The organism is Stackebrandtia soli, assembly GCF_965137155.1.
Taxonomy (GTDB): domain Bacteria; phylum Actinomycetota; class Actinomycetes; order Mycobacteriales; family Micromonosporaceae; genus Stackebrandtia; species Stackebrandtia soli.
Window position 1 is genome coordinate 12,033 of sequence record NZ_CBCRZX010000002.1, and the last position, 57,671, is coordinate 69,703.

Here is a 57,671-nt window from a genome sequence, read left to right on the forward strand (position 1 = left end):
CTCCGCGACGCTATTCGGCTTCGATCTCCCCCGGCCGCCATGCACCGTCGAACCACGACGCCAGTGGCCCGTACAGTCGCAGGACCACGAACCAGCCCTTTCCCGGCACCGTCTGGATCCAGTTCGTCGTCGGCGCATTCGGCGCGGTCGGACTGAAGTGGACGTCGATCGAACCGTCCTCATTGGCCTGGACATCGCCGCTGAGACTCGACACACTCGGATACGGATCGTCGGTGCGCAGAAACGACCGGGTCTGGCAGTCATAGACGGTCACCGACCAGAAGTCCGTGGCGGGTACGCCCGCGGGCAACCGCAGGCGATACGACCGTCCGCCGTCGAGCCACGCGCCGGCGCCGTCCTCCGCGGTGTACGCGTACTGGGATCCGACTCCCGGTGTGGCGCTGGTCATCGCCGGTGTCACGACGGTCGCGAGGAAATGGAACAGGGTGCGGGCTTCGAGCAGCCGGGCACCGTCCCGAAGGAACTCGTGGCTGCCGCCGACGAAGATCCGCTTCCACGAACTGCCCGGGTAGTAGTAGGCCTCGGGATCGCGTGGCCGGAACGCGATGGCGCGGGCGATCCCCGCCGCCAGCGGCGCGGCGTTCGCGAGAATGCGGCGCATGCGTTCATCGGGTTCGAAGGGGTGCCCCTTGACGATCCCGATCGCGGCGAGCAGACCGCGCCGCTCGGGGTCGAGCGAGTCGATGGGCTCCTCCTGCACGATCGCGTCGATCTCGTCATAGAAGCTCGCGTCGTTGGGATGGACCGTGGAGTGCGGGCTGTCCGCGATATCGATGAACACCGTCTCGGGCGGATCCTCGGCTGCCAGCGGGTAGACGGCGACCCGTTTGATGCCCTCCACCCCGTCGAGCGCCCGGAAGACCGCCCAGATCGTATAGGTGGGACTGCGGAAGACGTGGTAGCCCGGCGGATCGGCACCCTCGAAGTCCGGTGGGAGAAACAGATATTTGCCACCGGCGCCGCCGTCCGGCCCGGTCACGCCCATGTCGGTGATGTAGCGGAACCAGAAGTCGTCGACGACGCACAGCGAGTTGGGCGGTGCCTCGATCACCGTCGGCCCGTTGGAGGCGAGATCGAGGAACGTGTGCGCGTAGGTGGTGTCGGTGTTGGCCGTGAGGTACAGGCTGGCCGAGTTCGCGCGAGGGACGGTGATGCCGACGTGCTGCGCGTCGGTGACGCCGACGCTTCGCACGCCCTCGCGCATCGCCGCGAGGGACACGCCCGGCATGGTGGCGAGGTAGACCTGAACGGCGGTGATGAGATCGGCCGCGTCGTACAGCCGATCGAGGCTGTCGGCGGTCGGGACGCCGTCGACGAAGTCGAAGGTTCCGACGGGCGTGGTGAGTGACTCTGGTGCGGCGATCGCGGCGTACGCGTCGTCCGGGACTGGCATGGTTCCCCCTCCGTCACGACGTCCGGTCGGACGCCGAGGGGTTCACGCTAACGGCGGAACGGGCTCAATCGCCCCCGATGTCCACCATGGCGTGTCACGAAGGTCAGGATTCGGACCGGCGGCGGGCGATGCGCTGGCGGGCGTTGTAATCGCGCATCCGTTGTGGATAGCCGACTTTGGCGACCTCGTAGACGGGGATTCGGAGGCGCGCGCCGAGCCGGAACGCCGCCTCGACGCCGTCGACGCGGCGGCGGGTCCACTCGCCGTCGTGGGCGATGAACATGACGGTAGTCTCCGTCACGTTCGTACGGGGCTCCACATAGGCTTCGACGCCGTGTCGAGTGGCGTGGAACTCTTCCAGGTGCGACGTGTCCATCGCGTGCGCGGCTCGGTCGAAGGTCTTGTCGCGCTTCTTGCGCCGGAACCAGGACACCTCGTCACTCCTTGCCATGAGCCAAAGCTGAAGTACCAGTCTACGACGACAGACACGGTCATCGATGTGTCGACAGGCACAGGACCTGGGCTGCACAGCCGTAGCGGTCACGGGGTTCAATGGTGGGGCGCACCCAAGCCAGGGTCTGGCCACGAACCAGGCGCGGCTAGTGCGAGGATGACCCTTAATGCGTCGACAACGACATGGGAGTGTTTCGTGAGCGACCCGAACGCGGGCTACGACGTCGTAATCCTTGGTGGCGGCAGCGGCGGTTACGCCTGCGCCCTGCGAGCCGCGCAACTCGATTTGAACGTCGCGATCATCGAGAAGGACAAGGTCGGCGGCACCTGCCTGCACCGCGGCTGTATCCCCACCAAGGCTTTGCTGCACGCCGCCGAGGTCGCCGACTCCGCGCGCGAGGCCGAGCAGTTCGGGATCAAGACCGAAGTCGTGTCGGTGGACATGGCCGGAGTCAACTCGTACAAGGACGGCATCGTCGCCAAGATGTACAAGGGCCTGCAGGGTCTGATCAAGGCCGCGAAGGTCACCTACATCGAGGGCACCGGAAAGCTCGTCGGCCCCAACACGATCGAGGTCGACGGGAAGCCGATCACGGGCCGCCACATCGTGTTGGCGACCGGCTCGTACTCGAAGTCGCTGCCGGGCATCGAGGTCGACGGCGAGCGCGTCATCACCTCGGAGCACGCGCTGAACCTGGACCGGGTGCCCGCGTCGGCGATCGTGCTGGGCGGCGGCGTCATCGGCGCCGAATTCGCCAGCGCGTGGAAGTCGCTCGGCGTCGATGTCACCATTGTGGAGGCACTGCCGCGGTTGATCGCGGCGGAGGACCCGGACTCGTCGAAGATGCTGGAGCGCGCGTTTCGCAAGCGCGGCATCGCGTTCAAGACGGGCAAGCCCTTCGAATCGGTCAAGACCACCGACGACGGCGTCTCGGTGACGATCGCGGGCGGCGAGACGATCGAGGCCGAGCTGCTGCTCGTCGCCGTCGGCCGTGGCCCGGTGACACAGGGCCTCGGCTATGACGAGCAGGGCATCACGATGGAGCGCGGCTTCGTCATGACCGACGAGTACTGCCGGACGAACCTGCCGAACGTGTACGCCGTCGGCGACATCCGCCCCGCCATCCAGTTGGCGCACCGCGGTTTCGGCGAGGGAATCCTTGTCGCAGAGCACATCGCCGGTCTGGACCCGAAGCCGATCGACGAGGACGGCATCCCCCGCGTGACGTACACCGAGCCGCAGGTCGCCTCCGTCGGCCTGACCCAGGAAAAGGCCGTCGAGAAGTACGGCAAGGACGTCGTCGTGTCGTACAACTACAACTTGGGCGGCAACGGCAAGAGCAACATCATCAAGACACAGGGCTTCGTGAAACTCGTCGCGGTGAAGGACGGCCCCGTCGTCGGTATCCACATGGTCGGCGCCAACATGGGCGAGCAGATCGGTGAGGCGCAGCTGATCTACAACTGGGAGGCGTTCCCCGCCGACGTCGCGCAGCTGATCCACATGCACCCGACTCAGAACGAGGCTCTCGGAGAGGCGCACCTGGCTCTCGCGGGCAAGCCGCTGCACGCACACGCCTAAAGCGTGTTTCATTACCCAGCATGAAGCACGCTTAACTCATCAACAGGAGCAGTCAGACAATGCCGGTATCGGTAACCATGCCAGCCCTCGGCGAAAGCGTCACAGAGGGCACCATCACCCGCTGGTTGAAGCAGGAGGGCGAGCGGGTCGAGGTCGACGAGCCGCTCCTCGAGGTGTCCACCGACAAGGTCGACACCGAGATTCCGTCGCCCGCGGCCGGTGTGTTGACGCGCATCGTCGCCGGGGAGGACGAGACCGTCGAGGTCGGCAGCGAACTCGCCGTCATCGGTGATGATGGTGACGGCGGCGACACGACGCCTCAGGCCGATACCGCGCCCGCCCAGGAGGAGGCCCCGGCCGCCGAGCCGGAGCCGCAGCGCGACGAACCGTCCGCCTCCTCCGCGTCGACGTCCGCGTCCAGCGGTTCGGGCACCGACGTGCCGATGCCGGCGCTCGGAGAGTCCGTCACCGAGGGAACCGTGACGCGGTGGCTGAAGGCCGTCGGCGACACGATCGAGGTGGACGAGCCGCTCGTCGAGGTGTCGACGGACAAGGTGGACACCGAGATTCCGTCGCCGGTGGCGGGCACCCTGTTGGAGATTAAGGTCGGCGAGGACGAGACTGCCGAGGTCGGCCAGGCGCTTGCCGTCGTCGGTGAAGCCGGCTCCGCTCCGGCCGCGGCCCCCGCGCCGGAGCCGAAGGCCGAGCCCGCCAAGACGGCGCCAAAGCCCGAGGCGAAGCCGGAGCCCAAACCCGAGGCGAAGCCCGAACCGAAGTCCGAACCCGCTGCGGCACAGCCGAAGCCCGCCGCGCCGGCCGCGAAGGCGGACGCTCCGAGCGCCTCCGGCATCTACGTGACGCCGCTGGTGCGCAAGCTCGCCGCCGAGAAGGGCGTCGACCTGTCCGTCGTCAACGGCACCGGTGTCGGTGGGCGGATTCGCAAGCAGGACGTCGAGGCTGCGGCCGAGAAGGCCAAGGCCCCGGCCCCGGCGGCTCCCGCCGCGAAGGCCGCTCCGGCCGAGGCGCCGAAGCCCGCCGGCCCGAGCCCGCTGCGTGGCAGCACCGAGAAGATGACGCGCCTGCGCAAGACGATCGCCAAGAACACGTTCAACGCGCTGCACAGCCAGGCGCAGTTGACGACCGTCATCGAGGTCGACGTCACGAAGATCGCGCAGCTCCGTACCGCCAACAAGGACGCGTTCCTGGCGCGGCACGGTGTCAAGCTGTCGTTCCTGCCGTTCTTCGCGATGGCGGCGGTCGAGGCGCTCCAGCAGTTCCCGCAGATCAACGCCAGCATCGACATGGACGCGGGCACGATCACCTACCCGGCTTCGGAGAACCTCGGTCTCGCCGTCGACACGGAGAAGGGCCTGATCGCGCCGGTCATCCACAACGCGGGCGACCTGAACCTGGGCGGTCTCGCGAAGCGCATCTCGGACCTGGCGGAGCGCACCCGCACCAACAAGCTGACGCCGGACGACATCGCGGGCGGCACGTTCACGCTGACGAACACCGGTTCGCGCGGCGCGCTGTTCGACACGCCGATCGTGAACGCGCCCCAGTCGGCGATGCTCGGCACGGGCGCGGTCGTCAAGCGTCCCGTCGTGGTCAACGACCCGGACCTGGGCGAGGTCATCGCGCCGCGCTCGATGATCTACCTGGCCCTGTCGTACGACCACCGCATCATCGACGGCGCCGACGCCGCCCGTTACCTGACGGCGGTCAAGCAGCGCCTCGAGGCCGGCCGCTTCGAGGGCCAGCTGGGCCTGTAACACGCCACAACGGACGGTGGCCGGTCTCTCGCGTTGAGAGCCCGGCCACCGTCCTTTTGCCGTTCCGCCCCTCTCCCGCTTGGTTGGGCAAACGGCTGGCTTGGTTGGGCAAATGTCGGAAACAGGCGTGTTTTCGCAATTTGACCAACCAAGCGGAACTTTTGGCCAACCAAGCGGAGCTTGGGACGAGCGGGGCGAGCGTCAGTCCTTGTAGCCGATGAGCGTCATCATTCCGGACTCGGAGTGGTAGACGTTGTGGCAGTGGACCATCCAGCGGCCCGGGTTGTCGGCGTCGAAGTCCGCCTCCACCGTCTTCCCCGGCAGCACGATCGCGGTGTCCTTCCGCAGACCGGAACCGACGAGCGCGAAGGTGTGTCCGTGCAGGTGCATCGGATGCCACATGTCCGTGGAGTTCTTGAACCGCAGGCGAACCCGCTCGCCTTCGTCGATCGCGGACAGGACGTTCGGGTCGTACGGCTTCCCGTTGATGGCCCAGTCGTACTTCGCCATGCCACCGGTCAGTTCGAAGTCGATCGTCCGGTCCGGCTCGCGAGCGGCGAGCGCGACGTCCTCGGCGGGTTTGAGATCGCCGTACCCCAAGACCTTCCCGGTGAGTTCCTTCGGCCGATCGTCGGCCTTGGCGGGTTCACCGGAGGCGGTGCGGACGAGCGCGCGAGCGACCTCGTTCTTGCCTTCGGCGAGCGCGACGAGGCTGAACACGCCGTCACCGAGTTCGACGATGACGTCGTATCGCTCGCCCATGCCGAGTAGTAGGGCGTCCGTCTCGGTCGGTTCGGTCGGGAATCCATCACTGTGGACGACGGTGAGGCGGTGTCCGGCGAGGGCGACGCGGAAGGCGGTGTCGCCGCCGGCGTTGATGATGCGGATTCGCACGCGGGTACCGGGCTTGGCCTCGAAGACGTCGGGGTCGTCCGCGACGCGGCCGTTGATGATGAAGTGCGGGTACGCCACGTCACCGGCGTCGCCGCCGAGGAGGTCGCTCTTGGCGCCCATGAGCATGTGGCCCATCGCCATCGGCTCGTCCATGTCACCGTGATCGCCGTGGTCCATGCCGCCGCCGAGCTCCGCGAGGACGTCGTCGGGGGTGCCGGTGACGCCGTCCATCCAGTCGTCGAGGACGACGATCCACTCCTCGTCGTACGACAGCGTCTCGTCGGGGTCGTCGACGATCAGCGGCGCGTACAGGCCGCGGTCCTGTTGGGTTCCGACGTGCGGATGGAACCAGTAGGTGCCGACGTGCGGGGCGGTGAACTGGTAGGTGTACGACTCTCCGGGCTCGACCGCGGCCTGTGAGACGCCGGGCGTGCCGTCGGCGTCGCACCGCAGCGCGAGTCCGTGCCAGTGCGCCGTGGTGGGTTCGGGCAGGTCGTTGGTGAGGACGGCCTTGATCTGCTCGCCTCGGTTGACGCGGATGACCTTGCCGGGAACCCGCCCGCCGTAGGTCCAGGTGGCGGCGGTGATGCCCGCGCCGAGGTCGACGTCGGTGGGGGTCGGCTTCAGTGCGAACTCGCGGACCTTGCCGGGTTTGCGGGCGGCCTCGGCGTCGGCGACGCGTTGGCCGTTGGGGTCGACAAAACCTTCCACGGTGGATTCCCCCATGTTGTGGTCGCCGTGGTCGCCGTCGCCGGTGCAGGAGGCCACGACCAAACCGCCGGAGACGGCGAGGCCGGAGCGTATCAGGGCACGGCGTGAGATGGAGCGCATTGCGTTGTCCTTCGTGTGTCGCGGATGGAGCGGGATGCCTGGCGCGATCGCTTGCGCCGCATGACGACGGCCGGTGCCGAAACGCTGGCCGGATCGGCGGGGACGTCGTCGCGACGAGGTAGCCGAGGCATGGGTCCACACCGTCGGGGTGTGTCCCTGGAAACGTGGGCGAGCGGGTCGTCGGACCTGCGCTCGGCGTTCCTCCTATATGCGCAACACGACGGCGCGCCGAGCCGCCGACGCGGGGCGCGCTCGGCGGTAGGCCGGGGGTGGCCTCCACGCCGGACTGTCGGGGTCCGCGCCGGTGGTGACGGATCGAAGCCACCGGGCGCCGATGACGGCTCCGGCAAGGAGCACCGCGAAGCACATGAACAGCGCCGTCACGGCGTGTCCGTCGTGCTCTGGAGCCTCCCGGGCGGTCAGGTCGAGCGGGATCGGGTCCGGTCCCGCTCGTTCCACCGGGAACGACGGGTGATGCGCGCGCCCGGTCGGAGCGGATGGTGTCACGGCGTCGGCGGTCGCCGCCCGATGAACACCATCCATGATGGACGAGTGCGAGGGCGTGGAATCGTGGTCGACCCCGTCGACGATCTTCACGGAGGCCGTCGGCGGAACGCTCCACTGAGGCGGGGCGACCGCGCTGGAATGGCCGGCGCCGAGCGTCGTCGAGTGCTGCTGCGCGGGGAGGGCGATCGCCTGGTGGTTCGCGTGCCCGATGGTGTGCATCGCGGCGAGACCGGCCGCGACGGCGATGAGGAGCAGCACGCGCGCGATCGCGCGGGGAAGGCGCGTCGGCATCGTGGCTCCTTCCGTCACGTTGGCGCGGGCATCCGGAGCCTACATTACCCCACAGGGGTATATCGACATGCGGTCGGGCCATCGTCACCCGCGGTTCGCGTCCACGGCTATCCGGCCGAACGAGCGGAGCGCATGGCACGATGGCCGCATGCGTATCGTGGCGGCCGGCGTGTCCGGCTTCATCGGCTCCCACCTCACGGCCCGACTGCTGAGTGAGGGACATCAGGTGACGCGGCTGGTCCGGCGCGCGCCGGCCGGGCCCGACGAGGTCCGTTGGGATCCGTACGACGGCCCACTCGACCCACGTGTCCTTGATGGAGCCGACGCCGCGATCAACCTGTGTGGAGCCGGGATAGCCGACAAACGGTGGACCGAGTCGTACAAGAAGTTGCTCCAGGACAGTCGCGTCATTCCCACGCGGGTGCTGGCCGAGGCCGTCGCCAAGGCGGGGACTCCCGTACTGCTGAACGGTTCCGCCGTCGGCGTCTACGGGGACACCGGTGGCGAGCCCGTCGACGAGACCGCTCCCCGCGCGACCGACTTCCTCGGCCAACTCGCTCGACAGTGGGAGGACGCGACCGAGGCCGCGAGCGCGGCGCGGGTCGTCATCCTGCGAACGGCTCACGTGCTGTCGTCCGACGCGGTGATGGTCAAACGCCTGTTGCCGGTGTTCCAGTTCGGCCTCGGCGGCCGTTTCGGGGACGGGCGCCAGTACTTCCCGTGGATATCCCTGTTGGACTGGATCGGCGCGGCTCGATTCCTGCTGGACGCCCCGATCTCGGGGCCCGTGAACCTCGCCGGGCCGACACCCGTCACCAACGCCGAGTTCACTCGGTTGCTCGGGAACCTGCTCAAGCGGCCGACGCCGTGGGTGATCCCGGGCTTCGCGCTGAAGATCGTGGCCGGAGAGGCCGCGGTGGAGCTGTTGCGGGGCGCGCCCGTGACGCCGAAGGTGTTGCTGGAGAACGATTTCACGTTCGAGCATCAATCGGTCGGCGACGCCTTGCGCTGGTCGCTCGGGTCTCGGTAAAGCCGGCGCCGTGTTGAGCGGCGCCAGACGGTCGATGTTGGCGGCGACGGCGGCGCTGTCGCCCGCGCACTCGACGAGGAGAAGCCGACGGCCAAGCCGCGCCGGTGACGTGGCGATCCTTTCCGCGAGCGCTTCGAACGGCCCGACGAGCCCACGCGCCAGCAGACCATCCACATAGGCTGATTGATCGCGTTTCGGACTGGTTCCGTCGAGGCGGACGTAGTCGCCGACTCCCGTCGCCAGCCACCTGTTGAGCCACGGGCGAATCCGCTCGCGGCCCGCCTCGGTGTCATCGCAGGCGTAGGCGAGTGAGACGGCGGCGTGCTCCGCGAGGCGTGGATCGCGCCCGTACACGGCCGCCCGTTCGTCGTAGTAGGCGATGAGGTCGACCCACTCATCTTCACTACAGTGGACACCGAGGAGCAGCGACGCGCCGCGCGCCGCCGCGTGTTCGACAGTCGGCTTCGAGACGGCGGCGACCCAGATCGGCAGGTGTGGAGCGGTGGCGAGCACCGGAACCGGCCGGAACGCGAAGAAGTCGCCGTGGGCCGCGACCGTTGGAACGCCGTGGGCGGCCCCGTCGACGAAGATCGACGAATCCGCGCTCGGCTCCCCGGCGCGACCGGCGGAACGAGGTTCCTCCGACAGGGGTGTCGTTTCGGCGCCGTTCCCCGACAGCCACGCGCCCAACAGGTCCAGGCACTCCGCGAAACCGTGCTCATGACGGGCCGCGCTGGAGCCGAAGACCTCCAGATCCACCCAGGGCCCACCGCGAGCGACGCCGAGCCGGAATCGCCCGCCCGATACGGCGTCGAGCATGACGGCCTCCTCCGCGAGAGCGATCGGATGCCTCGTCGACAGGATCGAGGCCGCAGTCCCGACCTCCAGTGTGGTCGTTCTGCCGAGGAGATGCGCGGCGAGGACGACCGGCGACGGGCAGGCGCCGTAGCGAATGAAGTGGTGCTCCGCGAGCCACACGCCCGCGAACCCGGCGCGCTCGGCCAGCTCGGCGTATCGCGTGAGGTTCGACGGAACCTCGCGCGGTGCGGACGCGACGGCCTCACCGAGGAGGAAGAGGTCCAGCTTCACGGTGCGTCCCTTCGAGACGGCGGACGTCGATCGCCCCCGGTCGAGGGCGCGTTCCCGCACACGGTGGTCGCGGCTTCAGGGATCGCGACCCCGCGAATGACGTGGTGGGGGGCGTGCACGACTCGTTCGACCGAGGAGAACCCGGGCCCGCCTCGATCTGGTCGAACAACCCGCCCAAGGCCGAAACGACGTCGGACGGGTATCGGCTGGGGCCGTGCCCGCCAGGCGNGCACGGCCCCGGCCCGCGCGAGTAACTCCCGGAGGCCGGAACGGCCCCGGCCTCCGGGAGCGGCCACAAAGGCGTGATGAGTGGGAACCTCCTTCGTTGCGAGCGGGGCCCGCGTTCACAAGGCGAAAGCGCGCGGCGCATATGGGCGTTCGCCGCGATCGACCTGCCGGAGTGACGTGGGAACACCGGCGGCGCCGCGCGCAGGGAAGGCGCGGCTGCATGCGGAGTTCCCACCCAGGCCCTAACAGTCGCGCAGCTCCGGCGACTGGTTGCGAAGCTGGCCGACCGGCGAGATGAACGCGCGGTATCGGTCGCTGTCGACGGCCGCGGGCCGGAACGCCGCGACCCGGTGACAGTTCTGGAACGCGAGCTTGACGCCGAAGTGCCGTTCCAGTCCGCCTCGGATCGCGTCGGAGGCCAGTGCGCGCAGCAGCTGTCCCCGGGCCTGCTCGTCCGGCGGCGGGATCACGTTGTCGGCGAACACGGCGTCGCCGGTGTTGAGATCGGTGACGACGCCGGAGATCATCTCCCACGCGTAAGGCAGGGAGGTGCGCACGCACTCGACGAACTCGGCGTCGGTGACGTCACCGGTCTCGGCTTTGGCCAACAGGTCGGCGGAAACGTCCAGGGACATGGTTTTCTCCTTTGGATGGTGTGCTGTGTACGGCCGATTCGTAAGCGTCTACCGCACCGCGAACAGGCGGTGAAGTTCATGTCACTGACCCTTACGCATCGAACGCCTTGAAACTGTCGCGTATCAGACTCTGAACGTGTTTTCTTATGCCGCAACGACACTGGAGCCCATGATGAAATCGGGGTCGATCTGATCGCGCAGATCGACACCGCTTCGCCCGTTGCCCCACGCGAGCGCGTTGCGCGTGTGGAACTCGTGGGCCTGGCGGGTGAACCGGCCCCAGTCCTTCCCTCCGATGTCGACGAGATCCCGGGCGCGATCCAACAGGGCCAGGCCGTCGGCCTCCAGTTCGCCGATCGGCCCGGGCTCGCCCCGCTCGGCGCGTTTGACGTAGCCGGAACGGCCGAACCAGCCGAGCAGCGCCTCACCGACATGGGATTGCAGGAAGCGGACGTCCTCGGCGTCGTCGATCTTGTTGCCCAGCACCGAGATCGCGACGTCGTACTCGGCGGCGTATTCGGCGTACTGGTGATAGACGCCGACGCTGCGCCGTGTCGGTTCACAGACGAGGAAGGTCCGGTCGAAGCGCGTGAACATGCCGGACGCGAACGCCTCCGCCCCCGCCACCATGTCCACCACGACGTACTCGCCGTCACCGTCGACCAGGTGATTGAGGATCAACTCGACGGCACCCACTTTGGAGTGATAGCAGGCCACGCCGAGGTCGTCCTCGGTGAAGCCGCCGGTGACGGCCAATCGCAGGCCCGCCACGGGCGTCGTCAAGTCCCGCATCACCGTCGCGGAGCAGGCGACGTCCACCAGGCGCGAGCCGTGCCCGGGCGGCGTCGTCTTCAGCATCGCCTCGGCCGACGCGATACGGGGATTGTCGCCGCGCAGATAGTCCTTGATGGATGCCAGGTGCTCACCGAGCTTCGGCAGCCTCGCGGCCTCCCCTTCCGACAGACCGAACGCCCCCGCGAGGTGCTGGTTGATGTCGGCGTCAATGGCGAGAACGCGGCGCCCCGCGTCGACTGCGCGGCGCGCGAACAACGACGCCATCGTGGTCTTCCCGCTGCCGCCCTTGCCGACGAATGCGACCTTCATGTCATACCCCTCCGGTTAATGAAAGTGGAAACCAATTCCATTATGCCGAGGAGTGAAAGTCAAGTGACGCGCCGGTCCACGACAACGGCCGGGGCCGCCGCCTCGTGTTGAGACGACGGCCCCGGCCGTTCGGTTCTATCGATCAGTAGCGATCCAGGATCGGCTGATGCGCCGGGCGCGGGACGCCGGCGGCGCCCATCGTCCGTTCGAAGGCCTTGTCCCAGTCGCCGTTGAGGAAGGCCTCCTCCAGCGTGTCGTTGATGAACTCACGCAGCTTCGGGGAGCCGTGCTTCATACCGACGCCGTACTGCTCCTCGGTGAAGGTGTTCTTGTCGACCCGGAAGTCGTGAACGGCGGAATCCTGGAAGCCGTACAGGATGATGTCGTCCGTGCTGACCGCCTCGTACTGCCCGGCGGCGAGGGCCGCGGCGCAACTCGAGTAGTCCCGCAGCGGCTCCGACTCCTTGGTCTTGATGCCCTCCTCCTCCAGGTTGTCGAGGGAGTTGGCGCCCTTCACGACGCACACCTTCTCACCGGCGAGGTCCTTCAGTGTCTTGATGTCGCTGTCGCCGCGGGTCATGTACGTCTGACCGGCCACAAAGTATGGACCGGCGAAGTCGACTTCCTTCTTTCGCTCCTCGCTCATCGAGAACGTGGAGATCACCAGGTCGGCGGTGTCGTTGTTGATGTAGTCGACGCGTCGGCTCGACGTGGTCTCGACGAACTCGATGTTCGAGCCCTCCGCGACCTTCCCGAAGATGCGTTGGGCGATGATCCGCCCGATCTCGGCGTCGAAGCCTTCGATCCGCCCGGTCGCGACGTTGCGCTTACCGAGCAGAGGCTGGTCGAACTTCGTACCGATGACGATCTTTCCCCGCGCCAGGATCTCCTTGATCTCCTCCGGCAGGTTCGCCCGATCCGCCTGTTCCATCGCATACGGGCTCAAGATCTCGTCGCTGTCATCAGCACCGGAAACACCGCATCCCGACACGACCAGCAGTCCGCATACAAGGAAGGCAAGGGGGGCCAATATTCGCCTCAATCGCACGGGCCGCGATTCCTTTCAGTGACAACAGATACGTCGTGACCGAACACACCACGACTCGGAGGAGACTCTACGCTCATGAACGCGACGCATGGCCATGCCTCTATGCCCATTTGGCCGATGGGGGTCCGCCATACCGGTTATCCTCGGCGATCAACCGACTGACCTGTGGCAATAATCGCTCGGAGTGGGACGGATCGCAGCCGAATCCATGGCATTCCCCACCCGAGGGGCCGCTGTGAACGTCCCGAGAGCGACGGCGACCGCGCTGTGTACGCGCCATTCGACGTCGTGTCGCGGCGCCTTTGACGGGCGGCGTTCGACCGAGATCGCCGAGTTGCCGGGTACCGGGACAGCCTCTAATCTGAGAAGCGTGACTGCCGCAGAACGGACCAGTTCGCTGGTCATCGACAAGCCGGGCGTCGTCGACTACTCGACGGCCTGGCGCACCCAGCAGGACCTTCAGGAACGCCGTATCAACGACGAGATCGACGACACGGTGCTGCTTCTACAGCATCCCAGCGTCTACACGGCGGGGCGGCGGACGGAGGCGTGGACGCTGCCGCAGGACGGCACCCCCGTCGTGGAGGTCGACCGGGGTGGCCAGATCACCTGGCACGGCCCGGGACAGCTCGTCGGCTACCCGATCGTCAAGCTCTCCAAGCCCATCGACGTCGTCAAATACGTTCGGCGCCTCGAATCGATGATCATGGCCGTGTGCGACGAGTTCGGCCTGTCGACCGTCCGAGTCGACGGACGCACCGGCGTCTGGCTGCCCGCCGAGGCCGGTCGCCCCGAACGCAAGATCTGCGCCATCGGCGTCCGGGTGCGTTGGGCCGTGACCCTGCACGGCTTCGCCCTCAACTGTGACTGCGACCTGTCCTATTACGACACGATCGCGCCCTGCGCCATCACCGACGCGGGCGTGACCTCGCTGTCGAAGGAACTCGGCCGCGCCGTCACCGTCGACGAGGTCATGCCCCTGGTGGAGAAGCACCTCGACCTGATCCTCGAACAACCCTGAGAACGCGAAGTGGGGCGGGCTCTCACCCGCCCCACTTCCTTGTCCTCGCAATGACTCTGGTGCGCCGGTCCGGCGAAATCCGGGCCATCGCTCACGACGGCCCGGATGCTCACGTCACGGCGTCAAGCGGTGCAGGTCGCGCGGGAACGCCGTCACCTCGCGGATGTTCGACGCGCCCGTCAGCTGCGCCACGAAGCGCTCCAGGCCGATCGCGAAACCGCCGTGCGGTGGCATGCCGTACCGGAACGCCTCCAGGTAGCCGGAGTACGCCTCGGCCGACTCGCCACGCGCCTCGATCGCCGCCACGTAGTCGCCGTACAGGTGCAGGCGGCGGCCTCCGGTGACGAGCTCGGTCCCTCGGAACAGCACGTCGAAGGAGTCGCTGTACTCCGGGCGGGCCGGGTCCGGCGCGGTGTAGAACGGGCGCTTGCTCATCGGATAGCCCGACACCACGACGAGGTCGCTGCCGTGCTCGGCGAGCGCCCAGGCTCCGATGAGACGCTCGTGCGCGGGCGACAGGTCGTTGACGCCGGTCACGTCTTCGCCGGTCGCCTCCGCCGCCATCGCCAACGCGTCGGTGAAGTGGATGTGCGGCACGCGTTCCGGTACCACCGGAAGCGTCACGTCCAATTCGGACAATTCGGCTTCGGCGCTCTCGGCGACGTTCGCGAGCATCGCGCGGATCGTGCCCACGCAGACCTCCGCGACGTCTCGATAGTCGTCGATGAAACCGAGCTCGGCGTCTAGTGACGTGTACTCCGCCAGGTGTCGCACCGTGTCGTGCGGTTCGGCGCGGAACACGGGGCCGATCTCGAAGACGCGCTCGAACACGCCGACCATCGTCTGCTTGTAGAACTGCGGGCTCTGCGCGAGGAACGCGCGTCGGCCGAAGTAGTCCACACCGAAGACGCTGGAACCGGACTCGGTCGCGGTGCCGACGAGCTTCGGCGTCTGCACGCGCGTGAAACCCTCGCCGCTCAAGGATCCGGCGAAACCGGCGATCGCGGCGGCGCCGATCCGCAGGGCCGCTTTGCGGCGCGGGTGGCGCAGGGACACGGGCGCGTGGTCGAGCATCGTCGCCAGCCCGGCGCGCAGCGCGGGCCGGTACAGGTCGAACGGCGGCCGCTCGGCTTGCGAGAGGACCCGCACGGTCGGCGCGGTCAGCTCGACGCCGCCGGGAGCGGCGGTGTTGGCCGTCGCGGTGCCGATCACCTCGACGATCGACTCTTCGGGAAGCTCGGCGACGATCTCGCGGACCGCCGACTCGGCGATGACGGCTTGCGCCTGACCGGTGCGGTCGCGAACGACGAGGAACGCGACGGACTTGAGCTCTCGCAAACGATGCAGCCACCCGGCGACGCGAACGGTCTGTCCGATGTGTTCTGGCAACTGCGCGGCGAGGACGCGTGGGGGCGCCTCGGCTACCGCGGGGCTCGGTTGTTCCATAGTGAACATCTGGTACACCTCCTAGGTTGTCTAAAACCCCGGAGGTGTGGGCGACGCGATGGCGCCTCATCGGCCATCGATTCCGGTGTACGTCGCGGTACCACCACACCTTCGCCGGTCGCTGGCTTGCGGACCGACCTCTTTTGTCACCCGTGTCGTGGGTCAGTCGGCGGGTTCTACTTCGGCGCGAACGCCGTTTCCTCCCGCGGCTCTGGAGGGTCTTCGTCCACCGGGACACGGCCCGCCTTCTCAGCTACCAGCGGTTCTCTCCTGCCGTGCCGGGCGGGGACTACTCGTCTCCGTCTCAGCCGTGATGACACACTAGCTCGCCCCCGACGGTCACTGCAAGGACATATCGCCCACGCCACCCCGACACATGACGACGGGGCGCCCGGTCGTGTGACCGGGCGCCCCGTCGGTCGCCCTACCGCCCCCACATCGCCAGACGTGGTGGATCGAGTCCTTAGTTCACGAAGGGGTTCGGGACCACCGGGTTGTCGCCAACCGGGTCCTCGGCCGGCGGGGTGTCGGCCGGCTCATCCGTCGCGGCCGGGTCGTCGCCCATCGGCAGCTCGGTGCCGAGCAGGCCCGGAGCGACGGGCTCCTCGGTCGAGTCCTCGCCCGGCTCGTACCCGAGGTCCTCGAAGGAGGTTTCGGTGTCCATGAGGCCGTCGCCGTCAACGTCCTCCTGGAGCGCGTCCAGTTCGCCGTCGCCGTCGCTGTCGACCGCGAGGGCGTCGATGTAGCCGTCGCCGTCCTCGTCGAGGGCGATGGAGTCGATGTTGCCTTCGTCGTCGTAATGGGTGTAGGCGGTCGTGCCGTCTTCGAGGGTCTCGGTCTCGTAGTCGTCCCAGTCGCCATCGCCGTCGAAGTCGATGTTCACGTCGTCGCTCATGGTTTCCTCACGTCTTCATGGAATCAACGTCTGTCGATCACAAGGTTAAGGGTCGGTTCGAAACGTCGACTCCCGGATGTGTGCCACATCAGGAGCCGCGCCGATGCCCCAGGACAGGGCGTCGGCGCGGCGAGGACGTCACGCCCGCGGAGGCAGCGGCGGGGCCGTCAAACGCGGACGAGGAGCGGGCTCGGACGGTGCGGGTCGCGCCGCGACCTCGGCGAGGGCGACCTCGATCGCCTTGTCGAGTTGCGGGTCGCGTCCGGCGCGGTGCGCCTGCGGCGGGAACGGCACCTCGATGTCCGGTGCCACACCGTAGTTCTCGACGCTCCACTTCGAATCCTCGAAGTGGAAGGCGAACTCCGGTTGGGACAGGAAGGTGTTGTCGGACAGGCCGGGTCGGTCGCGATAGCCGACGACGCCGCCCCAGGTCCGCGTTCCGATGAGCGGCCCGAGCTTCAGCTGACGGAACACCTGGCTGAAGATGTCGCCGTCGGAACCCGCTAGTTCGTCGATGAGTGCGACCATCGGGCCGCGCGGCGACTCGATCGGATGCGGCACGGCGGCGTTCCACCGCGAGTAGTCGTGACCGATCCGGCGTCTGGCGAGCTTCTCGATGAGCAGGCTCGACACGTGACCGCCGCCGTTGTAGCGAACGTCGACGACGAGACCTTCACGGCCGTACTCGTTGAGGAAGCCACGATGGAACTCCGCGAAACCGTCCGGTCCCATGTCGGGGATGTGGATGTACCCGAGGACGCCGTCGCTGGCCTCGTGAACCTTGCGCCGGTTCGACTCCACCCACTCCCGGTACCGCAGTTGGCTCTCGTCGGCGAGCGCGCGGACCACGACGTCGCGCGGTTCCTCGTCGCCCCGTTTGATCGTCAGGCGGACCTCCTGATCCGCGAGGTTGACGAGCCGCTGCGCGGGCGACACCGGTGCGGCGACGGACAAGCCGTTGACGGACAGGAGAACGTCCCCGACCGCGACGTCGACGCCGGGCCGCCGCAGCGGCGACGTCGACTCCGGGTCCCAGACGTCTCCCTCACGGATGCGGTCGACGCGGTAGTGGCCGTCGTCGGTCAGGCCGAACGTCGCGCCGAGGTAGCCCTGGCCGTAGTAGGGACCGACCCGGTGGTCACCCGCGCCCTCGTACGCGTGCGAGGTGCCGAGTTCGCCGTTCATCTCCCAGAACAGGTCGGACAGCTCGGTGCGCGTCGACACCTGGTCGACGAGCGGCGCGTACCGCGTGTAGACGCCGGCCCAGTCGATGCCGACGATGTCGGTGTCCCAGAAGTGGTCACCGATGAGTCGCCAGCCCTCGCGGAACATCTGCGGCCACTCCAGTTCCGGACGGACCGAGACCTTCACTCGGGACAGGTCGATCCAGCCGGACTCACGGTCGTAGTCGGCGCCGTCGGGCGCCTTCTCGGCGGCCTTGATGACGCGAAGCCGGTCACCGGCGCGGTAGACGAGCGCCGTCGCACCCGCGGCGCGCCACACCTGGTCGACACCGTCGACGAGACGGTCGACCTTCCCGTTGGCGACGTCGACGGACTCCAACGCGCCGGATCCGTCGTCGGCGATGGGCTCCGACAGTACGAGGACTTTGCCGTAGGTGCCGAGGATCTGGGTGTAGACGCCGTCGGGCAACGGCAGCGGCACGATCCGCTGACGAATGCCTTCCAACACAATGGACGGCTTCGGCGCGTCGGCGGTGTCGGTCGTCTCCGGTTCGGTCGGCTGGTCGGCGGACTCGGACTCGGGCGCGGCGGTCTCCGCGTCCTCCGTGTTGTCGACGGGCTTGTCGGCGTCCCTCCCGGCGGGCTTCTCCCCCACCGGCGCGCCGCTCGCGACGAACGGCGCGGGCGTGTCCGGGTGCAGGGTCACCGCGTACGGCTTCGAGCCCTTCGGGAAGCCCAGATCGAAATGGAGCGAGTCGTACACGGGATTGAACTGACGGCGGCCGATGAAGTACAGGTACTTGCCGTCGGGGTCGAACGCGGGCGAGTCGTCTCTCAAGACGCGGTCGGCGACCAGCGCGGTCTCGCCCGTCGCCAGGTTCGCGACCTTGATCGCCGTCAACGCGTCCGAGTCCTCCTGCGCCACCGCGTCGGGGCAGGCGTAGGCGAGCCACTGGCCGTCGGGGGAGAACGTCACCTGTCCGATCTGGCCGTATGCGCTGCGGTCCACGACCGTCAGCGAGCGAGCGGCGAGATCGATCAACAGCAGTTCGTTGCGGTGGTTGGCGATCGCGACGCGATCCTCCGTCGGCGACGCGACCAGTTCGACGGACCGTCCGATGTCGAGGTCCGTCAGTTCGGTGGGCGTGCCGTCCACGGCGAACTCGACGAGCGCCTCGGCGGGCCGGGTGTCGCCGACGACCGCGACCATCCGCTCTCCGTCATGGAGCCAGCGCAGCAGCCGGTAGCGGACGCCGTCCGGCTCGCCGAACTGGGTGACCGCGCCCTCCCAGTTCGAGAAGGCGAAGGCCTTGCCACGAGCCGTGATCGCCAGCCGCGATCCGTCGGGGGCGATGTCCACGGAGTGCAGGTACTCCGACGCCTCGACGAAACGGCGAGCGCGCTGCGTCCTCGTCACTCCCGTGTAGACGTCCAGTTCGACGGGCTGGTCTTCGCTCGGATCGAGCAGGAACAGGCGGCCGCCACAGTGGTAGACCAGGCGATCGGCGTCGCCCGACAGGGAACGGGCGTAGAAGTCGGCGTGATCGGTGTGCCGCCGCAGGTCAGAACCGTCGAACGCGCAGGAGTAGACGTTGCCGTAGCCCTCGTGGTCCGACAGGAAGTAGACGCGCTCGCCGATGATGTGCGGGCGACTGAGGTTACCGTCCAAGTTGATCAGATTCGAGAATTCGCCGTCGCCATCGGCATCGATCCACAAGCGACCCGCGGTGCCTCCGCGATAGCGCTTCCAGTGCGCGGAGTCCTTCCAGTACTCGCGTCCCAGCACGACGGCGCCCCCAGGACCGAAGCTGATCGATCCGGCCCGTCCGTAGCCGAGTTCGGTGACGAGACCACCCGACGACGAGACCCGGTGCAGCCGCAGATCCGCCCGGTTCGGGCTCGACAGGTTCGACGCGAACAGGATGTCGTCGCCGTCCCAGCCCGCGATCTGCGACCAGATCCCGCCCTCGAAGGTCAACCGGCGGCTCTGCCCACCGGTAATGGGAACGACGTGCACCTCCCTCGGACCCTCCTCGGCGGCGCCGTACGCGACTAGCGTTCCGTCGGGCGAGATCCGGGGATTGTTCGCGGCCGACAGACCGGCCGTGATCCGCTGCGCGACACCCCCCGACGCCGATACCTTCCACAAGTCGTCCTCGGCGACGAACACGATCGTGTCGCCGTGGATCGCCGGGAAACGCGGGTAACCAGTGGTCATAGACAAAGCTCCCAAAAGACGAAGACGTGACGTCACGGTAGCACCAAATCGACTCCACGGACGGGGGCGAGGTGATGGCGCCCACGCGCGGGGTCCAGTGCACCCGAGCAAGAGTTAGGCTCGGATCGTGACAGTACAGCCCGAGGGCAGGCGGCTCCTCCGAGTTGAGGCCCGCAACGCCCAGACGCCGATCGAACGTAAGCCATCGTGGATCAAAGTCAAGGCCAAGATGGGCCCCGAATACCGCGACATGCGGGGGCTCGTCGAGCGCGAGGGCCTGCACACCGTCTGCCAGGAGGCGGGCTGTCCCAACATCTACGAGTGTTGGGAGGACCGCGAGGCGACGTTCCTCATCGGCGGCGATCAATGCACTCGGCGCTGTGACTTCTGCCAGATCGACACCGGAAAGCCGGAGGCGCTCGACCGCGACGAACCGCGACGCGTCGCCGACTCCGTCAAGACGATGGGCCTGCGGTACGCGACGATCACGGGTGTCGCCCGCGACGACCTTCCCGACGGCGGCTCATGGCTGTACGCCGAGACGGTCCGGCAGATCCACGCGGCCCTCCCCGGCTGCGGCGTCGAACTGTTGATCCCGGACTTCAACTCGGACGACGAACAGCTCGCCGAGGTGTTCGGTTCCCGCCCGGAAGTGTTGGCGCACAACGTCGAGACAGTGCCGCGCATCTTCAAGCGGATCCGTCCCGGTTTCCGGTACGAGCGCTCCCTGTCGGTCATCACGAAGGCGCGCGCGGCCGGGCTCGTCACGAAGTCGAACCTCATCCTCGGAATGGGCGAGACCCGCGAAGAGGTCTCGCAGGCGCTGCTCGACCTGCACGAGGCGGGCTGCGAGATCATCACGATCACGCAGTACCTGCGTCCGACGCCCCGGCATCACCCCGTCGACCGGTGGGTGAAACCGGAGGAGTTCATCGAACTGGGGACCGAGGCGGAGGAGATCGGCTACGCGGGTGTCATGAGCGGTCCGCTCGTCCGCTCGTCCTACCGCGCTGGCCGGCTCTACCGGCAGGCGTTGGACGCCCGAACGCTGGTGTGATCCGCCTTTCCGCTCGACGGGGTCCCGTCACGTCGACTCGTGACGGGTTTCCTCCGCGGAACGGCGAAAGGCCTGCGTACCGGCGCGTGCGCGGGCGGTTCGACGAATCCTCCGACGGTGCTGTGACGCCGCCGAGCCGAGTTGCTGGGTGTCGGGACAGCCTCTAAGCTTGGCGGTTATGGCGAAACAGCAGGATCAGTCCGGTTTCAAAGACCGGCTGAAAGCGATCGGGATGGCCTTCTCGTTCACTTTCAAACGAGACAAGGCGTTCCTTCCGCTCGCGATCGTGGCGGTCGTGGTGCCGTTCGCGGTGGTCGTGTTGATCATCGCGTTGACACAGAGCACGTGGTTCTGGCTCATCTCCGCGGTGTTCGTGTCGCTGCTGGCCCTGCTCATCGTTTTGAACGTCCGCACGACGAAAGCCGTCACGAACGAGGCGGTCGGCCGCCCCGGCGCCGCTTACGCCATCGTGGACACGATGCGCGGCTGGCATGTCACGCCGGGCGTGGCGATGTCGACGCAGCAGGACCTCGTGCACCGCGCGATCGGCAAGCCGGGCGTCGTCCTGCTCGCCGAGGGAAGCAGCGGACGGCTTCGGAACCTCGTCAACCAGGAGAAGAAGAAGCTCGCCCGCGTCGTCGGATCGACGCCGGTGTACGACTTCACCGTCGGAGAGGGCGAGAACCAGCTGTCGCTGGCCAAACTGCGCCGGACGCTGACGAAACTCCCTCGCAACATTTCGGCCGCCCAGGCCGCCGATCTGCAACGTCGGTTGAACGCGCTGCGGTCGTCGGCTCCGATCCCGAAGGGTCCGGTCCCGACCAACACGAAACTGCCCAAGGGCGCCCGCAAGGCGATGCGGGGACGCTGACGCGAACAAACGTGAGACGGCCGGTCGATGCTCATCGACCGGCCGTCGTGCTGTTCGGGGAACGAGGGCGCGTACTCCCGCCACCCCGGTGGAACGGTTCGCCGCGTGACTGCCGAGGTCGCCGGGCCGGCCGCTTCGACGGGACAGACCCAGTCCGAGGGGGGCGCGGCTCGGGACCGATCCTGCCGGTCCCGGGCGCCGCCTACGCTAGGCGCGCAGGACGATCGACTGACCGGCGACGTCGTGGAAGCCGCGCCGACGCGGGTCGTAGAACGCGGGCACGATCGGCAGGACCACCGCCAGCAGTACCGCCCGAACGAATGCGCGCGGCAGACCGAGCGGACGTCCGTTCACGATGTCGACACAGCGCACCTTGAACAACCACATGCCGGGCGTCTGCACGCTGAACCCGAGGAACAACGTGTACTCGACGATCAGCACCACCGACGGCCAGATGAACTCGTGCGGCGGGAGCAGGCCCACCCGCATCGCGCCGTTCGCGATGAACAGGCACAGCACCCAGTCGCCGAGCAGCGCCAGAAAGCGCTGACCGAATGTGGCGAGGTCGGAATCGGAACGTTCCTCGGGGGTTGCCATCATGCGCGAAGCCTAACGTCGCGCTCGCCCGCCACGGCCACGCGGGCGGTTCACCAGCGTCGAGACACACCCGAAACGCGCCTCGTGTGCGTCGCGACACGCTTCCAAGTAACACGCCCGAAACAGCGGAGACACGGTGAGGCAACCCCTCAGTCGTAATGTCTGGCAGCAAGACAACACGGATTCTGAAAAGAGGGCCTGTCCAGTGTTCACCGATCCCGATCAACTACTCACATACATCTCGGACAACGACGTCAAGTTCGTTGACATCCGTTTTTGTGACCTGCCCGGGGTAATGCAGCACTTCAACATCCCGGCCGAATCGTTCGACCTGTCGGTGTTCGAGGACGGGCTCGCGTTCGACGGCTCGTCCATTCGGGGCTTCCAGGCGATCCACGAGTCCGACATGCTGCTGCTGCCGGACGTGACTACGGCGTTCATCGACCCGTTCCGCGCCGAGAAGACGATCGCGCTGAACTTCTTCATCCACGACCCGTTCACTCGCGAGGCGTACAGTCGCGACCCGCGCAACATCGCGAAGAAGGCCGAGCAGTATCTCGCGTCGACCGGTTACGCCGATATCGCGTACTTCGGCGCGGAGGCGGAGTTCTACATCTTCGACGACATCCGGTTCGACACCCAGCCGCAGCACGGCTTCTTCCACATCGACTCCGTCGAGGGGGCGTGGAACTCGGGCCGCATGGAGGAGGGCGGCAACCGCGGTTACAAGCCGAAGCACAAGGGCGGGTACTTCCCGGTGCCGCCGGTCGACCACTTCGCGGACCTCCGTGACGGGATCGTGCGTCGCCTCGTCGACTCCGGTTTCACCGTCGAGCGGGCGCACCACGAGGTGGGTACTGCCGGTCAGACCGAGATCAACTACAGGTTCTCGACGCTCCTGCACGCGGCCGATGAGTTGCAGCTGTTCAAGTACATCGTGAAGAACGAGGTGTGGGCGGCCGGCAAGACGGCGACGTTCATGCCGAAGCCGATGTACGGCGACAACGGTTCCGGCATGCACTGCCACCAGAGCCTGTGGCTGGGCGACAACCCGCTGTTCTACGACGAGACCGGTTACGCCGGCCTGTCGGACATGGCGCGCTGGTACATCGGCGGTCTGCTGAAGCACGCGCCGTCGCTGCTGGCGTTCACGAACCCGACCGTCAACTCGTACCGCCGTCTCGTGCCGGGCTTCGAGGCTCCCGTCAACCTCGTCTACTCGCAGCGGAACCGTTCCGCGTGCACGCGCATTCCCGTCACGGGCACCAACCCGAAGGCGAAGCGCGTCGAGTTCCGCGTGCCGGACCCGTCGAGCAACCCGTACCTGGCGTTCTCGGCGATGTTGATGGCCGGACTCGACGGCATCAAGAACAAGGTCGAGCCGCCGGAGCCGATCGACAAGGACCTGTACGAGCTCGGACCGGACGAGTTCGGCGATATCTCGCAGGTCCCCGGCTCGCTCCCGGCGGTCCTCGACAACCTGGAGGCCGATCACGGCTACCTGCTCGAAGGCGACGTGTTCACGTCCGACCTGATCGAGACGTGGATCGACTACAAGCGCACCAACGAGGTCGACCCGATCCGCCTGCGTCCGACCCCGCACGAGTTCGCGTTGTACTTCGACGTGTGAGCGAAGCGAACACGTCGAAGCATGAGCACAGTGATGTTTAAGCGAAGCGCAGGAAACCACCAAAGGCGACAAACGGCGAAGCCCACTCACCCAAGACAAGTCCCAAAGTGAGGAATGCCAAGGCCCTCCCGTCTGGGAACCACCCAGGTGCAACAACGGCGAAGCCCACACGGACAAGTCCCAAAGTGAGCGATATGCGAGCAGACACCGAACCAAGGTGACGGCGAAGCCCACCGGCCACACCGCAACCGGCTGCGACACTCACGCGAACGCCCATGTCATGGCGTGAACACGTTGTCGCCCAGGCGAACGCCATTGTCTCCGGACTTCGGTGAACACGTATCACGCGATGTTCGGACATCGAGATCCTGAGGTGTGGGCGACGCTCGCATCGACGCGACGGTCCCGGGGAGAGTGCTCAGGCACTCTCCCCGGGGCCGTTCGGCGTGTCCTGGGCTTCGCGGCGATCATCCACACTGGTGGCGACCGAGAGCGGTCCCGTCAGTCCGTCGACGGATTCGACGAACGGGCTTCAACCACACGATCCCTCATGGACGATTTCGGCGCCGCGGCGTCATTCTGCGGGCGGACGCAGGATCGTCCGGTACAGGCTGGTCCAGCCACTGGCGCCGTGTCCGGCCGCGATGGCGCGGTCGTAGTGGGTCTTCACGGCCTCCGGCAGGGTCGTGTCGATGCCGAGTTCCCGACTGGCGCCGAGGATGTGATCGGCGCTGGCTCCCATCATCGCCGTGCTCGCGCCGACGTCGGCGTGGTCGTCGGCGTCGACGGCGGGGACGCTCATGTCGATGATGTCGGCGGCGAGGCGGAGGGTCTCGGTCGCGTACGGCGCGGCTTCGGCAGCGCTGACTCCGGCGGTGGCGAGCATCGCCGCCGAGTGCAGGAACGACGACAGCATCGTCAAGAAGACATCGAGTTGGGACTGGTACCAGAGTTGGGCGAGACCGGGGTCCTCACCGCGGTAGTCGACGCGTCCGATTACCGACAGGACGTCGCGGTGTTCGTCGACGGCCTCGGACGGACCACTGTAGAACACGTAGGCTTCCTCGGCGCCAATGAGCGGCGCCGGGACCATGACCCCGCCGCAGACGAAACGCGCGCCATGTCCGGCGAACCATTCGGCGGCCTCGCGGCTGCGCTGTGGCGTGTCGGAGCTGAGATTGACGACCGTGCGACCCGCGAGCGCGGCAGTGTGGTCGCCGAGGATGGCGTACATCGCGTCATAGTCGGTGAGGCTCAACACAATGAGCTTCGCGGCGGCGATCGCGTCGGTGGGGCTGGCGGCCAGCGTCGCGCCCGCCTCGACGAGTGGTTGGGCGCGGGAGGCGGTCCGGTTCCACACCGTCACCGGGTGTCCCTTGTCGAGGAACGCGGCGGCCATCGCCTGCCCCATCGGGCCGAGACCGATCATGGTGACGTGTTCGCGGATGGTGTTCATGCTGTCCTTTCACAATGTGGGTCACCACCTTGCCGGGCGGCGCTGACGTTTCGCTGACGTGTCGTCGACGGCCGTGAGGGCGCCGCCACGGCATGACCTCTGGGTAGCCTGGCTGACATGCGATTCGGGGTGCTCGGACCGTTGGTGGTGTGGACGGCGACGGGCGACCGGCTCACCGGTCCGACGGGCAAGGTCGGGGCGTTGTTGGCGACGTTGTTGACGTGTCCGGGTCGGACGGTTTCGGTCGATCGCCTCGTGAACGCGCTGTGGCCGGATCGGCTTCCGTCCGATCCGGTGAATTCCCTACAGGGCAAGGTGTCCCGGTTGCGTCGCGACGTGGGCGACGCGGCGACGGTCGAGTTCGACGGCATCGGGTACCGGCTCGTCGTCGACGAGTCCGGGGTGGACTGGTGCCTTTTCGTCACGGCCGTCGAGGAGGCACGCGAGGTCGCCGATCCGCGCGATCGCGCCGACCGGCTCGGCACAGCCGTGACGTGGTGGAGGGGCGTCGCGTTCGACGGGTACCAGGACCTTCCGGGGGTGGCTCCGATCGTGTCGCGACTGACGGAGGCCCGCCTCACCGCGATGGAGTCGCTCGTGGGGGCGCGGCTGGAGTTGGGTGAGGCGACGGCGCTCGCGCCCGAGCTGGCGGAACTCGTCGACACTTACCCGAATCGGGAACCGCTGCGCGCGTTGCGAATGCGTGCGCTGTCCGGCGCGGGCCGTCTCGGGGAGGCGGTCGACGAGTTTCATCGGTGGCGGGAACGGCTGGCCGACGAGCGTGGTCTCGATCCGAGCCCCGAGCTCGTCGAGCTGTATCGGTCGCTGCTGCGGCACGAACCGTCAACGGCGCCGGGCGTGTCCGGCAATCTCGACGCGATGACGCCGACGACCGATCTGGTCGGCAGGGTCGACGACCTTCGCGCCCTCGACGCGTTCGCGCGGCGGCACCGGCTGGTGACCTTGACGGGGCCGGGTGGTGTCGGCAAGACGCGGCTCGCGCTGCGTTTGGCGGCCGACGGTCGGGGGAACCACGCGGACGGAGTGTGGTGTGTGGACTTGGCGGCATTGCCGGCCGACGCGTCGATAGTGGAGGTCGCGGAGTCGACGTTGGCGACGCTCCAGGTCGGTGAGCACACGGCGGGACCGTTCGCGCGAGAGTCCACTTCGCCTGTCGACCGGCTGGTGGCGGCGGTGCGGTCGAGACGCTCGCTCATCGTGCTCGACAACTGCGAACACGTCATCGACGCCGCGGCGTCCGTGGCGGGGAGGATGCTTCAGGCGTCGACGACGTTGCGAGTGCTCGCGACGAGCCGCGAACCGCTCGCGATCTCCGGTGAGGGCGTGTGGCCGGTCGCGCCGTTGGGGGTGCCCCGCGACGCGACCGAGGCCGCCGGCTCGGCGGCGGTGCGACTGTTCGTGGCTCGCGTGGCGGCGGCCGTGCCCGGCTTTCGTTTGACGGAACGAAACGTGGCCGCCGTCATCGACGTCTGCCGGGGTCTCGACGGCCTGCCGTTGGCGCTGGAGCTGGCGGCCCCACGCGTGCGGACTCTCGGCGTCGAGACGCTGCGCGACCGGTTGAAGGACAGGTTCGCACTGTTGACGAACGGACACCGCGACGGCCCGCCACGGCAGCGCACATTGCGCGCGGTCATCGACTGGAGTCATTCGTTGACGACACCGATGGAACGGGTCGTTCTTCGTCGTCTCGCGGTACACGTGGACGGATGCGCGCTCGACGCCGCCGAGTCGTGCTTCATCGGCGACGGAGTCGCGCGCGAGGACGTGCTGCCGACGCTGACCCGGCTGGTCGACCGTTCACTCGCGACGGTGACGCACACGCCGGACGGTCCCCGATTTCGCCTGTTGGAGTCGATAGCGGCATACGCGGCGCAACGGCTCGACGAGGCGAACGAGACGGCGGCGACGCGGGACCGGCACGCTCGCCACTACACGTCGTGGGCGGGCGCCACGGCGACGGGGTTGCGTGGCCCGGATCAGGGGCGACGGTTGACGGCATTGGACGCCGAGGCGGCGAACGTGCGGGCGGCGCTCGATCACCGTCCCGCCGAGGCGGGGCTCGTCGTCGAGCTGACGTGGTACTGGATGCTGCGCGGGCGTTTCGCGGAGGCGGAGCGGCGACTGGGCGAGGCGGTCGACGCCGACCCGGTCGCGGCGGCGACTCTGACGGCGTGGCGCTGGGGTGTTCGGCGACTACGGCAGGGAACATCCACAGAGGTCTCCGCGGAGGACGACATGACTCCGTGGACCGCGCCCGAACATGGTGACGACGCGCGCCTACTGGCGTTCCTCGCCTTCGCCCTCCTGATCAATGTCGAGTACGAGGCGAGCGCCGACGCGGCGGAACGCGCGCTGGCCGCGTCCACCCGAAAGAGCGATGACTGGGCGCGAGCCACGACGCTCGCGATCCGCGCCGTGCACCTGTTCGGTGTCGGTCGGCTCGCCGACTCCCGCGCGGACGCGACCGAGGCGCTGTCGGAGTTCGAACGGCTCGGCGACGCGTGGGGCAAACTCCAAGCGCTGTACCCGCTGGCCGCCGTCACCGAGGCCGAGGGCGACCACGTTGAAGCTGGCCGTCTGCACGAACGCGGTGTCGCCCTCGCCGAAGCTCTGGGACTGTGGCGCGACTACATCGACCGGCTCTGCGGAGTCGCGCGGGCGGCACTGTTGTCGGGAGACACGGACCGGTCGCTGCGACTCCACGAACGCTGCCGTCGGCTCGCCGAGGAACACCACTACCACAACGGCGAAGTGTCGGCGCGGATCGGAACGGCGTTGACGCTGCGTCGAATCGGCGACCTCGACGGCGCCGAGGCCCAGCTCGACCGGCTGCTCGAGTGGGGGCGAAGCTGCGCGTTCGCACCCGTGACGACCTTGGTATTGGCGGAGCTCGGGTTCATCGCCGAGGTTCGCGGTGACGGCGCGACCGCGCTGGCTCGGCAACGAGACGGCTACGCCGAGGCGAGTCGGCTCGGCGACCCGCGCGCCATCGCGTTGGCGTTGGAGGGCCTCGCTGGGGCGCATCACTCGACGGGCGACAGCCTGACCGCCGCGCGGCTGCTCGGCGCCGCGGCCGCGACCCGCGAGACGGTCGCCCCACTCCCGCGGACGGAGCGCGCCGACGTCGACCGGATCACCGCCGCCGTGACGGACGCCCTCGGCCGGCGCATCTTCGCCGCGCAGCACACGATCGGCCGAACGCGTCCCGACAGCACCATCCCGGACGTCGAGGCATCGATCAATCCATGATGGATGAACGCGCCGAGGGCGCGAACGGGAGCCGACGACCCCCGCCACGACGCGAGCGGGGACTGACCGATCGGCGGAGAAGACGGTGCCAGGGTGGGCTGCCGGTAACGTCCAGTCAGCCGTAAGATCCCGCCTCATGAGCAGTGAAGCCTCCCCTCCCTCGACTGCGCGGCCCCGCCCAGGCCGCTGGCGGCGCATCGGCCGCTGGAGCCTGGCGGTGTTGTGCGTCCTCGTCGTCGTCCTGTCGATGACGACCGCGTGGTTCCTACGACGATCGTTCCCACAGGTGCACGGTGACATCAAACTCCCCGGCCTGGAGGCATCGGTCGACGTCGTCCGCGACATCTGGGGCGTGCCACAGATCTACGCCGACAGTTCGACCGACCTGTTCATGGCGCAGGGCTACGTCCACGCCCAGGACCGGTTCTTCGAGATGGACTTCCGCCGCCACGTCACGTCCGGGCGGCTGTCGGAGATGTTCGGGGAGAGCCAGGTCGAGACGGACGCCTCGATCCGCACGATGGGATGGCGCGTCACCGCCGAGAAGGAATGGAACATCCTCGATGCCACGACGCGGGACTACTTCACCGCGTACGCGGCCGGCGTCAACGCCTACCTGGCGGACAAGTCCCCCGGCGAGGTGAGCCTCGAGTACGCGATGCTCAGCGTCACCGGGCTCGACTACGAGATCGAGGAGTGGGACCCGGTCGACTCGCTCGCCTGGCTGAAGGCAATGGCGTGGGACCTGCGCGGCAACTACGGCGACGAACTGTCGCGAGCCAGTCTCGCCGCGTCCGGGATGACCACCGAGGCCATCGCCCAGCTGTACCCCGACTACCCGACCGACTGGCACACGCCGATCGTCCCCGAGGGAACCGTCGTCGACGGCGTCTTCGACGCGGACGCGGACGCCGAACCGGACAAGTCCATCAGCGCGACCGAGACGTCCGTCCTCGCCGAGGACGCGCTGCTCGCCACGCTCGACGCGACCAGCGCCGTCAACGCCGTCATCGGGGCGGGCGGCGCCGACGGGATCGGATCGAACTCGTGGGTCGTGTCGGGCGACCTGACCGAGACCGGTAAACCGATCCTGGCGAACGACCCGCACCTCGGCCCCGCGATGCCGTCCGTCTGGTACCAGGCAGGACTCCACTGCACCGACGTGTCGACCGAGTGCCCGTTCGACGTCGCCGGATTCAGTTTCGCGGGCGTCCCCGGCGTCATGATCGGCCACAACGGACAGATCGCCTGGGGCTTCACGAACCTCGGCCCGGACGTCACCGACTTCTACTACGAACGCATCGACGGCGATAAGTACCTCGTCGAGGACGAATGGCTGGACCTCGCGATCCGCGAGGAGACCATCGAGGTCGCCAACGGAGACCCGGTGACGATCACGATCCGCGAGACACAGCACGGCCCGCTCATGTCGGACCGGGGTGGTGACCCGGCGGCGCTCGCGGCCGACGCCTCGGACAACCTCGGAATCGTCAACGGCGGTTCGAAGTACGGTCTGGCGTTGAGATGGACGGCCCTCGACCCGGGTCGCACGGCGGACGCGATCTTCGCCCTGAACAAGGCCTCGAACTTCACCGAGTTCAAGGCCGCGGCGGCGCTGTTCGAGGTGCCCGCGCAGAACCTGGTCTACGCGGACGTCGACGGCAACATCGCCTACCAGTCGCCCGGCAGGATCCCGATTCGCGGTAAGGGCGACGGCACGGTCCCCGTACCGGGCTGGGACCCGGACTACGACTGGACGGGTTACATACCGTTCGAGGAACTGCCCGTGGTGGAGAACCCCGACGAGGGTTTCATCGTGACGGCGAACAACGAGGTCATCGGTGACCAGTACCCGTACCTGCTGACGAACGACTGGGCCTACGGGTACCGCAGTCAGCGCATCCGCGACATGATCAGCGAAGCCGACGGCAAAATCAGTGTCGACGACATGCACGCGATGCAGCTCGACTCGGCGAACGAGGGCGCCGAACCGATCCTCGACGCGTTGAGCGCGTTGTCCTTCACCGGCGTCGAGAAGACGGCGGTCGGCCTGCTGGACGGCTGGGACCTGCAACAACCCGCCGACTCGGCTCCCGCAGCGTTCTACAACTCGCTGTGGCGGAACCTGCTGTTGAAGACGTTCGACGAGATGCCGGAGGGCCGCGAGCCCGGCGGCGGCGAGCGCTGGGCGTACATCGTCTCGGGAATGATGAACGAGCCCGACGACCCGTGGTGGGACGACCTGTCGACGTCGGCGGTCGAGACCCGCGACGACATGTTGAAGGTCGCCGTGACGGACGCGGTCGCGGAATTGACGGAGTTGCTCGACAAGGATCCGAACGCGTGGGAGTGGGGCGACCTGCACACGTTGACGGTCACCCATCAGACGCTCGGCACCTCCGGGATCGGTTTCGTGGAGTGGATGTTCAACGCGGACACGGTCGCCGCGCCGGGCGGGGACGGCCTCGTCAACGCGACCGGCTGGAACGCGGCCGTCGGTTACGAGGTGGACGCGGTGCCGTCGATGCGCATGGTCGTCGACATGTCCGACTTCGACAATTCATTGTGGATCAACTTGACGGGTGCCTCGGGGCACGCGTTCCAGGCCCACTACGCGGACCAGTTGCCGCTGTGGCGGGACGGGAAGATGCTGCCGATGTTGTGGACGAAGGAGAAGTTCGCCTCGGACTCGGCGGCGCTGTTGCGACTCGTTCCATAGCGGACGCCGTCGCACGGACGAACATTCGCGGGCCTCTCCCGGAGCCGACGGTTCAGGGAGAGGCCTGCGGCCTTCGGTGACGTCGGCCATTGACACGAAGGCGAGCCGGTGTCCGGAGTGGGTTCGATGTCTTGAGCCGGTGCGATCGTCTTGATCCGGTGCGATCCGGCGAGCGGCACGGGAGTGATCCGTCGTTCGCCATCGGCGGGCGCTCGGCTCCCCGTCCTGAAATCGACCGAGGCGCGACCCGATATCGCTCCACAGAGCCTGGTCGACGCACCGATCACCAGGGGCGCAGCACATCAGGGGCAATCGAACTCGCACCCCGAAACACCGATCCCCCTCGCCGACCTCCGGGGGCCTCCGACCTCCTCCCCTACGGTGAACGTAACCCCTATTCGCTGAAGCCACGCTAAAGCCGGCTGAAACGGGCTTCAGGTCGGCCGCCCTCAGCGGGCGGACAACACGGCACCGTCCCGTCGAAGACGCGACGGCGGCGAGCGACCCCCGCCGATCCAGGTCGACACGTCTTTATGGATGCATAAGGCGAATCGATGCCATTGACCTGGTTCAATGGGGCCGAACGTCCCGGATGGGTGGCCCTTCGGCCGATCCCACCCTAGGATCGACCAATGCGAATTTTCCTATCGAGCAGGGGCTTCAGCTACACCACGCTGTTCCTGCTCTGCCTCGCCGCCTTCGTCGCGCTCACCGAGTCGATCATCGCGATCCCCGTCGCCGTCGTGTGCCTCGGCGCGATCATCGCGCTCGGCGTCACGCGAGCCCGTCGGCGACGTCAATCCCCGTAGAAGACGCGCTCCGCCACACCGTGCGCGTGCCGGGCCACCCGTAGGTACTCGTCGACAAAGGACCCCGGGTCCTCATCGTCGGGGCGACGCAGCACCGCCAGGATCGCGGCGAGCTCCGAACCGTATCGCGGCAGTTGATCGCTCGCCGCGCCCCGAGCCAAGGTGAGCGCGTTTCGAATGGCCGACGCCAAGAGCCAGCTCTCCGTCAGATACTCGTGGTCGGTGGTCGTCAGCAACTCGTTGGTGCGCGCGTGTTCGAGGGCCGCCATCGTCGACGTGGTCCGCAGCGAGGTCAGTCGCGCCGCGTTCTGCAACTGCGTCAACTGCACGCTCCACTCCACATCGGTCAGACCGCCGGGCCCGAGCTTGACGTGAGTGAGCCGGTCGGCGCCACGAGGCAGCCGCTCCGTGTCGACTCGCGCCTTGATCCGCCGCAACTCGACCAGCTGCTCGCCCGACAGACCCTCCTCCGGGTACCGGACCGGCGCGATCGCCTCCAGGAACCGCGCGCCCAACGACGCGTCGCCCGCGCAATGCCGCGCTCTCAGCAGCGCCTGCGCCTCCCAGCCGGACGACCACCGCTCGTAATAGCGGCGGTACGCGCTCAGGCTCCGCACGATCGGACCCTGCCGACCCTCCGGCCGCAGATCGACGTCCACTTTCAAGGGCGGCTCGGCGCCCCGAGCCACCAGGAGCGCCCGCAGCCGGTCCACGATCGCCGTCGCCATTCCCGCCTCGGAGGACTCCCCGTCGTAGACGAACAGGACGTCGGCGTCCGACGCGTAGGAGTTCTCCCGTCCGCCGAGGCGGCCCAGGCCGATGATCGCCATGCTCGGGCCGTCACCGAGGTCGCGCCTCGCGATGGTGAGTCCGGTGTGGAGGACGGCGTCGGTGACGTCGGACAGGGCCGTGCCGACTTGGCCGACGTCGAGGAGGCCGCGCAGATCCGCGAACGCGATCCGCAGGAGTTCCCTGCGTCGGATCGCGCGGACGGCGGAGATCGCCGCGTCCGGATCCGAGCGGTGTCGGTCCGCGGCGGCGGCCATGCCGTCGAGCAGTACGCGTGGCGTCTGTGGGCGCAGGTCCTCGTCGTTGGCGAGCAGTCGCAGCGCCGCCGGATCGCGCATGAGCAGGTCCGTGGCGTACCGGGACGTCGCCAGGATGCGGGCGAGGCGGATCGCGATCGGGCCGCCGTCCCTGAGCAATCGCAGGTACCAGGGCGTCCGCCCGAGTTTCTCCGAGACCTTCCGATACGCGAGCAGGCCACGGTCGGGTTCGGGTGCGGAGGCGAACTCCCCCAATAGGACCGGAAGCAGAGTCCGTTGAATCGCGGCGGTTCGCGACACGCCCGCGATCAACGCCGAGATGTGTCGCAACGCCCCGGCCGGGTCCTCGAATCCGAGCGCGACGAGCCGGGCGCGGGCGGCGTCCGGGGTCAATCGCAGTCCCGCCGCAGGGACCTCCGCGACGGCCTCCAGCAGTGGCCGGTAGAACAGCTTCTCGTGGAGGCGGCGCGTCGCCGACGCGTGGCGTCGCCAGTCGGCGCGCAGCTCGTCCGAGCCGGTGTACCCCATGACCCGGGCGAGCCAGTGCCTGGACGGCGCGTCGTCGGGCATGCGGTGGGTTCGACGTAGTTTCTGCAACTGAAGCCGATGCTCGACCGTGCGCAGGAATTGATAACTGTCGCGCAGCGACTCCCCGTCGGTGCGCGCGAGATAACCGCCGTCCGTCAACGCGTCGAGGGCGTCCATTGTCGAGGTGACGCGCAGCTTGGAGTCGCTGCGGCCGTGCACGAGCTGCATCAGTTGGACGGCGAACTCGATGTCGCGCAGACCGCCGGGGCCGAGCTTGATCTCGTTCTCCGTGTCGGGCCCGGACAGCGCCGACACGACACGTCGGCGCATCACCCGGATCTCGTCCACGACGCCGGAACTCTCGACCGTCTGCCAGATCAGCGGCGAGGCGACCTCCAGCCACTCGTCGCCCAGCTCGATGTCGCCGGCTGCTGGTCGGGCCTTCAACAGGGCCTGGAACTCCCAGGTCTTCGCCCACTTCTCGTAGTAGGCGACGTAGCTGTCGACGGTGCGGACGAGCGCTCCGCTGCGACCCTCGGGCCGCAGTCCCGCGTCGACGGGCCATGCGACCTCGCCGCACAGGGTCATGGTCGCGACGGCCCACGAGGTCGCCACGGTCAGGTCGCCCTCGGCGACGAACAGGACGTCCACATCAGATACATAGTTGAGTTCGCGGGCACCGCACTTGCCCATCGCGATGATCGCGAGGCGGGCCGTGTCGTGTTCGGCCGGATTTTGCTCGCGCGCGATCCGCATCGCCGCTTCGAGAGTGGCATCGGCCAGATCGGACAATCGCGCTGCCACGGTGCGAATGTCGCCGTCGCCGGTCAGGTCGTCCGCGCTGATCTGGAGCAGCCGACGGCGGTACGCGGAGCGCAGCGAGTCACGGTCGGTCGCCGCGTCGAATTCGTCCATGTCGGTGGACGCGCCGGGAGCCAGCGCCCGCCACAGGCCGGGGTTGGCGACCAGGTGGTCGCCCAGGGCGTCCGACGCCCCCAGGACGGCGCGGACACGTTCCCGCAGGCCGGAGTCCTCGGAGAGGGCGGCGTCGATCTCGTCATCGGTCTCGCGCAACCGCGCGAGTTGGCGATCCGCGAGACGACTCATTGGCCGAGTATCGGCAGTGGAGTCCCGGCGACGCGGCCCGTCGCGAGCGCCGTGAAACGGGCGATGATCGGGCGCCACGTCTGGTCGATGTAGTCGGCGATCATGTCGACGCGCTGGCCCAGTTCCTCCTCGCCCCCGAGCTTGACGACCATCGTGGAGTCGAACTCGATGTGCGATTGAATTCCCCAAGCGCGGTCACCGATGCGGAAGATCTCCGGGACGCCGTGCGGCGAGGCTCCGAGCAGCTGCGCCTCGGGGGGCAGCTCGGTCAGGTCCTCGTGGCGCCACCACACGACGTCGAGCGCCATCGGGGCCAGTCCGAACAGCGGGTCGTCGGCCGCGGCGTCGCGGCGGGCCACGAGACGCGGGCCGGGAGCGAAACGTTCGACCGGCGTCACGACACCACCGAAGTCGGTGGCGAGCGCGCGAGCGGAGGAACAGAACGCGAGCGTCGGGGTGTGTTCGGCGACGGCGGTGCGCAGCAGTTTCGTCAACTCGGGCGTCCAGTCGACGCCCCGACCACCGCCGAGAGCGATGATCGCGGCGTGCCCGGACGCGTCGAGCGAGTCGCCGTCGTACGGGCGGACGACGACCGGCTCCAGGCCGGTGTCGGCGAGCCACGCCTCGATTCGCCCCAGGTGCCAGTGCGGTGAGTTCTCAACGACCAGTGCGGTTCCCATCTCGGCAAGACTAATTCACGCTGGCGGGTGACGACCGCGACGCACGCCGCGAGAGTCGCCACAAAAGCCCGCCGATTCCGGGTGGTCGAACACGGCCGACGACGGCACGCTCACTCACAAGCCACGAGGTTCGGCGCTCGTATGGTCGACCGCTCATCGGTGCGCGGGTTCCCTGGAGGGTTTCGTTCGGACTCCCAGGCTCGATCGGCGATCGAAGGTCGACACGTCGACCGCTCCGAGATCGCGGCGTCCGCCGATCGGGGCCGTCTCGGAGTCTTGAGGCGGCGCGCCGCTTCCGGTAGTGTCTGGCCGCGATGACCCCTCAAGACACCCTGCTCCGTCCCCCCGCGCTGCGCCCCGGCGACACGGTTCGCCTCGTCACGCCGTCCGGACCGCCCACCCCCGAAAAGACGGCGGCGGGAATCGCCCTGTTCGAAAGCTGGGGCCTGACCGTCCAGGTCGCGCCCGGCCTGTACGACCGGCTCGGCTACCTCGCCGGGGACGACGACTCGCGAGTCACGGAACTCAACGACGCGCTGCGCGACGACACCGTGCGCGGGATCTTCTGTGCGCGTGGCGGCTACGGCATGAGCCGGATAGTCGACCGGGTCGACTTCGCGGCCGCCCGTCGCGACCCGAAACCCGTCGTCGGCTACAGCGACATCACGGCGCTGCACTCCGCGCTGTACGTGCACGGCGTCGCGAGCGTCGCGGGACCCGTCGTGACGACCTTCGCCAACGACCACGACACGGAGACGGCCGAGGCCCTGCGGCGAGCGCTCATGACGACGGACCCGGTCACGGTGCGGGCCATCGACGGCGAACCGACGATCGCCCTGACCAGCGGCGAAGGCACCGTGACGGGCCCCCTGCTCGGCGGGAACCTGTCGCTCATCGTCGACGCCATCGGCACCGGAACGCTGCCCGACTACACCGACGCGATCTTGTTCATGGAGGAGGTGAACGAGGAGCCGTACCGTGCGGACCGCATCCTCACGCAGTTGCTGCGCTCCGGAGTCTTCGACGGCGTGGCGGGGCTCGCGCTCGGCCAGTTCACCGGTTGCGAGGACGACGACTGGGACTGGGACATCCTCGACGTCCTGCGGGATCGCTTGGAGCCCTTGAACATCCCCATCCTCGGCGGCCTCCCCATCGGACACGGCGACAACCCCCGGACCGTCCCCTTCGGCCCCACCGCGACCTTCGACCTGACAACCAAGACCCTCACCGCGACCCCCGCCGTCAGCTGACTCCCCCACCTCCCTCGAACAACCCTCGTGTGCGCGGGGATCACTAAGGCCGGGTGGACCGAGAAGTACGCCTTGGTGGGGCGAGAAGTACGGCTGGGTGGGGCGATGTACGCGACCACGCCCTTCTACGGTGATGGTGAGAAGAGCCCACCAAGCCGCGAAACGCGACCACCGGCGCCGGCTCAGCTCATGGAGCGGAGGACCACCCCGACCAGGTTGTCGACGGCGTAGAAGCCGGCCGCTCGGGAGTCGTAGCTGGCGTCGGCGTTGTCGCCGAGGATGACCAGCCGACCGGCCGGTACGGTCCGGTCGGGGACGGGGATCCCGGCCGGTACCGGGTCACCGGGCAGGGCCACGGCGCGCTTGATGATGAGTTTCCCGGGTTCGCGCCACGTCACGTCCGATTCGCCTTCCACGGAGGACTCGCGACGTGGTGGCTGGTCGCTGGTCAACACCACGGCGTCGCCGCGTTTGACGGCGGCGGCCGTCGTCCGCCGAACCAGAAGCCGGTCCCCGTCGTGGTACGTCGGCTGCATACTGCGCCCCGACACGGTCGTGATGAGAAAAGTCCGACGAAACCACCACAACGCGAGGCCACCGATCACGGCAACGACGGTAACGGCGACCGCGACGGTCGCGACGACGGTCACGGCTCCTGCCCGGTCGCGGCGGCGTCATAACCGCTGGCCTGCATACGGAACAGCTCCGAGTACGGACCGTCGGCGGCCATCAGCGCGTCGTGGTCGCCCTGTTCGGCGACGACGCCGTCCGCGAGGACGACGATGAGGTTCGCGTCCCGGATCGTGCCGAGCCGATGCGAGATGAGCAGGCTCGTGTGGTCGGCGCGGTGGGCGCGCAGTCGCTCGTGGATCTCGTGCTCGGCGCGAGCGTCGAGTCCGGCGCTCGGCTCGTCGAGGATGAGCAGGTCCCGGCTGTCTCGCATGAAAGTGCGGGCGAGCGCGAGCCGCTGCCATTGGCCACCGGAGAGCACGACGCCGGTGTCCGGGTCGTCCTTCTCCTCCTCCAGGAAGAAACTGCGGCTGAGCATGGTGTCGTAACCGCGCGGCAGGCCGGCCACGTCGTCGTGGATTCCGGCGTGGCGGGCCGCCTTCTCGACCTGGGACGAATCGTCGACGCGGTCGAGGTCGCCGATGCCGACGTTCTCCATCGCGGTCAGGTCGTAGGACATGAAGTCCTGGAACAGGACTCCCATTCGGCGGCGCAGTTCCGCCGGATCGACGTCGCGGATGTCGACGCCGTCCCATCGGATCGAGCCACGGTCCGGGTCGTAGAAGCGGCACAGGAGTTTGACGAGGGTGCTCTTGCCCGCGCCGTTGAGTCCGACGAGCGCGACCGCCTGTCCGTGCGGGATCGTGAAGTCGACGCCGCGCAGGATCCATGGATGGTCGTCGGCGTAACGGAACCACACGTCGCGTACCTCGATGCCCTGTCGCAGCGACGGTGCGAGTGCGGCGGGTCGGGTGGTCGGTGGCAGGTCGTCGGCGCACTCGCGGACGGCTGAGTGGTGGCCGACCATGAGCAGCGCCTCGTGCCCGCCGGCGATGCCGGTGACCAGCGATGCCAGGGCACCTTGGGTACCGGCGATCGCGACCACGAAGGCCGATACATCGCCCAAGGTCAATACCTTGGTCGCCGCGCCGTACACCGCCCACACCAGGCCGAGCCCGGAGACGATGGCGCCCAGGAGCGCCAGGAGCGACTGGGTGCGCAGTTCCCTGCGGTCGAGCCGACGTTCGGCGGACTGCACCTCACCGAGGCCGCGCAGTACGCGTCCTTTGAGGAAGTCGCCGAGCCCGAAGAGGCGTACCTCCTTGGCGGCGTCGACGTCGGTGATCAGGCTGGAGTAGAAGAACTGTCGTCGCATGGACGCGGACATGCCGAGGTACATCCCCACCCGTTGCCTGGCGAGCGAGATCTCCGCGAGCAGCGCGGGTACTGCGGCGGCGATGACGACCGCCGTCATGATCGGGCTGATCACGAAGAGCGTGCCGATCAGGGTGGCCAGGGTTATCACGTTCCGGCCGACGTCGAACATGCCGCTGGTGACGGGGTCGAGGGCCGGGCCGTTCACCTGTGTGGCCATTCGGAGCCGGTCCAGGAACTGTGGGTCTTCGAAGCGTGACAGCCCTTGGAAGGCGTTGACGGCGGTGTAGAGCTGGTCTCGCATCAGGCGGTCGATCCGGCGCTGCAGCTCGCTTCGCAGATAGCTGTTCACATGCGCCAGAACCATGGTGAGGAGGCCGGCCGCAGCCAGGCCGCAGCCCGCGCCGATGGCGGTCCCGGCGCGGTCGGCGGCGAGCGCGTCGATGACCAGTTTCATCAACCACACCGTGGTCGCCGGCAGGAGCCCGGTTATCACGGTGATGGCCAGTTGCGCTGCGGCCAACCACCTCCCGGCCCTCCATACCGTTCGCCACACTCCGGCCAGCTCGCGGAGCGGACGACGGGGCTGTTCCGGCGTGGCGGTGCTGTCGGACATCACTAGTGTCGAGTCAGTTCGGCGGCCAGCGCCACAACGTCGCGCACCTCGACCCCCGTGTCGGTGATGGTGCCCTCGGCGTCGATTCGCAGGAAGGTCGGGAACGCCTCGATTCCGAACGCCGAGGCGACGACGGAGGCGTCGGGCTCGGCGACGACGGTGGCCCGGTCGCGGAACGCCTCGACCAGTTCCTCGGCCTGCGGACCGTCCCCTGTGACCACCGCGATGGTCGCGGCGCCGCCGCCTCCCACGCTCGACCACTTCGCGAACTTGGGCGCTTGGTCGTGGCAGGGTTCGCAACCGGCTGAGAAGAAGCCCACGAGACCGGGACGCCCGACCAGTCCGGCGCCGGTGACGGCGGTGCCGTCGATCGCCGAGGCTTCGAAGGTCGGTACGGACTGACCGACCAGTTCGTCACGGAACGGTTGCGGCGCGCCACGGGACAGTCGACTCAGTTCGGCCGTGTGTTCCCTCAGCCGACGGAAGACGGCGAAGATCAACAACAGGTTCGCCAGGCACAGAAGCGCGAGGAGGACGACCGCAATAGTCAGAAAGATCATTAAATATTCACCATCATCAGTGGGATTCCCGAGGACGACTCTACGGTCGAGCCCGGCCAGGAATCACGGGCCGGGCTCGAGAAAAGTTCCGGGCGGGTGTCAGCAGCCGGTCTGGTAATTCGCCCAGCCGCCGCAGCTCTTCGAGCCGTTGGCGTTGTAACAGCACCAGCGGCGCTGCCTCGTGCTTCCGCTCGTCCCGTGAACGCAGCGGTACTCGTACGCGCATTCCGCAGCGCGAGCGGACGCGTGCGGCACGAATGTCTCCAGCAGTCGATCAGCGACCGACCGCATTCTCTTCATTCCATTATTCATGGTCCAGAGAATACAACGAACGCCAATAGAAGGAAAGATCCATAATTGATATCTTTGATTCATTGAACTGAAGTTCAGCTCGCCTGAATGAGAGCGAAGAATACCCTCTGATACGACTCAACGAGCCATTCAAGACCAATTCGACCGTAGCCGAGCCCGACCAGAAACACTGGCCGGGCCCGACTTAAGCTCTACTGTCGACTAACACTTGACGCCGTTGTAAACCCATGAGGTGCAGCTGATTCCACTCGGGTAGGCGCAGCACTTGCGCTGCTGCTGACGACCCGACACGCAGCGATAGAGGGTGTCGCACTCGACGGCCTGAGCAGAGGCGTGCGGGACGAACTTCTCCAGCAGGCGGTCGGCGACGGCCTGCATTTTCTTCATTCCTTTGTTCATAAGGCAAGAGCGTACAAGGCTACCCACGAGAAGGGAACCCCATATTCCAACATTTTTCAAGAAACTCGCTCACCAGCGGAAATGTAAATTGCCGAAGTCTCGCCAAGATCAAAATGCCTGATCACGGGCCGGTGAATACATTAGTACCATTTCTATAATTAGTACCATTCCTGACCTTTAAGTCGGCATGGCACCTTTTGGCATGTTTCGACAGTATTGCGATGCTATGTCCGAAATCGTCCGCCACGCGGGCGCGCCCCTCGGTGGCCGCCCGGAGTCGACCCTGAACCGTCGAATCAATCCTCCACTATGGCGCCAGGGGACACGGCGGAGCCCCGCATGGACGCACACGGGACGCGCGCCGACCGTACGGCCGCGTCCATCCCGAGCAGGGGGACACGACCCGTCGAACCGAGCCGCGAAGCACCCTCCAGGAAGACGGGGAGACGACGCGGACGGACCACTCACGCAAGCGGGATGTCCGGTTCCACCGACGGACGGAGAGAACGAACGCACGACCATATGTGCGTCCACTGTGGCACGCGTACACGAGAAGGCGACCCCGGTGCCGAACCGGCCCCGGGATCACCCAAGACGGTCAGCCCTACAGATCCCGGTAGCGCTGCAGTTCGAAGGCCGTGACCTGTCGCCGGTACTCGTCCCATTCGGCCTGCTTGTTCTTGAGGAAGAAGTCGAAGACGTGCTCCCCCAGCACTTCCGCGACGAGCTCCGACTCCGCCATCGCGTCGATCGCCTCGGCGAGGTTCGCCGGAAGCTGCCGATACCCGGCGGCGCGGCGCTCCCGATCCGACAACGACCACACGTCGTCCTCGGTGCCCGGAGGGAGCTCGTAGCCCTCCTTGATCCCCTTCAGGCCCGCGCCGAGCAGCACCGCGAACGCCAGGTACGGATTCAGCGCCGAATCGGGCGAGCGCAGTTCGACGCGCGCCGAGTTCGGTTTGCCGTAGGCGGGCACCCGGACGAGCGCGGAGCGGTTGCGGTGGCCCCAGCACACGTACGCGGGCGACTCGGTGACCTTGTTCGGCAGCGGCATCGGGAACAGTCGCTTGTACGAGTTCACCCACTGGTTCGTGATCGCCGTGTACTCGGGGGCGTGTTTCAGGAGTCCCGCGATGAAGGCCTTGCCCGTCTTGGACAGCTTGATCTCGTCGCTCGGATCGTGGAAGGCGTTGTTCTCGCCTTCGAACAGCGACAGGTGGGTGTGCATGCCGCTGCCGGGCTGGTCGGTGAACGGTTTCGGCATGAAGCTGGCCTGGACCCCGGCGGACGTCGCGACCTCTTTGACGACGTGCCGGAACGTCATGATGTTGTCGGCGGTCGTCAACGCGTCGGCGTAGCGCAGGTCGATCTCCTGCTGGCCGGGCGCGACCTCGTGGTGGCTGAACTCGACGGAGATGCCGATGCGTTCCAGTGCGAGGATCGCCTGGCGGCGAAAGTCGCGGGCGACGGCGTGCGTGGTGTGGTCGAAGTAGCCGCCGTCGTCGACGGGAACGGGCGCTGAGGACGCGTCACGGGTCGGTTCGAGTAGGAAGAACTCGATCTCGGGGTGGGTGTAGAAGGTGAAGCCCTCGTCCGCGGCCTTGCCGAGGGCGCGGCGCAGGACGTGTCTCGGGTCGGCCCAGCTCGGCGCTCCGTCGGGCGTGACGATGTCACAGAACATGCGCGCGCTCTCCCCGATGCCCGCGCCCTCGAAGGGGAACACCTGGAACGTCGTCGGGTCGGGCATGGCCACCATGTCCGACTCGTACACCCGCGCGAAGCCCTCGACGGCGGACCCGTCGAAGCCGATCCCCTCGTCGAAGGCCGCCTCCAGTTCGGCGGGCGCGACACTCACCGATTTCAGCGTGCCGAGCACATCCGTGAACCACAACCGCACGAACCGGATGTCGCGTTCCTCCAAGGTCCGCAACACGAACTCCTGCTGGCGCTCCATGTCACCCACCACCTCCTCAATCGACGCCAGTGTCCACCATCGGTGTTTCCGACGTGTTTCGCGACGCACCGGGGTGCCCCACCACGGCACATCCTGCCACTATTGGCGGCATGGCATTTGAGGACATCGCATTGCCCGACGTGTCCGGATTGACCGTGGGGATACTCGGCGGTACCGGCGAGCAGGGACGCGGCCTCGCGTACCGGCTGGCGCGCGCGGGCCAGCAGGTGACGATCGGTTCGCGGGTCAACGAGAAGGCGACGGCCGTCGCGACGGACCTCTCCGCGCTCCCGCACGTCCCTCCGGGATCGATCAACGCGGGACGCAATGAGGACGCCGCGGAACAGGACGTCGTGATCGTCGCGGTGCCGTGGGCGGGCCACGCGGATCTGCTCACCTCGCTCGCCACCCACCTCAGTGGACGGATCGTCGTGGACTGCGTCAACCCGCTCGGCTTCGACAAGCAGGGGCCTTTCGCACTGCGCGTCGAGGAGGGCAGCGCGGCCCAGCAGGCCGCGGCACTGCTCCCGGATTCCCGGGTGACGGCGGCGTTCCACCACGTCTCGGCGGTCCTGTTGGCGGATCCGACGATCGAGGAGATGGACATCGACATCCTCGTCCTCGGCGACGACCGGGAGGCGGCGGCAACGGTGCAGGCGCTCGCGGGCCGGATCGCGGGGATGCGCGGCGTGTTCGGCGGTCGGCTGCGCAACGCCGGTCAGGTCGAGGCGTTGACGGCGAACCTGATCGCGATCAACCGCAGGTACAAGACGCACGCGGGCGTGCGGGTGTCGGGGCTGTGAGGGACGACCTCGGGCACCCCTACGACGGCGAGCGCCCGCGCAGGATCGTGTCGCTCGTGCCCTCGACGACGGAGACGGTCGCGCTCATCGCGCCGGAGCTTCTCGTCGGGGTCACGGACTACTGCTCACATCCGGCGGATCTGTCGGCGGAGCGCGTCGGCGGCAGCAAGTACCCGCGCGTGGCGGACGTCGTCGCGCTCGCTCCCGACCTGGTCCTCGCGAACGCCGAGGAGAACCGGCGGGAGGACGTGGAGGCGTTGCGCGCGGCGGGAGTCGACGTGTGGGTGTCGTTTCCGCGCACGGTGATCGAGGCGTGCGCGTCGGCGGCGTCGATGACCGCCGCGCTGCGGTTGCCCCGGCCCGAATGGGTTGACGAGGCGGCGGCGCTGTGGGCCGAGCCGGTCCCCCGCTGGGCGAACGCCGTCGTACCGATCTGGCGGCGTCCGTGGATGGTGCTCGGGTCCGCGACGTTCTCCGGGGACGTCCTGCGTCGGCTGGGCGTCGACAACGTGTACGCCGGCTCGACGGAGCCGTATCCGAAGGTGCCGATCACGGAGTTGAACGACGCCCGGCCCGATCTGGTGGTGCTGCCGGACGAACCGTACGAGTTCACGTCCGAGGACGGGCCGGAGGCGTTTCCGGGGATCCCGTGCGCGCTCGTGTCGGGTCGCCACTTGACGTGGCACGGGCCGTCGCTGGTCGAGGCGCACGGTGTGCTGCGTCGACAGCTCGCCGAGGCGAAGCGGGCCTAGCGTTCTCTACGGTCGCGCTCGGCGGTCTCGCGGGCGTGCTTGGCCATGAGGAAAAGACCGGCGGTGATCAGGATCGTCAGACCGATCGCGAGGTAGACCGGCGGGACGGTCGTGGCGGTGCTGATCCCGGACACCAGGAACGGCAGGACCATCGCGGCCAGGGCGGTGCTGGCGATGACGCGCGAGTAGCGCTGAATCCAACCCATGCGGGCCATTCTCCCCTGCCGTCGACGCCGAGACGATCAGCCCTCACGGATTGCCTGTCGCGACACTTTTCCTTGCTTCGGCGACGATGCCACGTCGGCGCATGACGCGCCGGGCGATCAGCAGGATCGATACGCTGAACAGGTTCAGTGCGATGGCCAGTCCCAGCGCGAGCGGCAATCCGCCTTCCCCGAGGACGGCGCCGCCGACGGCGGTGTAGCCGAGTGCGCCGTGGACGGATGAGATCAGCGTGCCGAGCGCGAAGGCCCGGTAACCGACGGACGACGTCCCGCACGTGTAGGACAGCAGGCCGTAGTGGGACAGCGGGATGATGCGGGCGATCCACACGCCGATCACGCCGTGTTCGCCCAGCCAGCCGTCGAAGAGGGCGATCCGCCGTTGGACGTACGCGACGGCCCGGACGCGCAGTGAACCGGCGGTGCCGCCGGAAGCGCCGCCCCAGCGCCGGAGGCGATCGGCGACGAAGTCCCGCCCCAGCAAGCGACCCAGGGCGTAACCGAGGGACGCCCCGAGGAGGCACCCGATCATGATGTAAGCGAAGCCGGGCAGCCATCCGAACAGCAGGCCGGACGCGATCGACATGATCGTGCGCGGGATCATCACGAGGATGCCGAGTGCGATGCCCCCGACGGCGAGGAACGGTGCCGCCGGGCCGAGGTTCGCCACGGACGCCCGCAGCCCCTCCGGGTCCGGAGGGCCCAGGACGAGGATGACGGCCCCGAACACGGCGACGACGAGAACGAGCACCACGAACCGCGTCCGCGCCACGGACGCGACCGGGGTCGAATCGTCGTCGTTCACCGCGTGCCCTCGCTCAAGTCCACCCCGATCGTCTTCCCCCCCGCTGTCGGTCGACCCGACGATGCGGCCCGACGATACCGGACCACCCTGCGCTCGCGCCGCCGCACGCCCGAGGGCGGCACGGGTCCGGATCGCCCTGCACGCAATAATTCGCACCCGCCCCGGTGCTCGCAATCGCTCGTTGGCCGCGCACCTCGCACAGCAATGCGGCCGTCGTCGCGGTGCCCGGCCGCGCCATGAACGCAGATCGAGTCGAACGCCGTCGCCGGGCGACGCACTCCAACCTCGCCAACGGATGGATGATTGTCGCTGTGACCGGTTTCTATGTGTTCGAGGGGTCGTTCTTCCAAGGTGGCGGCGGTTGGGAGCACATCGAGCTCCGGAACAACCTCACCGACGTGCGACGCGCGGCCGAGAACTATGTGCGGGAAGGCAACTGGGCGCTCGGCATCAGGGGCGAGACCTTTCAGATCCGGGCCTACGACGGCACCGACGTCGTCGAATACGACCTCTATCCGCACACCCGGGTCACCGTTCCAGGGCTGACGGAGGTGTCGTTCAACGCTCACGGCGATCGGATCGGCGGCAGCGGTGTTCCCGGCGGCCCCTATGACGGCCTCGACGAAGTAACACTGTGGACCAGGACGCACATCGCCGCCGACATCAGCGAACTGGCCGTCCACACGCCCGAACTGATCGACGTGGCCATCGACTGGGACGCGGTGGGGCCGCGGCCCCTCACGGGTGCGAGCATCGCCGAATCCAGCCGGGTCGCGTTGCACGGGGGCACCGACGAGCACCTCGTCATCGACGATTTCGCGACGCTCAGTCCGCAGGACCGCGTCGGGCTCGTCTTTGGGCTGATCGCGCTGGCCGACACCGACACCGACCCAGAGACCGAGGAACTGGCCGAGTTCGTCGGGCGATTGCTGGATGCGGACGAGGACGGCAACGAGCTCGGTGACGAGTGGGAGGACCTCCTCGGCGAGCTGAACTGCGGCGAACTTCGCATCCTCGCGTACGGCTACAACAGCCTGTCGTTCTGAATCGTGGGCGGCACCCGCGGTCTCGTCCAGTGATCCCACCGCAATCTGTGGCAGGTCGATCTGCCATGGCTGCTGGGATCACGTCGAGCCGACCACTGGAGACGTCAACGAGGAGCGCGCGGGGTAATGGGGCTGTGTCCTCATCGACTTCGGCGCGCTCAGGCGTGCTCCGTCCCTGACCGAACAGTGTCTTCGATGTGGACGCTTGACCCGCTCGCGTCACAGCGCCACAGCGATCAACCAGGCGAGCCAAGCCCCGAGACCGAAGAGCGCGGCGCAGCCGATTCGGAACAGCCACCGTTCCGGGTCGGCGAGCAGCACGAACCAGGTTCGCCGAACGGCCCCGTCGACCGGTCCCAGTGGCGTCCGCGTCGCGGCTTGCGAGCTGACCTCAGTCCAGTCGACCGCGACGGAATCCTTCAGCCGTATGGGAACAAGGTTCAGCCGCGCAGGGTCGTGCTGGGCCGCGATCGCCCACACGACCGCGCCCGGGCGCAGGGCGACGGCCCGAAACCGGGAGATCCGCACTGTGGTGGTTCCCTGATATGTGGCCGCGTCGCGAGGAACCGCCGTGAGCGTCAGTCGATAATCGCGGCGGCGACCGGTGGCGGACAGCTGGGTCAACACCTCGACCCGAGCCGGCATGAGAGTCCCATTCCTGCGCGAGCGTTCGATGTGGCCGTCGAGCACCCATCGTGGGCGTACGGCCAACCAACCCATGGTCGACAACGCACCCGGAACACCGAACCCGACCGAGAGCTGTTCATATCGCTGCCCGTCGAGGAGACCGAACCACATGGCGACGCACGCCGCGCCCAACAGCAGTGCGTTGACGCATTTCCATACCTGCAACGCCGGTGTCATTTCCGGGCTCCGTTCCCTTGGTCGTACTGCCAGCTCAGACTCGCGGGATCGTCCTGTCCCAGAACCGAACCGCCGTCCATGGCCGCCCAACCCGCCGCCCCCAAGACGAATGCCGCCACACAGGCGGCGCTGACCAGCATGGAGCGAACGAAGGACCGGAGTGGGCGAGAGGACTCCCCGATCACCGGGATCAACTCGCGCGGTACCGGTGGGTTGTACCTGGCGGTGGACCGCCGCGGGGCGAACGAATCGGGACCGAACTCGTGGACGCGATGATTCAGACGGACGATGTGCACGTTGGGATGATCCGGCGATGGCCGGACGACGTTCAACTCATCGCCGACCTCACGACGAGACCGTATGTCGCGCAATGTCACCGCCGTCGTGCGGTACGCGGTGAAGTCTGGAGAGTGGACGGTCAGTTCCACCTCGCACAGCGGCTGCCCGTCGAGCGTCTCCGCGATGTCCGTGAAGCGGTCGATCCGAGCGTCGACTTCATTGGCAATGGCCCAGTCGCGAGCTTGGCCCGACCACGCGCCGACCATCGCCGCCTGCGTCGTCGCCACCATGAACGCGAGCATCCACGGCGCCCAGGCCACGGCCTGCTCACCATCGGTATTGACCTCGATGACGATGCCGACCAGCAACGCCCCAGCGAACATGCACGCCAGATATTTGGACATACGTCAACCCTGACCCAAACCCCCCACGATAGACAAACCTGGGATCGGTAGAGCCCACGCGAGAAGGACCCCACTCAGACTTGGCCGGGAACGCAATCCCAAGAGGTCGCCTAGTCGTGCGTCGGCATCGTCCGCGGGGGCCGTGCGCCTCCCGACAGGCTCACGTCACGCCCCGGAATCCGGGTGGCCGAGACCTCGGCTTGATAGGGCGACGTACGAGGCCACAACCTTCTGCGGGAATGGCGAGAAGAGACCCACCAAGCGACCACCCCGAGACCAGCAGCCGCACCCGTGGCTCCCGCCGCGGTCCGGTGGCCCGGCCCCACGGCTTGGTGGGTCTCCCTTCCATCCACGGCAGAAAGCAACCGACCCGTACACCGCCCCGCCAAGCCGAAAGTCGTGGCCGCTCGACCGAGGTACGGCAACCCCGACCACGCGGATCACGCCCCGAACATCCCCACGCGGGAGCGCTCTTCAGGTTCCGCGTCTCACCCTGGTAAGTGGCGATTCGGTCGCCCCGGTACCGCACGGACGGTTCCGCCAACGCGAAGAAGGGCCAGAAAGAACCCGATGTGACGTCAGGACTCCGCCGCCGCGAGGAGGGCCTCGGCCGAGTCGCTGCGGGAGTAGAGGACATAGCGGCCGTCTCGGTGACGGGCGACCAGGCCGGCCGAGTGCATGAGCCGCAGGTGTTGAGACACCGCGCCCGGCGACAAGTCACAGTGGAGCGCGAGGTCGGTCGTCGACTGTGGCGTCACCAGCGCCGCGAGGATCGCGGCCCGGGAACGTCCGATCACCTCGGCGAGCGCCGCGGGGACGGGCGGTGCCCCCTGCGACCACAGCATCGCCAGCCCCCGTGGCGGGTACCGGACGGTCGGCTGCCAGTGCTCGTTGACGACCGAGAACACGCGCGTGCCGATGAACACCGACGGCACCAGAAGCAGTCCTCGTCCACCGAGCGCGAGACTGCGCTCGAAGTCGCTGCGGATCGTCAGTCGTCCACTGTGCCAGGAGACCTGATCCGAGAGGTCGGCGAACAGTCGCGCCGCGCCGCCCTCGGCGAGCCGCCGCGCCCGGTAGGTGATGTCGCTGTCGCACAAGGTCTTGATGCGGGGCCAGTACGGCGCCAAGGCGACGTCCCAGTACCGCTGGATGGTCTCCACGAGTTCGGGAATCCAGCGTTCCGGATCGTCACGCAGTGCCGCCAGACGCGTCGTCGGTTCGCCGGGCAACATGGTGACGCCTTCGCGGATGCGATCCGGGGGCAGCGCCGCGAGCCGCGCGAGTTCGGTGCCGAGGTCTGGGCCGGTCACGCACGGCGGGGGCGCGAGGAACGCGGGCAACACTCGAGTCGGGACGGGCACCAGATCCGACAGCAGCCCAAGGTCCAGGTTCGCCGCCTTCAGCCGGGGAACGGTCTGCGCCACCCACCACGCGTGACCGGGGTGTTCCCTTGGTTCCTTGAGAACTCGCAGGCTACCCGTCACCTCCCACAGTGGAGACCTCGCGAGTCGCGTGTTGGCCACGTCGTCCACCGACATGTCGAGTTCGATCACGGCCATCTCCCCTACTCGGCGTTGGATTCAGCCCAGACTAAATCCTGGGCCGACGGCCGACACCCGCGTGCACCTTGACGAGGTGACGACCACTATCGATCCCCCCTCCATGACCCGACGCCCCCTGTTCCGGCAGCCGGACTTCCGTCGGCTGTTCCTTTCGGCGACCTTCGCCAAATTCGGCCACCACATCGGCTACCTGGCGCTGCCCCTGGTCGCCGTCCTGACCCTCGACGCCTCCGCATGGGAGGTGGGGCTGCTCGGCGCGATGAGCACGGCCGCGTTCCTCCTGATCGGACTGCCCGCTGGGGCGTGGGTCGACCGGATGCGCCGTCGACCCGTGATGGTGACGGCGGACCTGATTCGCGCCGTCGTGATGGCCTCGGTCCCGATCGCCTGGTGGTACGGCGAACTGACGATGACGCAGCTGTACACGGTGGCGCTCGTCGCCGGAGTCGGCACCGTCTTCTTCGACGTCGCCAGCCAGAGTTTCCTGCCCCGCGTCGTCTCCCGTGACGACCTGACCGGGGCGAACTCGGCGCTGGTCTCGCTCGACTCCTTCGCGACCATCACCGGCCGAGGAGTCGGCGGCTACCTCGTCCAGTGGCTCTCCGCGCCGATCGCGTTGGCGATCGAGGCCGTCGGCTTCCTCGTCTCCGCGTCGTACCTGGCCTTCGTCCGAGCGCCCGAACCGATCACGATCGTTGAGACGACGCGACCGAGCCTCCGGAAGGACATCGGCGAAGGCGTCCGGCACGTCCTCAAACATCCCGGGCTCGGTCCCCTGGCGATCTGCGGCGTGCTGGTGAACCTGTTCATGACGATGCTCCTGACGATGGCCCCGATCATGCTCGTATCCGAGCTCGGACTGTCGGCGGCGGTGCTCGGCGGCTTCCTCGCCATCGGCGGTGCGGGCGGCCTCGTGGGCGCGATGCTGGCGCGGCGCATCTCCCGACTGCTCGGGTCGAGTCGGGCAATCTGGATGGTCGGCGCGCTCGCGGCACCGGGGGCGCTGACGTTGCCGTTCATGACGGTCGCTGACTGGTGGTGGTTGGCCACGCCCGGCTGGGCGCTACTGGCGATGGCGATCGGTGTCGACAACGTCCTGAAGATCTCGTATCGACAGGCCGCCACCCCCGATCGCCTGCTGGGCAGGATGAACGCGACGTTCCGCTTCCTGTTCACCGGCATCGTCGCCATCGGCGCGGTACTGGCGGGCGGGGTCGCCGAACTGTTCGGGACGCCTACCGTCATGTGGATCGCCGCCGCCGGCATGGCCACGAGCTGGCTGTCCCTGTACTTCTCGATCTTCCGCCGCCACCGGGACCTGCCGACGGACTGAGTTCCACACGTCTCCGATCATCGAAGCGGTCCTCCTCTGAGGACGTTCACGCATCAACCTCAGTCGGAGTGGACCCCGTTCGCGCAACGGCCGGCCCTGCGGTGCGGAGCGGATGTCGCCACCGGTTCGCTGGGCCGTACCACGACGAACCTTCTCACTTCGGGCCCACTTCACGCCCGGAAATCGGGTGGCCCGCAACTCTCGGCTTGGTGGGGCGGCGTACGAGGCCACAACCTTCTGCGGGGATGGCGAGAAGAGACCCACCAAGCCGCGGAAGGTGACCACGCGCGAGACTCGGGAGTCGCTGAGGGGGCCATATCCCCGTGCGCGGGGAGCGGACGAGGTGAGCTGGGGGCTACCGGCAGGTGCCGCTGTTCTTGGCCGGGATCATCTGGTGACTCCGCTTTTGTTCTCGCCCATACGACCTACCGGGTTCTTGGACGCCGCTGGACCGCACTCTGTGGAGACGTGTCGGACTCGGTGGCGGTGCGGTGATGGCCCGTCACGCCGAGCGTCCCGGCGTGACGGGCGGTTCGATCAGAAGCCGTGTTCGGGGGCGGGGAAGACGCCCTCGCGAACCTCGTCGGCGTACCGGGTCGCGGCCTCGGTCAGGACGGAGGCGAGGTCGGCGTACCGCTTGACGAAACGCGGCGCCGGGCCCTGGCGGAGCCCCGCCATGTCCTGCCAGACGAGGACCTGCGCGTCGGTGTCGGAACCCGCCCCGATCCCGATCGTCGGAATGGCGAGTTCCCTCGTGATGCGAGCGGCGACGTCGGACATGACCATCTCCAGCACGACGGCGAAGGCTCCCGCCTCGGCGACGGCGTGGGCGTCGCCGCGACCCGCGACGCGGTAACCGCCGACGGCGTGCTCGCTTTGCGGGGTGAAACCGATGTGCGCCATGACGGGGATTCCCGCCGACGTCAACGCGGCGATCTGGGCCTTCATCCGAACGCCGCCTTCGAGTTTGACGGCGTGCGCGCCGGCCTTCATGAAGCGAACGGCGCTGGCCAGGGCCTGCTCGGGCCCGGCCTCGTAGGATCCGAAGGGAAGGTCCGCGACGACGAGCGTCCGCTCCGTGGAGCGGGCGACGGCCGCGACGAGCGGCAGCAGCTCCTCCATGCTGATCGGAATGGTCGTCTCGTAGCCGTAGACGTTGTTCGCGGCGGAGTCGCCGATGAGGAGCGCGGGGATGCCGATCCCGTCGAACAGGGCGGCGGTGTACTGGTCGTAGCTGGTCAGCATCGCCCATTTCTCGCCGCGTTCCTTCGCCTGCTGAAGGCTTCGGACCCGGACGCGCTTGACCGTCTTACCTGGACCGTACAAACTGGGCACTTCGTCGTGCGTGGACATGTCGACTCCTTCGTATCCTCAAGGCCGCTAGGGGTCCCTGGGCGGGTTGGTCCCGTCCACCCTAAACCGGGCGACGCAGAAAAGAGCCTGTGACGTGGATGACGTCTTCCGGAAGTCCGACCGTCACGCTTCGGCCGGTTCGGGACCGCCACCGAAGATGTCGTCGTGGGCGATCTCGAGGCCGGTGAGAATCGCGCCGTCGACGATCAGTCCGTCGGGCAGGGTGGACGGGTAGACGTCGGTCGGGGTCGCGTCGAGCACGGTCAGGCGTTTCGTCACGGCGTTGGCGAGGCGTTCTCCCCCGGCTTGGCCCACGTCGCCGGCGAGCACGATCAGACCTGGATCGACGACCGCGACGACGGCGAGCGCCGCCAGCGCCACGCGTTCGGCGAGCTCGGCGATGAACGCGGCCGTAGCGGGTTCGTCGTCCTCTCGGAGGTCGGTGAGCATGCGGTGGACGGGGGCTTTGGGGATGCCGTGTTCGCCCGCGAGACGGACGACCGCTTCGGATCCGGCGAGATCGTGGAAGCCGCCGCTGGCCTTCCCCGCGACGGGGAGGGAGCCGCCGGGGAGGGCGAGTTTGCCGACTTCTCCGGCACCTCCGGAAACGCCCTGTCTCAATCGGCCGTCGAGGATGATCGACGCTCCGACGCTGCGGTCGAGCCACAGGACGGCGAGGTCGTGCCGTCCGCGTCCGGCGCCGTTGTGGAGTTCGACGACTCCGGCGAGGTTGACCTCGTTCTCGAAGACGACCGGCACGTCGAGGAGGTCGACGAGTTCGGGCAGCAGGTTGTCGTCCCAGCCGGGGAAGCTGTAGCCGGGGCCGAGGGCGCCTGTCGTCGTGTCGACGGCGCCGGGCGCTCCGATGACGACGGTGTGGACGTCCGCGATCTCGAGTCCGGCGCGGCGCACGGCGTCGCGGATGGCTCGGGCGATGAGTTGCGGCAGGGACGTGTCCGGGTTGATCGTCCGGTTCGCGGAGGCCGCGACGACGCCCGTGAGATCGGCCACTGAGGCGTGGACGGCTTCCTCGGCGACCTCGACGCCGACGACGTGGGCATGGTCGGCGACGAGGCCGTAGAGCTTCGCCTTGGGGCCGCGCCGACGTTGTTCCGCTTCGCCGACGAGCTGCACGAGACCGCTGTCTTGCAGGCGTTCCAGCAGATCCGCGACGGATGGGCGGGACAGGCCGGTGAGATCGCGGAGCTGTGGCGCGCTCAGCGACGCGTGCCGAACGAACAGGTCGAGAGCCGTCCGGTCGTTGATGGCACGAGCTGTCGCCGGGCTGGCCGGATTGTTTTTCATCACAGTCCTTTTAATCAGGGAGCCTGCCTGTTATTTTTTCTCGCGGGGGCCGCACCTGTCAAATCCGCGCGGCAACATATCGAGGGAGGTCAAGGATGAACCAGCGGCGTGCTCAAACAGCGATCGCCATCGTATTCGCCGCGCACGGAACCGTGTCGGGCAGCTTCGCCACGCGCGTGCCGTGGATCCAACACCACCTCGACCTCAGCGCCGGCGCCCTCGGTCTGGCGCTGCTGGCCCCCGCGATCGGATCGATCGTGGCGCCGCCGATCGCCACCGCCATCGCGAAGCGCTTCGGCACTCGCGCCGTGACTCGGGCGGGCCTGATCGCGCTGTGCGTCCTCCTGACACTGCCCGCGCTCGCGGTGAACCTGGCGAGCCTGTTCGGAATTCTGCTGGTCTTCGGCATCGCCTCGGGCGTCGCCGACGTCTCGATGAAGCACCAGGCGACCGCGTACGAGCGCGAGACCGGTCGCGCCGTCATCTCCCGCTTGCACGGGCTGTGGAGCATCGGCACCCTGATCGGCGCGGGCATCGGGATCGCGGCGACCGCGACCCACCTGGACGCGCGGGCGCACCTGCTCGCGACTGGCGCCGGTCTCCTGCTCGTCGCCATGACGCTCACCGCCAGGCTCCCGTATCTCGCGCCGTCGATCACCGAGCGGCCGTCGGTCGCGGAGACGCCGCCCCCGGCCCGCCGCTTCACGATGCCATCGAAGGGATTGCTGACGATCGGCCTCGTCGGCTTCTGCGCCGCGTTCGCGGAGGCCGCCGCCCACAGCTGGAGCAGCGTCTACATCGACGCGATGCCGGGCACCAGCACCGGACTGGCCTCGGCCGGGTTCGCGGTGTTCGTCGCGTCCATGGCTGCGGCCCGGTTCAGCGGTGACGCCCTCGTCAAACGGTTCGGCCCCGTCACCGTCGTGCGGACCGGCGCGGCGGCTGCCGTCGTCGGAATGATCCTGGTCGTGACGGCCGCGGGCGTGCTGCCCGCGATGATCGGTTTCAGCCTGATCGGACTCGGCATCGCCGCGATCGTTCCCGTCGTCGTCTCGGCCGCCGGACGCGCCGGTTCGACTCCGAGCGCGGGCGTGTTCACCGTCGTCACGATGACGTACGCCGCGTGCCTGGCGTCGCCCGGCACGATGGGCGGGATCGCCGGATCGGCCGGACTGTCGACGGCTTTCGCGGTGACCGCCGTGATCACGGTCGTCATCGTGGTCCTGGCGGGCGTGCTGAGTCCCGCTCCGAAGCGTGCGACCCGGATCAGTTTCACCCGGCCCGCGCGGATCGGCGCGAAGCTGGCCGTCACCGCCACTCGCCCCGCCAAGGCCGGCGCGCGCCGCGTCGTGACCTTGACCCGCCTGGCACGTGGAGAGGCGTCGGCCGCGGTCACGCACTCACTGCCGAGCCTGGCTCCGGCCGTCACGGCCCGCTCCCCGCGCCGCGCCGTCGGGACCGCGCGAGTCACGGCGCACCGTATCGTCGCCGAACCGGCGCCGGCGACGACCAGTCACGGCCTCGCCGTGACGCTCACGAACGAGCACCCCGGCGACGTCTCGGTGAGCTTCAACGAACCGGCCATCGAACGACGACTTAGCTCGCCGACCGAGGCGCCTCGCATGGCACAGACGGACACCGTGGAACTTCCCCGAATGCCCGAGCCCGTCACGGTCGGCGATCATCGCTAGTCCGGCAAGAACGGGCAACAACCGAAACGGCCATGTCTTCATCACGGAGACATGGCCGTTCGCGTGCGACCTCGCGGTCTCCCCTCGACCGTGCGTTGAGGTCTCCCGCTCAACGCCCGCGAAAGCATTGCCGTGCACGCCCTTCGGGGGGGGCGCAGTTCCCTTCCCCGCTGCGCCGCTGCGGCTGCGGGCTGGCGGTTACTTGAGCTCGTCGACCGTGCCGGGTGGTACGTCCCCTCGACACCGCAGAATGCGCAATAGGGCCAGGCGAGAACCCGTCACGAGCCCGTACCGACGCAGGGCCTCCTTGCCATATCGGCTGCAGGAGGGGGTGTACCGACACCGAGTCGGCAACCGACGCGAGATCCGACGCTGATACTGCGTGATCATCCACATGCCGAAGCGACGGGGCCAGTCGCCGACACCCCGTGTCGGTTCGTCGAGTGGACGCAACGCGGTCGGCGACACCACGAGCACACTCGCCAGCATGCCCGCGAACGGGGCTTCGTCGATGCCCATGGAACACGATCCAACGAATGCCCCGAAGCCCTCGAGAACGTCAGAGCAATCACCGACGAAGACGGAACAGGTCTTGCCGCACGACATGCAGTCCTCGGCGGATACGGATTCATGCATGTCTTGCCTCGCTTGGGTTTCAGTGGGTCAGGACCACCTAACCATGCCCCACTCACCCCGGACGTGTCGAGGCGTCCTCCACCCAAGCAACGTTTGCACGACCGTCCACTTTCAATCCAAAACCATCCCCGCCTACGCGGGGCACAGGCGAGTTGACCTGGGTGACTACCGGCGAGTGGCCACGTTTTCGACCAGAATCAATTCGAGTACCTCCCCCACTCGACTCATCGCCGCCTGGTCACTCCTTCAACTGAGCGGAAGCACCTTCGTGAACCCAACGCCACCAACGCATGCGGCGAACCGGAACACGACCCGTACCACTCCACATCAGACGGGCGATTGCCCCCAAAGCCGGATGGCCCGCAGCCTTCGGCTTGGTGGGGCGATGTACGCGGCCACGCCTTCCTGCTGCGATGACGAGAAGAGACCCGCCAAGCCGCAGAGGTGACCGCGCAGAAGACCGCCGATGAACGTCAGTGTCATTCCACCGGCGAACGGCCGGGGCCGCCCGAGCCATGACGACCCGGACCCTCGCCGCGTGCGCTACGCAGACCGAGCCGGGGGTCCACCCGTCGAGAACACGATGTCCTCGGGATGATCGGTCGTTCATCCCTTATGGGTGGACCCCGGCCCGAGTCGTGAGCGGTCAGCCGTGGTCGCGGAAGCGGTTGGTCATCGGGAGGCGACGATCGCGGCCGAAGGACTTACTCGTGATCTTCGTGCCGGTCGGCGACTGACGACGCTTGTACTCGGCGGCGTCGATCAGGCGCAGCACGCGGTCGACGACCTCCGGGTCGTGCCCCGCCGCGATCAGATCGCGCCGCGAGCGGTCGCCGTCCACATACGCGGCGATGATGGCGTCGAGCTGCGGGTAGTCCGGGAGCGAGTCGCTGTCCTTCTGGTCGGGACGCAGCTCGGCGCTCGGCGGCTTGGCGATCGTGTTGTGCGGGATCGGCTCCGGGTGGCCGAGGCAGCGAGCCTGCTCGTTGCGCCACGCCGCGAGTTCGTAGACGAGCGTCTTCGGAACGTCCTTGATCGGCGCGTACCCGCCGACGGAGTCTCCATACAGTGTGGAGTAACCGACGGCGTACTCGCTCTTGTTGCCGGGAGCCAACACCAGGTGCCCGTTCTGGTTCGACAGCGCCATCAGCAGGACACCGCGAGCGCGCGCCTGGAGGTTCTCGACGGCGAGCCCGGACAGCGACAGCTGGGACATGATCGTGTCGACGACTCCCTGAATGGGCTCCACATAGTAGTGAGCGCCGACGCGGTGGGCGAGCTCGGCGGCGTCGTCGAGGGAGTGCTGCGACGAGTACTGGGACGGCATCGACACGAGGTGGACGCGGTCCGCGCCGATCGCGTCGACGGCCAGGGCGGCGGTCAGGGCCGAGTCGATCCCACCGGAGAGCCCGAAGATGACGGAGCCGAAACCGTTCTTGGCGACGTAGTCGCGCAGTCCGGTGCGCAGCGCGGCCCAGACTTCGGCGAGGTCGTCCAGGTTCTCGACGACGCGGCAGACCGGTGCGGGGCCGTTGGGCGCCCACGGCTGTTCGACGAGGGTGTCGAGGCGAACGCGCATCTCGCCGGTGACGTCCATCGTCGCCGCGCCGTCCGGGAGGTCGAGGTCGGCGACGAGGAGTTCCTCCTCGAACTGGGCGGCGCGGGCGATGAGTTCGCCGGACGGGGCGACGATCATCGAGTCGCCTTCGAAGACGAGTTCGTCCTGACCGCCGACGATGTTGACGTAGGCGACGGTGGCGCCGGCCTCGGCGGCACGGCGACGGACGAGCGGGAGGCGACGGTTGTCCTTGTCGCGTTCGTACGGGGAGGCGTTGATGTTGATGATGAGACCGACGCCCGCCTCACCTGCGATGGCGAACGGCCCGCCGGGCTGCCAGATGTCCTCGCAGACGGTGAAGGCGACGTCGACGCCGCCGAGCCGCAGCACCTGGAGGGTGTCGCCGGGCACGAAGTACCGACTCTCGTCGAAGACGCCGTAGTTCGGGAGGTGGTGCTTGAAGTAGCGGGTGGCGACCTTACCTCCATAGAGGACGGCTAGGGCGTCGCGAGGGCCGGCGTCGCGGGGCGAGTCGGCTCCGAGCCGGGCGGGCCCGTCCGCGTCGAGGTAGCCGACGACGACCACGAGGTCACCGAGGCCCTGATCGGCGAGCTCGGTGGCGAGCCGTTCCACCCGATCGCGACTTCCATCCACGAAGGACTCACGGAA

Annotated in this window: 45 protein-coding genes and 1 pseudogene (1 of these 46 only partly in view); 16 read left to right on the top strand and 30 right to left on the bottom strand. The window is 68.0% G+C overall.

Annotation, left to right across the window (positions count from 1 at the left end; genetic code table 11):
* Window positions 1–10: 10 nt before the first annotated feature.
* Together ACM9NP_RS01300 and ACM9NP_RS01305 are read right to left on the bottom strand one after the other, a co-directional pair.
* Window positions 11–1,414 (bottom strand): DUF1254 domain-containing protein, encoded by a 1,404-nt coding sequence (locus ACM9NP_RS01300; RefSeq protein ID WP_415644677.1) that lies wholly within the window; start codon window positions 1,412–1,414, stop codon window positions 11–13.
* A 103-nt stretch (window positions 1,415–1,517) separates the two neighbouring features.
* Window positions 1,518–1,865 carry an oxidoreductase gene (locus ACM9NP_RS01305; protein ID WP_415644678.1) on the bottom strand — a complete coding sequence of 116 codons (348 nt, stop codon included), beginning with the start codon at window positions 1,863–1,865 and terminating at the stop codon, window positions 1,518–1,520.
* A 159-nt stretch (window positions 1,866–2,024) separates the two neighbouring features.
* Here ACM9NP_RS01305 and lpdA point away from each other — a divergent pair, with 159 nt between their 5' ends.
* Window positions 2,025–3,449: a dihydrolipoyl dehydrogenase gene (gene lpdA, locus ACM9NP_RS01310; protein WP_415644679.1), complete on the top strand. Its 1,425-nt coding sequence runs from the start codon at window positions 2,025–2,027 to the stop codon at window positions 3,447–3,449.
* A gap of 59 nt (window positions 3,450–3,508) precedes the next feature.
* The gene (sucB, locus tag ACM9NP_RS01315; protein WP_415644680.1) at window positions 3,509–5,221 is read left to right on the top strand and encodes a 2-oxoglutarate dehydrogenase, E2 component, dihydrolipoamide succinyltransferase; all 1,713 of its coding nucleotides are present in this window, start codon (window positions 3,509–3,511) and stop codon (window positions 5,219–5,221) included.
* Window positions 5,222–5,422: 201 nt separating this feature from the next.
* Here sucB and ACM9NP_RS01320 read toward each other — a convergent pair whose 3' ends face one another.
* Together ACM9NP_RS01320 and ACM9NP_RS01325 are read right to left on the bottom strand one after the other, a co-directional pair.
* Window positions 5,423–6,946 (bottom strand): multicopper oxidase family protein, encoded by a 1,524-nt coding sequence (locus ACM9NP_RS01320; RefSeq protein WP_415644681.1) that lies wholly within the window; start codon window positions 6,944–6,946, stop codon window positions 5,423–5,425.
* Window positions 6,947–7,150: 204 nt separating this feature from the next.
* Window positions 7,151–7,744, bottom strand: coding sequence for a hypothetical protein (locus ACM9NP_RS01325; protein WP_415644682.1), 594 nt, complete (start codon window positions 7,742–7,744; stop codon window positions 7,151–7,153).
* 148 nt (window positions 7,745–7,892) lie between these two features.
* Here ACM9NP_RS01325 and ACM9NP_RS01330 point away from each other — a divergent pair, with 148 nt between their 5' ends.
* Window positions 7,893–8,774 (top strand): TIGR01777 family oxidoreductase, encoded by an 882-nt coding sequence (locus ACM9NP_RS01330; RefSeq protein WP_415644683.1) that lies wholly within the window; start codon window positions 7,893–7,895, stop codon window positions 8,772–8,774.
* Between the two features lie 120 nt (window positions 8,775–8,894).
* Here ACM9NP_RS01330 and ACM9NP_RS01335 read toward each other — a convergent pair.
* From ACM9NP_RS01335 to ACM9NP_RS01350, 4 genes and pseudogenes are all read right to left on the bottom strand, one after another.
* A pseudogene (locus ACM9NP_RS01335) lies at window positions 8,895–9,923 on the bottom strand (LLM class flavin-dependent oxidoreductase); the annotation flags it as partial.
* A 410-nt stretch (window positions 9,924–10,333) separates the two neighbouring features.
* A complete protein-coding gene (locus ACM9NP_RS01340) occupies window positions 10,334–10,726 on the bottom strand; it encodes an SCO5389 family protein (RefSeq protein WP_415644684.1) in 393 nt (130 codons plus the stop codon).
* Between the two features lie 144 nt (window positions 10,727–10,870).
* On the bottom strand, window positions 10,871–11,830 hold the full coding sequence (locus ACM9NP_RS01345) for an ATP-binding protein (protein WP_415644685.1): 960 nt from the start codon (window positions 11,828–11,830) through the stop codon (window positions 10,871–10,873).
* A 142-nt stretch (window positions 11,831–11,972) separates the two neighbouring features.
* A complete protein-coding gene (locus ACM9NP_RS01350; protein WP_415644686.1) occupies window positions 11,973–12,761 on the bottom strand; it encodes a glutamate ABC transporter substrate-binding protein in 789 nt (262 codons plus the stop codon).
* A 487-nt stretch (window positions 12,762–13,248) separates the two neighbouring features.
* Between ACM9NP_RS01350 and lipB the strand changes: the two genes are divergently transcribed.
* A complete protein-coding gene (lipB, locus tag ACM9NP_RS01355; RefSeq protein WP_415644687.1) occupies window positions 13,249–13,899 on the top strand; it encodes a lipoyl(octanoyl) transferase LipB in 651 nt (216 codons plus the stop codon).
* A gap of 114 nt (window positions 13,900–14,013) precedes the next feature.
* Here lipB and aspS read toward each other — a convergent pair whose 3' ends face one another.
* The 3 genes from aspS to ACM9NP_RS01370 form a co-directional block, all read right to left on the bottom strand.
* Entirely contained in the window at window positions 14,014–15,354 is a 1,341-nt protein-coding gene (aspS, locus tag ACM9NP_RS01360; RefSeq protein ID WP_415644688.1) for an aspartate--tRNA(Asn) ligase, read from the bottom strand.
* Window positions 15,355–15,808: 454 nt separating this feature from the next.
* Window positions 15,809–16,240: a hypothetical protein gene (locus ACM9NP_RS01365; RefSeq protein WP_415644689.1), complete on the bottom strand. Its 432-nt coding sequence runs from the start codon at window positions 16,238–16,240 to the stop codon at window positions 15,809–15,811.
* A 138-nt stretch (window positions 16,241–16,378) separates the two neighbouring features.
* Complete coding sequence (locus ACM9NP_RS01370; RefSeq protein WP_415644690.1) at window positions 16,379–19,642, bottom strand: S41 family peptidase; 3,264 nt, start codon at window positions 19,640–19,642, stop codon at window positions 16,379–16,381.
* 124 nt (window positions 19,643–19,766) lie between these two features.
* On the opposite strand from ACM9NP_RS01370, the gene lipA reads away from it, so the two are divergent.
* Both lipA and ACM9NP_RS01380 read left to right on the top strand, forming a co-directional pair.
* Complete coding sequence (lipA, locus tag ACM9NP_RS01375) at window positions 19,767–20,699, top strand: lipoyl synthase (protein WP_415644867.1); 933 nt, start codon at window positions 19,767–19,769, stop codon at window positions 20,697–20,699.
* A gap of 178 nt (window positions 20,700–20,877) precedes the next feature.
* Window positions 20,878–21,570 carry a DUF4191 domain-containing protein gene (locus ACM9NP_RS01380; RefSeq protein ID WP_415644691.1) on the top strand — a complete coding sequence of 231 codons (693 nt, stop codon included), beginning with the start codon at window positions 20,878–20,880 and terminating at the stop codon, window positions 21,568–21,570.
* A 207-nt stretch (window positions 21,571–21,777) separates the two neighbouring features.
* Here the strand turns inward: ACM9NP_RS01380 and ACM9NP_RS01385 are convergent, their stop codons facing one another.
* On the bottom strand, window positions 21,778–22,170 hold the full coding sequence (locus ACM9NP_RS01385) for an RDD family protein (RefSeq protein ID WP_415644692.1): 393 nt from the start codon (window positions 22,168–22,170) through the stop codon (window positions 21,778–21,780).
* Between the two features lie 202 nt (window positions 22,171–22,372).
* Between ACM9NP_RS01385 and glnA (ACM9NP_RS01390) the strand changes: the two genes are divergently transcribed.
* Window positions 22,373–23,797 (top strand): type I glutamate--ammonia ligase, encoded by a 1,425-nt coding sequence (gene glnA, locus ACM9NP_RS01390; protein ID WP_415644693.1) that lies wholly within the window; start codon window positions 22,373–22,375, stop codon window positions 23,795–23,797.
* Window positions 23,798–24,371: 574 nt separating this feature from the next.
* Here the strand turns inward: glnA (ACM9NP_RS01390) and ACM9NP_RS01395 are convergent.
* Window positions 24,372–25,253 (bottom strand): NAD(P)-dependent oxidoreductase, encoded by an 882-nt coding sequence (locus ACM9NP_RS01395; RefSeq protein ID WP_415644694.1) that lies wholly within the window; start codon window positions 25,251–25,253, stop codon window positions 24,372–24,374.
* A 117-nt stretch (window positions 25,254–25,370) separates the two neighbouring features.
* Between ACM9NP_RS01395 and ACM9NP_RS01400 the strand changes: the two genes are divergently transcribed.
* The 3 genes from ACM9NP_RS01400 (at window position 25,371) to ACM9NP_RS01410 (ending at window position 32,051) form a co-directional block, all read left to right on the top strand.
* Complete coding sequence (locus ACM9NP_RS01400) at window positions 25,371–28,523, top strand: BTAD domain-containing putative transcriptional regulator (protein ID WP_415644695.1); 3,153 nt, start codon at window positions 25,371–25,373, stop codon at window positions 28,521–28,523.
* Window positions 28,524–28,659: 136 nt separating this feature from the next.
* Window positions 28,660–31,242 (top strand): penicillin acylase family protein, encoded by a 2,583-nt coding sequence (locus tag ACM9NP_RS01405; protein ID WP_415644696.1) that lies wholly within the window; start codon window positions 28,660–28,662, stop codon window positions 31,240–31,242.
* Window positions 31,243–31,874: 632 nt separating this feature from the next.
* On the top strand, window positions 31,875–32,051 hold the full coding sequence (locus tag ACM9NP_RS01410) for a hypothetical protein (protein WP_415644697.1): 177 nt from the start codon (window positions 31,875–31,877) through the stop codon (window positions 32,049–32,051).
* Here the strand turns inward: ACM9NP_RS01410 and ACM9NP_RS01415 are convergent.
* The gene (locus ACM9NP_RS01415; protein WP_415644698.1) at window positions 32,039–34,732 is read right to left on the bottom strand and encodes a bifunctional [glutamine synthetase] adenylyltransferase/[glutamine synthetase]-adenylyl-L-tyrosine phosphorylase; all 2,694 of its coding nucleotides are present in this window, start codon (window positions 34,730–34,732) and stop codon (window positions 32,039–32,041) included. The genes ACM9NP_RS01410 and ACM9NP_RS01415 overlap by 13 nt on opposite strands.
* Window positions 34,729–35,412: a type 1 glutamine amidotransferase gene (locus tag ACM9NP_RS01420; protein WP_415644699.1), complete on the bottom strand. Its 684-nt coding sequence runs from the start codon at window positions 35,410–35,412 to the stop codon at window positions 34,729–34,731. The genes ACM9NP_RS01415 and ACM9NP_RS01420 overlap by 4 nt, the downstream gene beginning before the upstream one ends.
* Before the next feature lie 314 nt (window positions 35,413–35,726).
* Here ACM9NP_RS01420 and ACM9NP_RS01425 point away from each other — a divergent pair, with 314 nt between their 5' ends.
* A complete protein-coding gene (locus ACM9NP_RS01425) occupies window positions 35,727–36,662 on the top strand; it encodes a S66 peptidase family protein (RefSeq protein ID WP_415644700.1) in 936 nt (311 codons plus the stop codon).
* A gap of 182 nt (window positions 36,663–36,844) precedes the next feature.
* On the opposite strand, the gene ACM9NP_RS01430 is transcribed toward ACM9NP_RS01425, so the two are convergent.
* The 6 genes from ACM9NP_RS01430 to glnA (ACM9NP_RS01455) form a co-directional block, all read right to left on the bottom strand.
* Window positions 36,845–37,312: a S26 family signal peptidase gene (locus ACM9NP_RS01430; protein ID WP_415644701.1), complete on the bottom strand. Its 468-nt coding sequence runs from the start codon at window positions 37,310–37,312 to the stop codon at window positions 36,845–36,847.
* Entirely contained in the window at window positions 37,309–39,162 is a 1,854-nt protein-coding gene (locus ACM9NP_RS01435) for an ABC transporter ATP-binding protein (RefSeq protein WP_415644702.1), read from the bottom strand. The genes ACM9NP_RS01430 and ACM9NP_RS01435 overlap by 4 nt, the downstream gene beginning before the upstream one ends.
* A gap of 2 nt (window positions 39,163–39,164) precedes the next feature.
* Entirely contained in the window at window positions 39,165–39,722 is a 558-nt protein-coding gene (locus ACM9NP_RS01440; protein WP_415644703.1) for a TlpA family protein disulfide reductase, read from the bottom strand.
* A 99-nt stretch (window positions 39,723–39,821) separates the two neighbouring features.
* Window positions 39,822–40,034, bottom strand: a complete 213-nt coding sequence (locus ACM9NP_RS01445) for a hypothetical protein (protein WP_415644704.1) — start codon at window positions 40,032–40,034, stop codon at window positions 39,822–39,824.
* 201 nt (window positions 40,035–40,235) lie between these two features.
* Window positions 40,236–40,421, bottom strand: coding sequence for a hypothetical protein (locus ACM9NP_RS01450; RefSeq protein WP_415644705.1), 186 nt, complete (start codon window positions 40,419–40,421; stop codon window positions 40,236–40,238).
* Between the two features lie 616 nt (window positions 40,422–41,037).
* Window positions 41,038–42,387 (bottom strand): type I glutamate--ammonia ligase, encoded by a 1,350-nt coding sequence (gene glnA / locus ACM9NP_RS01455; protein ID WP_415644706.1) that lies wholly within the window; start codon window positions 42,385–42,387, stop codon window positions 41,038–41,040.
* Between the two features lie 110 nt (window positions 42,388–42,497).
* Here glnA (ACM9NP_RS01455) and npdG point away from each other — a divergent pair, with 110 nt between their 5' ends.
* Window positions 42,498–43,190, top strand: coding sequence for an NADPH-dependent F420 reductase (gene npdG / locus ACM9NP_RS01460; RefSeq protein ID WP_415644707.1), 693 nt, complete (start codon window positions 42,498–42,500; stop codon window positions 43,188–43,190).
* Window positions 43,187–43,942, top strand: coding sequence for a helical backbone metal receptor (locus ACM9NP_RS01465; RefSeq protein WP_415644708.1), 756 nt, complete (start codon window positions 43,187–43,189; stop codon window positions 43,940–43,942). Before npdG ends, ACM9NP_RS01465 begins: the two co-directional genes overlap by 4 nt.
* Here the strand turns inward: ACM9NP_RS01465 and ACM9NP_RS01470 are convergent.
* Together ACM9NP_RS01470 and ACM9NP_RS01475 are read right to left on the bottom strand one after the other, a co-directional pair.
* On the bottom strand, window positions 43,939–44,148 hold the full coding sequence (locus ACM9NP_RS01470) for a hypothetical protein (protein WP_415644709.1): 210 nt from the start codon (window positions 44,146–44,148) through the stop codon (window positions 43,939–43,941). The genes ACM9NP_RS01465 and ACM9NP_RS01470 overlap by 4 nt on opposite strands.
* A 43-nt stretch (window positions 44,149–44,191) precedes the next feature.
* Window positions 44,192–44,968 carry a TVP38/TMEM64 family protein gene (locus ACM9NP_RS01475; RefSeq protein WP_415644710.1) on the bottom strand — a complete coding sequence of 259 codons (777 nt, stop codon included), beginning with the start codon at window positions 44,966–44,968 and terminating at the stop codon, window positions 44,192–44,194.
* Between the two features lie 311 nt (window positions 44,969–45,279).
* Here ACM9NP_RS01475 and ACM9NP_RS01480 point away from each other — a divergent pair, with 311 nt between their 5' ends.
* On the top strand, window positions 45,280–46,014 hold the full coding sequence (locus tag ACM9NP_RS01480; RefSeq protein ID WP_415644711.1) for a hypothetical protein: 735 nt from the start codon (window positions 45,280–45,282) through the stop codon (window positions 46,012–46,014).
* A 219-nt stretch (window positions 46,015–46,233) separates the two neighbouring features.
* On the opposite strand, the gene ACM9NP_RS01485 is transcribed toward ACM9NP_RS01480, so the two are convergent.
* The 3 genes from ACM9NP_RS01485 to ACM9NP_RS01495 all read right to left on the bottom strand — a co-directional run bounded on the left by ACM9NP_RS01485 (window position 46,234) and on the right by ACM9NP_RS01495 (window position 49,123).
* Entirely contained in the window at window positions 46,234–46,878 is a 645-nt protein-coding gene (locus ACM9NP_RS01485) for a hypothetical protein (RefSeq protein WP_415644712.1), read from the bottom strand.
* Window positions 46,875–47,561: a hypothetical protein gene (locus ACM9NP_RS01490; protein ID WP_415644713.1), complete on the bottom strand. Its 687-nt coding sequence runs from the start codon at window positions 47,559–47,561 to the stop codon at window positions 46,875–46,877. The genes ACM9NP_RS01485 and ACM9NP_RS01490 overlap by 4 nt, the downstream gene beginning before the upstream one ends.
* Before the next feature lie 578 nt (window positions 47,562–48,139).
* Window positions 48,140–49,123, bottom strand: a complete 984-nt coding sequence (locus ACM9NP_RS01495) for an ArsR/SmtB family transcription factor (protein ID WP_415644714.1) — start codon at window positions 49,121–49,123, stop codon at window positions 48,140–48,142.
* Window positions 49,124–49,226: 103 nt separating this feature from the next.
* On the opposite strand from ACM9NP_RS01495, the gene ACM9NP_RS01500 reads away from it, so the two are divergent.
* Window positions 49,227–50,459 (top strand): MFS transporter, encoded by a 1,233-nt coding sequence (locus ACM9NP_RS01500; RefSeq protein WP_415644715.1) that lies wholly within the window; start codon window positions 49,227–49,229, stop codon window positions 50,457–50,459.
* Window positions 50,460–50,996: 537 nt separating this feature from the next.
* On the opposite strand, the gene panB is transcribed toward ACM9NP_RS01500, so the two are convergent.
* Together panB and ACM9NP_RS01510 are read right to left on the bottom strand one after the other, a co-directional pair.
* The gene (gene panB / locus ACM9NP_RS01505) at window positions 50,997–51,812 is read right to left on the bottom strand and encodes a 3-methyl-2-oxobutanoate hydroxymethyltransferase (protein WP_415644716.1); all 816 of its coding nucleotides are present in this window, start codon (window positions 51,810–51,812) and stop codon (window positions 50,997–50,999) included.
* Between the two features lie 123 nt (window positions 51,813–51,935).
* On the bottom strand, window positions 51,936–53,117 hold the full coding sequence (locus ACM9NP_RS01510; protein WP_415644717.1) for an ROK family transcriptional regulator: 1,182 nt from the start codon (window positions 53,115–53,117) through the stop codon (window positions 51,936–51,938).
* Between the two features lie 95 nt (window positions 53,118–53,212).
* On the opposite strand from ACM9NP_RS01510, the gene ACM9NP_RS01515 reads away from it, so the two are divergent.
* Window positions 53,213–54,808 carry an MFS transporter gene (locus ACM9NP_RS01515; RefSeq protein WP_415644718.1) on the top strand — a complete coding sequence of 532 codons (1,596 nt, stop codon included), beginning with the start codon at window positions 53,213–53,215 and terminating at the stop codon, window positions 54,806–54,808.
* 198 nt (window positions 54,809–55,006) lie between these two features.
* On the opposite strand, the gene yidD is transcribed toward ACM9NP_RS01515, so the two are convergent.
* Both yidD and ACM9NP_RS01525 read right to left on the bottom strand, forming a co-directional pair.
* Window positions 55,007–55,444: a membrane protein insertion efficiency factor YidD gene (gene yidD / locus ACM9NP_RS01520; protein WP_415644719.1), complete on the bottom strand. Its 438-nt coding sequence runs from the start codon at window positions 55,442–55,444 to the stop codon at window positions 55,007–55,009.
* Between the two features lie 646 nt (window positions 55,445–56,090).
* Window positions 56,091–57,671, bottom strand: partial view of an NAD+ synthase gene (locus ACM9NP_RS01525; protein ID WP_415644720.1) — the 3' portion only. Its footprint extends 168 nt past the window's final position; 1,581 of the gene's 1,749 nt are visible here — the last part of the coding sequence; the start codon falls outside the window, past its right edge; the stop codon is at window positions 56,091–56,093.

Excerpts from the sequence above, each read along its gene's own strand:
- ACM9NP_RS01300 (WP_415644677.1), bottom strand. The coding sequence starts at position 1,414 with ATGCCAGTCCCGGACGACGCGTACGCCGCGATCGCCGCACCAGAGTCA.
- ACM9NP_RS01305 (WP_415644678.1), bottom strand. The coding sequence starts at position 1,865 with ATGGCAAGGAGTGACGAGGTGTCCTGGTTCCGGCGCAAGAAGCGCGAC.
- lpdA (WP_415644679.1), top strand. The coding sequence starts at position 2,025 with ATGACCCTTAATGCGTCGACAACGACATGGGAGTGTTTCGTGAGCGAC.
- sucB (WP_415644680.1), top strand. The coding sequence starts at position 3,509 with ATGCCGGTATCGGTAACCATGCCAGCCCTCGGCGAAAGCGTCACAGAG.
- ACM9NP_RS01320 (WP_415644681.1), bottom strand. The coding sequence starts at position 6,946 with ATGCGCTCCATCTCACGCCGTGCCCTGATACGCTCCGGCCTCGCCGTC.
- ACM9NP_RS01325 (WP_415644682.1), bottom strand. The coding sequence starts at position 7,744 with ATGCCGACGCGCCTTCCCCGCGCGATCGCGCGCGTGCTGCTCCTCATC.
- ACM9NP_RS01330 (WP_415644683.1), top strand. The coding sequence starts at position 7,893 with ATGCGTATCGTGGCGGCCGGCGTGTCCGGCTTCATCGGCTCCCACCTC.
- ACM9NP_RS01340 (WP_415644684.1), bottom strand. The coding sequence starts at position 10,726 with ATGTCCCTGGACGTTTCCGCCGACCTGTTGGCCAAAGCCGAGACCGGT.
- ACM9NP_RS01345 (WP_415644685.1), bottom strand. The coding sequence starts at position 11,830 with ATGAAGGTCGCATTCGTCGGCAAGGGCGGCAGCGGGAAGACCACGATG.
- ACM9NP_RS01350 (WP_415644686.1), bottom strand. The coding sequence starts at position 12,761 with ATGGAACAGGCGGATCGGGCGAACCTGCCGGAGGAGATCAAGGAGATC.
- aspS (WP_415644688.1), bottom strand. The coding sequence starts at position 15,354 with ATGTTCACTATGGAACAACCGAGCCCCGCGGTAGCCGAGGCGCCCCCA.
- ACM9NP_RS01365 (WP_415644689.1), bottom strand. The coding sequence starts at position 16,240 with ATGAGCGACGACGTGAACATCGACTTCGACGGCGATGGCGACTGGGAC.
- ACM9NP_RS01370 (WP_415644690.1), bottom strand. The coding sequence starts at position 19,642 with ATGACCACTGGTTACCCGCGTTTCCCGGCGATCCACGGCGACACGATC.
- ACM9NP_RS01380 (WP_415644691.1), top strand. The coding sequence starts at position 20,878 with ATGGCGAAACAGCAGGATCAGTCCGGTTTCAAAGACCGGCTGAAAGCG.
- ACM9NP_RS01385 (WP_415644692.1), bottom strand. The coding sequence starts at position 22,170 with ATGATGGCAACCCCCGAGGAACGTTCCGATTCCGACCTCGCCACATTC.
- ACM9NP_RS01395 (WP_415644694.1), bottom strand. The coding sequence starts at position 25,253 with ATGAACACCATCCGCGAACACGTCACCATGATCGGTCTCGGCCCGATG.
- ACM9NP_RS01400 (WP_415644695.1), top strand. The coding sequence starts at position 25,371 with ATGCGATTCGGGGTGCTCGGACCGTTGGTGGTGTGGACGGCGACGGGC.
- ACM9NP_RS01405 (WP_415644696.1), top strand. The coding sequence starts at position 28,660 with ATGAGCAGTGAAGCCTCCCCTCCCTCGACTGCGCGGCCCCGCCCAGGC.
- ACM9NP_RS01410 (WP_415644697.1), top strand. The coding sequence starts at position 31,875 with ATGCGAATTTTCCTATCGAGCAGGGGCTTCAGCTACACCACGCTGTTC.
- ACM9NP_RS01415 (WP_415644698.1), bottom strand. The coding sequence starts at position 34,732 with ATGAGTCGTCTCGCGGATCGCCAACTCGCGCGGTTGCGCGAGACCGAT.
- ACM9NP_RS01420 (WP_415644699.1), bottom strand. The coding sequence starts at position 35,412 with ATGGGAACCGCACTGGTCGTTGAGAACTCACCGCACTGGCACCTGGGG.
- ACM9NP_RS01425 (WP_415644700.1), top strand. The coding sequence starts at position 35,727 with ATGACCCCTCAAGACACCCTGCTCCGTCCCCCCGCGCTGCGCCCCGGC.
- ACM9NP_RS01435 (WP_415644702.1), bottom strand. The coding sequence starts at position 39,162 with ATGTCCGACAGCACCGCCACGCCGGAACAGCCCCGTCGTCCGCTCCGC.
- ACM9NP_RS01440 (WP_415644703.1), bottom strand. The coding sequence starts at position 39,722 with ATGATCTTTCTGACTATTGCGGTCGTCCTCCTCGCGCTTCTGTGCCTG.
- ACM9NP_RS01445 (WP_415644704.1), bottom strand. The coding sequence starts at position 40,034 with ATGAATAATGGAATGAAGAGAATGCGGTCGGTCGCTGATCGACTGCTG.
- ACM9NP_RS01450 (WP_415644705.1), bottom strand. The coding sequence starts at position 40,421 with ATGAAGAAAATGCAGGCCGTCGCCGACCGCCTGCTGGAGAAGTTCGTC.
- glnA (WP_415644706.1), bottom strand. The coding sequence starts at position 42,387 with ATGGAGCGCCAGCAGGAGTTCGTGTTGCGGACCTTGGAGGAACGCGAC.
- npdG (WP_415644707.1), top strand. The coding sequence starts at position 42,498 with ATGGCATTTGAGGACATCGCATTGCCCGACGTGTCCGGATTGACCGTG.
- ACM9NP_RS01470 (WP_415644709.1), bottom strand. The coding sequence starts at position 44,148 with ATGGGTTGGATTCAGCGCTACTCGCGCGTCATCGCCAGCACCGCCCTG.
- ACM9NP_RS01485 (WP_415644712.1), bottom strand. The coding sequence starts at position 46,878 with ATGACACCGGCGTTGCAGGTATGGAAATGCGTCAACGCACTGCTGTTG.
- ACM9NP_RS01490 (WP_415644713.1), bottom strand. The coding sequence starts at position 47,561 with ATGTCCAAATATCTGGCGTGCATGTTCGCTGGGGCGTTGCTGGTCGGC.
- ACM9NP_RS01495 (WP_415644714.1), bottom strand. The coding sequence starts at position 49,123 with ATGGCCGTGATCGAACTCGACATGTCGGTGGACGACGTGGCCAACACG.
- ACM9NP_RS01500 (WP_415644715.1), top strand. The coding sequence starts at position 49,227 with ATGACCCGACGCCCCCTGTTCCGGCAGCCGGACTTCCGTCGGCTGTTC.
- panB (WP_415644716.1), bottom strand. The coding sequence starts at position 51,812 with ATGTCCACGCACGACGAAGTGCCCAGTTTGTACGGTCCAGGTAAGACG.
- ACM9NP_RS01510 (WP_415644717.1), bottom strand. The coding sequence starts at position 53,117 with ATGAAAAACAATCCGGCCAGCCCGGCGACAGCTCGTGCCATCAACGAC.
- ACM9NP_RS01515 (WP_415644718.1), top strand. The coding sequence starts at position 53,213 with ATGAACCAGCGGCGTGCTCAAACAGCGATCGCCATCGTATTCGCCGCG.
- yidD (WP_415644719.1), bottom strand. The coding sequence starts at position 55,444 with ATGCATGAATCCGTATCCGCCGAGGACTGCATGTCGTGCGGCAAGACC.